Here is a 57084-nt window from a genome sequence, read left to right on the forward strand (position 1 = left end):
GCCAAGAGTGCCTTGAAGGCCGTGGCTACCGCTGCGGCCGGGCCGGAGAACGGCGGGTCCTCCCGCACCAGCACAGCGTGCGTGCCGGCTTCCCGCAGTACTTCGGAGAGACTATCGGGGCCGGCTACGGCCACTGTGGAAGCCCCTGCGGAGGCTTCCAACGCGACACCCAGCAGGGTACGGCCCGACACGCGCAGCAGGGCCTTGGGTTCCCCTTCCAGCCGTGACGACCGGCCACCGGCAAGGATAACGGCGTTGAAACCGGGAAATTTCCCCTCGTTCGAAGAAACCGTCATGCGGCAGTGCCGGCGTCAAGGAATTCATTCCACTGGGGTGCCGGCCGCTCGAGTTCACGGATCTGCCAGCGCGCTCCCCGCGGGGGCTGGGGCAGAAAGCGCAGCTGCCACCCCAGCTGGCTCAGCGTCCTGTCGCCCTTGGCGTTGTTGCAGCGAAGGCAGCAGGCCACCATGTTCTCCCAACTGTCGTTGCCTCCCCTGGATTTCGGGAGGACGTGGTCCACCGTCGAAGCGGCCTTACCGCAGTAGGCACACTGATGCCCGTCTCGGCGCAGGACTCCGCGCCGGGTGGCGGCAGTGCCTTCCCGGTACGGGATCTTCACGTACCGGTGCAGCAGGATCACGGACGGCCGGGCAAGGATCTCGGTGGGACCCACCACCGGATCACCGCTCTCCGCAATCACGCTGGCCTTGCCGGACAACACCAGCACCAGCGCCCGGCGGAAGCTCACTACGGCCAGCGGCTCGTAGCCTGCGTTCAGAACAAGAGTGCGCATGCACATTCCTCTTCGCATGCCGGTCCGCCGGCGGAACCATCTCGCTGGCGGAAGACGATACTTCGAATGATAAGGAAAAGAGTATGCCCGGATCCGGGTCTTGGCCATTTACAGCGGCACCACCATCGTTAAACGCGTCAAGGGCTCCTCCAGAAGGAGGAACCCTTGACGGCCGGCGGTATACCGGTGGTGCGACGCGTGACGGCGCTTTAGCCAACCCGGATGTAAACGCCTCCGGAGCCAAGCTCGGCCGGTGCCACAACGGTCGAATTGCCGTTGAAACCACCGTGGATGGCCTGGCCGTTGCCGATGTAGACAGCGATATGGGCCATTCCCATGCCACCGTCTGCGTAGTAGATCAGGTCGCCGGGAACTGCCTGCGAAGCACTGACGGTGCTGCCCAGGGACAGGTAACCGGCAGGCCAGTCATGGAAGCTGATTCCGGCTGCAGCCAGCGAGTTGGTGACAAGCATGGTGCAGTCCTGCGACACGCCAAGCTGCGCATAGGCGGCCGCGGCGATGATTGCCGCAGTGCCCGACGACGCGGCAGGGGCTTCCTGCTGAGCAGCTCCGGCAGTGCCGGAGGATGCCAATGCGGCGTTCTCGGACTGCAGCGGCTGCGCAGCGTCCGGCGCTGCATTCTCAGCAGGCGCTGCGTTCTCGGCCTGCACTGTGTTGTCGGCCTGCACGGCGATCTGCGGCTGCACCGCAGCATCAGGCGCCACAATGACGCCGGCCACTGCGGGGCGGTCGAAGTTCACGGTGGCCGTATCGGGCACTGTCAGCGGGGCAGCGGCCGACAGGTCCAGGGCGCTGGTCTGGACGTCGCGGACCAGGTGGTCCGATCCGGAGGCGTTGGCAGCGACGCCGGAGCTCAGGACAAGTCCTGATGCTGCGACGACTACCGCCGCCTGGCGTCCAACCGTACCCGCGTTGGCGGTTACGGCGTGGGCCAGCGCGGTCAGGGGCGCGGTGCGTTCCACCGGCGCCCGGTGGCGGGCGCGCTCAGTTGTAGATGACATGCGGGGGCGATCTCCGGTATCTGGCAACTGGGCTTAGCTGACGCGGACGAAGCTTGCGCCGCCGAGGTAGGACAGCGGGTGCAGAACGGTGTTCATGCCGTCGAAGCCGCCGCTGATGACCTGGCCGTTGCCAACGTAGATCGCTACGTGGCCGGAGGTGATGACGAGGTCGCCGGGCTCGGGCGAGCCGACAACGGAGCCGTATGCGTAGAACTGTGCCGGTGCGAGGTCTCCGACGGACTTGCCGATGGAGCGCAGTGCGTTCTCGACCATGGCGGTGCAGTCCTGGGCAACGCCAATCTGGCCGTATGCGGAGGCCACAAGAGCTGCGCCGACACCGCTGGAGGCAACGGGTGCCGGAGCGGGTGCGGGTGCGGCGGGTGCTGCAGTTGCCGGCGCCGGCGTGTTGGCTGCCGGTGCTGCGGCGGGCGCTGCATAAGCGGTGGTGGCTGCGGCCTGCTGGGTCTGCACAGTTGCGGCCTGCTGGGCCTGCTGTGCCTGGGCAGCTGCCTGCTCCTGCGCAACTACTGCGGCGGCTGCAGCGGCTTCTTCAGCGGCAACCTGTGCACGGTAGTCAGCACCGGAAACCGAGGAAACGGATTCAAGTGTTGCCAGTTCGAACGGGGCCTGGGCGGAAACCGAAACGGCTCCGGTTGCGGTGACCGCGCTCAGCGGGGTGGCTTCAAGCGCCTGGCGGTCGGTGCTGACGGCTGCCTGGGCGGGCAGACCCGCGGCCAGAACGAGGCCGGAAGCGGCGACGACGACGGCGGCCTGGCGGCCAAGGTTTCCAGCATTGGAGGTTACGGCCCGGGATAGAGCTGAAATCGGGCTCGTCTGGGTGGTGGCCGCGCGACGACGGCCATGAGCTACTGATGACACAAGTTTGCCTCTCCCAATGCCTACGAGGTGAGCTGTCGGATTCGGATGGGAGTCACCCGGCTGCTGGACCGTAAGGCCCGTGCAACTTAACCCCTAGGGCTTCTTGCGAAACCCGAATGTGGTTCCCCCGCCTCTGCCATGCGATGTTGCGAACGGATCTCAAACAGTGGCAGAGCTCGGCGATCTGTTCGAGAGTGCCCGATCTTTGGCCGATCAGGCACGAGGACGAGCGTACAACAACATTCCGTGAATGTCACGTTCCGGTCACGGAATGATTATCCTGCGGTCACAACCAGCCGAGCGGATCGACTACGTCGCCGTTAACCATGACCTCAAAGTGCAGATGGCAGCCCGTGGAGGCGCCCGTGGTGCCGCTGGCACCCACCAGGTCTCCGCGCTCCACCGTGGCGCCTACGCCCACGGCAAGGTTGGACATGTGGTTATAAGTGGTCTCCACGCCGTTGCCGTGGTCCACGACCACGCGGTTCCCGCCGCCGCCTGCGTGCCAGCCGGCGAAGGTGACCGTGCCGGAAGCGGCGGCCGTGACGTCGGTGCCGCACGCGGCGGCAAAGTCCTGGCCACGGTGCAGTTCGCCGGCGCTTCCCGTGATGGGACTGACCCGGTAACCGAATCCTGAGGTCTGCACCAGGTCAGCTGCCAGCGGGGTTGCCAGGGTGCCCTTGGTGGCGCCTGCCGCGATCTCGGAGCCGGAGGCCACCACGACCTGGCGCAGCTTCGCATCCGGATCGAACTTGCTGCTCAAGGCAGCGCGCTCGAAGTCCACGCTCGCGTTGGGATCAGCGGAAACCACTGCTTCTTCAACGGCGGCGGGCTGCATTTCCTGCACCGGTTCGCTGACGGCTGCAGTGGTGGGGAGGGCGACGGTCAGGATCAGACCCGATGTCGCTGCGGTGATGGCGACCTTCTGTGCTGCATCACCGAGGGAAACGGATTTTGTTTCGGCCCGGCGGCGGCCGGAAGCCTGGCCGTTCCTCGGGCGTGGAGCCGTAGCCGGTGCGGACGCTCGGCGCCTGCCCGGGGCAGCATGCTTCGACAAGGTATACCTCTCTCATATGCCTGCGAAGTTAGCTGTCGGATTCGAGTAGAGAAACTCGGCCCCGCACGCACCACGAACGCAGCGAATGCGGCGTCGTGCTGATGCTGGAGGCTTCACCCCAAGGCAGCCTTGGCTGCCAGTTGATGGGTCCTCCGCCCCTGCCTGAACGGTCTGTAGTTCCGGGCCAGTGGCAGGGTTCGGCGGAAGGCCCGGATAACGGTGTTATTTCAACGTCAGTAAGTCACTATAGGGGACACAGGCCAAAAGAGACCATTCCGTTATCCGGCGGTGGATACAAACACGTGCGAGGCCACCTCCGGAGGCAGCTCCAGGGCTCCTTCAATGCCGGGCACCCGGACCGAAATGTATCCGGCCACAACTTCCGCCGTCAGCGCAGCTCCGGGGCGCAGTCCCGCCTCGTCCAGCTGGGTTAGCAGTTCCGGTTCCACCTGCACCGGCTCGGCGAGCCGGACCAGCTTCAGCTTGGTGCCGGGCTCCGCGGCCGCGACGGCGGCAACGAGGTTGGTGACCCCGTCATGGAAGAGCTCTGCGGCTACTCCTCCGATTTGTTCCAGTCCCGGAATGGGATTGCCGTACGGCGATTCGGTGGGGTGGCCCAGCAGGTCATACAGCCGGCGTTCCACCCGTTCGCTCATGACGTGTTCCCAGCGGCAGGCTTCGTCATGGACGTAGGCCCAGTCAAGGCCAATGACGTCCGCCAGCAGCCGTTCAGCCAGCCGGTGCTTGCGCATCACTTCCGTGGCACGCCGGCGGCCCAGCTCGGTGAGCTCCAGGTGCCGGTTTCCGGAAACCACCACCAGACCGTCACGCTCCATCCGCCCGATCGTCTGGGACACCGTTGGCCCGGAGTGGCGCAGCCTTTCCGCGATCCTGGCCCGGAGAGCGACAATGTTCTCCTCCTCGAGCTCCAGAATGGTTCGCAGGTACATCTCAGTGGTGTCGATGAGGTCCGTCATGGCAGGGCCGCTCCTATTACTCGTGCGGAAGAATACTCGTGCGAAAGATTCAGGAGAACAACGGCGGACGCCGCCGCCAGAGGTCATTATTGCCCCTCACGTTAGCTTATTTGTACGGAGTGCAGATAATCCCGCCCACCCCGTGGAAGGTGTGCAACGGTGTGTTCACGAATGGCTGGGAAGCAGGCCGGTGGGGCAGAATGGAAAGGCACATCAGAGCACCCTGCCTACCGCTTGGAGCGAAACCCATGGGCGAAACCGCCGCACTTAAGATCCCCGCTGAACTGCTTCCACTGGACGGACGGTTCGGAGCCGGGCCGTCGAAGGTGCGTCCGGAACAAATGGAGGCACTGGCCCTCGCCGGCACCAACCTGCTGGGCACGTCGCACCGGCAGGCTCCCGTCCGGAACCTCGTCGGCAGCATCCGCGAAGGGCTTTCGGACCTCTTCAATGCCCCTGACGGCTATGAGGTCGTGCTGGGCGTCGGTGGATCCACCGCTTTCTGGGACGTGGCGTCCTTCGGCCTCGTGGAGAACAAGGCCCAGCACCTCTCCTTCGGTGAATTCGGCTCCAAGTTCGCCGCCGCCACCAACAAGGCTCCCTTCCTTGCCGCTTCCTCCATCATTAAGGCCGAGCCGGGGACACGTCCGGAGCCGGTGGCTGAAGCAGGAGTGGACGTCTATGCCTGGCCCCAGAACGAAACATCCACCGGCGTCGCCGCACCAGTGCGCCGGGTGGCCGGGGCCGACGACGGCGCCCTGGTCCTGATCGACGCAACCTCCGCCGCCGGTGGCCTGCAGGTGGACCTCGCGGAATCCGATGTGTACTACTTCGCGCCCCAGAAGAACTTTGCCTCCGACGGCGGCCTGTGGCTGGGCATGTTCTCCCCCGCCGCACTGGAACGTGCAGCACGGATCAATTCCTCGGACCGGTGGATTCCGGACTTCCTGAACCTGCAAACGGCCATCGACAACTCGAAGCTGAACCAGACCTACAACACGCCGTCGCTCTCCACGCTGGTGACGCTCAATGCGCAGGTTCAGTGGCTCAACGCCAGCGGCGGGCTCAAATTCGCGGCGGAACGCACGGCGGATTCGGCCGGCCGGGTTTACTCCTGGGCCGAGGCATCCCCCGTGGCGGCGCCGTTTGTGTCCCGTCCACAGGACCGGTCAAACGTCATCACCACCATTGATTTTGACGACAGCATCGATGCCGCCGCTGTGGCAAAGACCCTGCGCGCCAACGGCGTCGTGGATGTGGAGCCGTACCGCAAGCTCGGCCGCAACCAGCTGCGTATCGCCACTTTCGTGGCCATCGAGCCCGACGACGTCAGCGCACTGCTGCGGTGCATCGACTTCGTGATCGAGCACAGCCGGTAGTACCGGGACACACCTGCGGAGCAGGATCGGGGCCTTACACCGGGTCCGGGTCCTGCTCCGTTTCTGTTGTGGTCATATGCAGGCGCCGGGGAAGGGTCCGGTCATAGTGGATCCGCAGGTGGTGTGCGCGCCAGGCCCAGACAAAACCGACGACTGCGGTGATGAGTCCCGAGGCCGCGGCGACCCCCAGGCTCCAGCGCGGGCCGAAGCTGTTGGACACCCACCCCACCAGCGGAGCACCGAGAGGCGTGCCGCCCATGAAGATGGCGAAGTAAAGGGCCATCACCCGTCCGCGCATTACGGGTGCGGTGGTGGTTTGGACGTAGGCGTTGGCACTGGTCATCAGCGTGAGCGCAAACAGCCCCACCGGGATGAGGGACACGGCGAACCACACCAAAGTGGGCGCTGAGGCTGCAACCAGGCAGGCTGCGCCAAAAGCGCCGGCTGCGCCGAAGACAAAGCGCAGCCGGGGCTTGTCCCGCCGTGCCGAGAGCAGTGCCCCGCAGACCGATCCGATGGCCATCACCGAATTCAGGATTCCGAAGACTCCGGCATCCTGGCCGAACTCCGTGCGGGCCATGGCTGCAATGAACACCGCGAAGTTCAGCCCGAAGGTACCCACAATAAAGACGGCCAGGAGCACCATCATCAGGTCGGGTCGAAGCCTCACGTACCGCAGGCCTGCCCTGATGCGGCCCTTGCCCGGACCCGCTTTGGGCAGCACGCGCAGTTCGCTGCTGCGCATCTTGAGCAGGGCCAGAACCATTGCGGCGAAGGTGAGCGTGTTGATGAGGAAGACCCAGCCCGGGCCCACAGCCACCGTCAGCAGCCCGGCCCCGGCCGGACCAACCATGCGTGCAGCGTTAAAGGATGCACTGTTCAGTGCGACGGCGTTGGGCAGGTCGGCTTCGCCCACAACCTCCGAAACAAAACTCTGACGGGCGGGCGCGTCGACGGCGGACACCACACCCAGTGCCAGCGCAAAGGCGTACACGTGCCACAGCGCCGCTTCGCCCGACAGCACCAGCACACCCAGGCCAAGGCCCAGCAGAGCCATTGCCACTTGGGTGAAAAGCAGTACCTTTCGCCGGTTATAGGTGTCGGCAATCAGCCCGGCCCACGGCGCCAGCAGCAGTTGCGGGCCCAGCTGCAGCGCCATGACGATGCCCATGGCCGCCGCGTCCTGGTGAGTGAGGATGTCGTACACCAGCCAGTCCTGGGCGGTGCGCTGCATCCACGTTCCAATGTTGGACACCAGGGCACCCAGGAACCAGATGCGGTAGTTGAACAGCCGAAGCGAACGGAACACCGGTCACCACCGACCAGTGAAAAGTGACTGACCAGTGATAACTGCTGCTGCGCCTGCCCCGGACCTCAATGCCTAGCTGTCCTCCCGCGTGTCCGCTCCGTTGTACCCGGTGTCCGCGGCGTCGTCGTCCGCTGCGTTGTCCGAGTCCTCGCGCGCCTGGGCGTTGGCCCGTTCCTGCGCCTCGGCAGCCTCTTCCGCGGCGACGTCCTCCGGACGCACCCGCTCCGACCACGGCACCCACTCGGGAGCAAGGACCGCGTTTTCCGAGGGCAGCAGCCCCACTTCACAAACGGTGGCCACCTTGCCGCGCGGCACCCGCGCAACGGTGGCGTACCACTGCCACCCGTTGTAGCCGGGCCGAAGCGCCTCGAAGCGGTGCGTGACCAGGCGCTCGGCATCGGGGACCGCGCCCACGTAAGCGCCGATTTGCTCAGCCGGGACCACTTCGAGAAGCCCGGCACGCGCTGTTTCCACGGCGGCGGCCAGCACTGCGTCCGGCTTGGAGGGGCGGCGTGGCGCACGGCGGGGCGCCTTGGCCTCCGGGGAGGACACAGCGGCAGACTCAGCCTGCGCTGATGCCGGCATCTGCTGTTCGGATACTGGTTCGGAAGATGATGTTGCGCTCATGGTCATGCAGCGGCTCCGCCTTATGCGTCCAGGTCATCGGCGACGGCACGCAGGACGGCCGCCACCTTGGTGGCATGCTTCTTGTCGGGGTAGCGGCCCTTGCGCAGGCCGTTCGAGACTGCATCCAACAGTTTAATAAGGTCTTCCGTAATAACGGCCATGTCGTCGGCGCTCTTCCGGGTGGCCCTCGCCACGGAGGGCGGCGCCTCCAGAATCCGTGCTGAGAGAGCCTGCGGTCCCCGGCGTCCGTCAGCCACACCGAACTCCATCCGTGTCCCGGGCTTCACCTCGGTTACACCGGAGGGAAGGGCCGAGGCATGCAGGAATACTTCCTGGCCCTCGTCCGTGGCCAGAAACCCAAAACCTTTACCAGTGTCGAACCACTTGACCTTGCCGATGGGCACTTCGGTTACCTCGTTCTTAGCTGTTGGGTGCGGCAGTGGGAACTGCCGCAGTGATGCGCAACCCGCAGTGCCCGCCGTGTGCCGGAATGCACGGCCCGGCACTCCCGTCAGAAACCAGGTTGTTCCGGGACGCCAGGTTCTTCCAGATACTACGGCAGAGATACTACGGGGAAGTCTGTTCCCTTTAGAATATCCCGCCCGGGTAATCCTTCCCCCGTACGCTGCCGTTGGACCGGACCATTTCCGCTGTTAGCGTTAAGCGCCATGGACACCAGCACCCCATCCCCTGGCCGGACCCCGGACCGAACGCCGCACCGAAGTGCGCCGGAGGGCCCCCGGTGGCGCCGCATCCTCACTGGTGTTGCCGCCCTGCTGGCAGTAGTCGGGCTGCTGTGCCTCGGGGTCGTCGTCCTGTCCGGCCTGCGCTCGGAAAGTATCTGGCCCGGATTCGCCGCCGGCGCCTTTTACGCCCTTCCGGTGGCATTCCTCCTGATGGCAGGCCTGGTAATTGACGGCATCCGCCGCAGGCGACGCGGCTGATCCCGTCCGTTTTGGCGCTGGGTCGGGTAACGTGGAGACGATGTCCGCGATCCGAGCTTTAGCCGAAGATCTAGCTGCACGCAGTGATGACCAACTGCGTGAATTGCTTGCGGCCAGACCTGATCTCATCCTGCCTCCCGTTCCCGATTTCCAGGCCCTTGCGGCCCGTGCCTCCACTCGGATCAGCGTCCAGCGCGTGCTGGAAAAACTCACGTCACCGGAACTGCAGGTCCTCGAGGCCGTGGACCTGACCACCAACGAGGACTCCCACCTCAGCACCACGGCGTCCTGGCTGAAAAGCGCCATTGCCGGATCCACCATCAAGGCACTGGATGCAATCCTGAATCACCTGCATGCCCTGGCCCTGCTGCGGCGGGCAACACCGCATCCCGGTGCCCCGAAGGCCGATGCCAGCAGGCGTTTCTATCTCCCGGTCGCGGTTCTGGGCGAGGCGCTCGGGGCATATCCGGCGGGCCTGGGGCGCCCTTATTCCACCCTCGCCGTCCAGCATCCCGAGTTCGGCCAGCGCCTGGTTGGAATAGTGGAAGGACTGCGCAGGAGCGGCATCCCCATGGAACGGGCGGACACTCCCGCCACCGCCGCCCATTCCCTGCACCACCTGGTTTCGGATCCGTCGGGCTGGGCCCGGCTCATGGCCGATGCCCCGCCGCAAACGCTGGAACTGCTGCGCCGCTTCAAGTACTCCCCAGTTGGCACCATTCCGAAAAAGGCCGCCATGGGACGCGCCGTGCTGGACAACCCCTCCCCCACCCCCGTGGAGTGGCTAATGGCGCGCGGACTGCTGGTCCCCCTGGACGCCCTGCATGTTGAGCTTCCGCGGCCGGTGGGGCAGGCATCCCGCGGCCATGTCATAGTTTCCGATTTCAAGCTCCAGCCGCCGGCACCGGTGACGCGCAGGGTTCTGGACAGTGTCCGGGACAATGCCGCCTACGGTGCAGTGGCGGAAACCCTTCGCCTGCTCACCGAGCTTTTGGCCGTTGCCAGGGCAACTCCCATCAGCACGCTCCGCTCCGGCGGGGTGGGTGTGCGCGAGGTTCGCCGGGTCTCCGAATGCCTGCGCATCGATGCGCCTGCCACCGCATGGCTGCTTGAACTCGGCGCCCTGTCGGGCCTGCTGTCGCTGGATGTCACCACGTCCCGCTGGTGCGCCACCGAGGGAACCTGGCTGACCCTGGACCGGCACGACCAGTGGAAGCAGCTCGTCGCAGCATGGCTGGATGCGGACCGCGCACCCTCCCTGGTGGGCAGCCCCCTCCCCGGCGGCGGCGCCATCAATGCCCTGGCCGCTGAGGCATCACGCCCGGATGCGCCGCTGGTGCGGCAGCGGGCCTTGGAAATGCTCGCCAAGCTGGCGGCCGAGGACGTGCGTGTCCAGGGCACCACCGGCGCCCTGGACACGGAGTCGCTGGTCAGCGCCCTGACCTGGCATCAGCCCCGCCTGCAGCGGCGGTTCGCCCGCCTGGTGCCGGGCATCCTGAAGGAGGCGGCGCAGCTTGGCCTGCTCGGTTCGGGCGCCCTGACCGACCTCGGCGCCGCCGTCGCAGCCAGTGACTGGGACGGCGCCCTGCAGCGCCTGCACGATGCCCTCCCGGAACCGCTGAATTCTTTCCTGCTGCAGGCCGACCTGACCGCTGTAGCCCCCGGGTACCTGGAACCCGGGGTGGCACGCCGGCTGGCATCAATCTCCGACGCCGAGGGCCAGGGACCGGCAGCCATCTACCGGTTTTCCGCTGACTCCATCCGCCGGGCCCTGGACAGCGGTCAGGACGCTGCGGACATCCTGGATTTCCTGCGCCGGCATTCCGCCACCGAGGTCCCCCAGCCGCTGAGGTACCTCGTGGAGGACACCGCCGCGCGCTACGGCAGGCTTCGGGTGGGCGCCGCCGCATCCTACCTGCGCAGTGATGACGAAGACGGACTGTCCGGCCTGCTCGCGGACCCGCGCACTGCGTCCCTGGGCCTGGTGCGCCTCTCACCCACCGTCGTCGGCTCGGTGGCCAGCGCCCAGGAACTCTCGTACACCCTGCGTGAACTTGGCTATTCCCCGGCGTTGGAGGGCCGCGCCCGTCCCGTGGCAGGATCGCACGCTCATCCGCCGATCACGGTGGCTCCGGCGTCGAAAACACGGCTGAACCCCTGGGAACTGACCGACGACGACATTGCGAACCAGCTGGCGGCCCTGCGCGGTGAAGGGCCCCCGGTGGCCGGCCGCAGCGAAAGCCAGCCGCTGGTCGGCCTGGAAATCCTGCGGGAGGCGATCCGCACCCGAAGCTCCGTCCGCATGGGCGTGGTGGACGGGCAGGGGAATCAGCGGCAGGAAATTTTCGTTCCCTTATCAGTCACCGACGGCCGGGTGCGGGTCTTTGACCCGCGGCGGGACGTAGAGAGAGTGGTGTCGGTGCACCGAATCATGGATGTTGAAATAGTGGAGGATACCCCGGCGCATGGCTGACGGACCGTTGATTGTCCAGAGTGATAAGACCATCCTGCTGGAAGTGGATCATGAACAGGCCACCGAGGCCCGGCATGCCATAGCGGCCTTCGCCGAGCTGGAGCGCGCCCCCGAACACATTCACAGTTACCGGCTGACACCGTTGGGACTGTGGAACGCCCGGGCCGCGGGGCTCGACGCCGAGCAGGTGCTGAACACGCTGCTGAACTACTCGCGTTTCCCGGTGCCGCACTCGCTGCTGGTGGACATCGAGGAAACCATGTCCCGGTACGGGCGGCTGCGCCTGGAAAAGGACCCGCAGCACGGCCTGGTGCTGCGCACCAATGACTACCCGGTGCTCGAAGAAGTCCTGCACGCCAAGAAGATCCAGCCGCTGCTGGGGCCGAGGATCGACGGTGAAACCGTTGTGGTGCAGTCCTCCATGCGTGGCCAGCTCAAGCAGTTGCTGCTGAAACTCGGCTGGCCGGCTGAGGACCTTGCCGGCTACATTGACGGCACCCCGCATCCGATCGTGCTGGATGAGGACGGCTGGGCGCTGCGCCCCTACCAGAAACTGGCCACGGAGAACTTCTGGGCCGGCGGTTCCGGCGTCGTCGTCCTTCCCTGCGGGGCGGGCAAGACCCTGGTGGGTGCCGCTGCCATGGCTACCAGCTCCACCACCACGCTGATCCTGGTCACGAACACCGTCTCGGCCCGCCAGTGGAAGGACGAGCTGCTCAAGCGCACGTCCCTGACCGAGGATGAAATCGGCGAGTATTCCGGTGCGGTCAAGGAAGTCCGGCCCGTCACCATTGCCACGTACCAGGTGCTGACGCTCAAGCGCGGCGGCCTGTATCCGCACATGGAACTGCTGGATAAAAACAACTGGGGCCTGATCATCTATGACGAGGTGCATCTGCTGCCCGCACCGATTTTCCGGATGACCGCCGATCTGCAGGCACGGCGCCGCCTGGGCCTGACCGCCACCCTGGTCCGCGAAGACGGCCGCGAGGGCGAGGTCTTCTCCCTCATCGGTCCCAAGCGCTATGACGCACCGTGGAAGGATATTGAGGCGCAGGGCTACATTGCCCCGGCGGAGTGCATCGAGGTCCGGGTGGATCTGCCCCGCGATGAGCGGGTGGCTTACGCGATGGCCGAGGACGGGGACAAGTACCGGTTGTGCTCGACGTCGGACACCAAGACCGGCGTCGTTGAGCAGCTGGTGCGCCGCCATGCCGGGGAACAGACCCTGGTGATCGGCCAGTATCTGGACCAGCTGGATGAACTTGCTGAACGGCTGGACGCGCCCGTGATTAAGGGCGACACCCCCGTCAAGGAACGCCAGCGCCTGTTCAACGAATTCCGGGAGGGCCGGCTGACCACGCTGGTGGTTTCCAAGGTCGCCAACTTCTCCATCGACCTGCCCGAGGCTTCCGTGGCAGTCCAGGTATCCGGTTCCTTTGGATCCCGCCAGGAAGAAGCACAGCGCCTGGGCCGGCTCCTGCGTCCCAAGGCCGACGGCAAGGCCGCCCACTTCTACACCGTCGTCGCACGGGACACCCTCGACCAGGAGTTTGCCGCCAAGCGGCAGCGCTTCCTGGCTGAGCAGGGCTACGCCTACTCCATCCTGGACGCCTCGGACATCGAAAAGCCCGTCTAGCATTCCGGCTCCCCGGTGGAGCCGGGGTGCTCCTTTGAGTCGCCGTCGTCGTCCATTACTCACCGGACACTCCCAGAGTTCACAATGTCCACCTACAGACAACGCACAGCTAAATGTAAGAAACTGGGTAAGTGAATAAATCATCCGGACCTGAAGCTCGTCTCCTCGTAGTGGATGATGAGCCCAATATTCGTGAATTACTCTCCACGTCCCTGCGCTTTGCCGGTTTCGACGTCGTCGCCGCAGCCAACGGACGCGAGGCCCTTGCCGCGGTCGCAACCCACAACCCGGACCTCGCGGTGCTCGACGTCATGCTCCCGGACATGGACGGCTTTACGCTGACCCGCCGGCTGCGCGCCGCCGGACAGCATTTCCCGGTGGTCTTCCTGACGGCGCGTGATGATACCGAGGACAAGGTCACCGGCCTGACCGTTGGCGGCGACGACTACGTCACCAAGCCGTTCAGCCTGGATGAGGTGGTGGCCCGCATCCGGGCCGTGCTGCGCCGCACCCAGCCGCTGGCTGATGATGACGCCGTCCTGCGCGTTGATGATTTGGAGCTCGACGACGACGCGCATGAGGTGCGGCGCGGCGGCGTCACCGTGGACCTGTCCCCCACCGAGTTCAAGCTCCTGCGCTACCTGATGCTCAATCCCAACCGCGTACTGTCGAAGGCCCAGATCCTGGACCATGTCTGGGAGTATGACTTCAACGGTGACGCCTCGATTGTCGAGTCCTACATTTCGTATCTGCGCCGCAAGATCGACCGCAGCCCCGATGCTCCCGCCCTGATCCAGACCAAGCGCGGGGTTGGTTACCTGCTGCGTACGTCGGAGAAGCGCTAAGCCTTGCTAAGGCGCTGGAAATCGGCCTCACTGCGTTCCCAGCTCGTGGCCATCATGGCCGTGCTCATGGTCATCACCGTTACCATCACGGGGCTGGCCACGATTTACGTGCTGTGGCAGATCCTGGTGACCCGTCTGGACGCCGAAATCTCCGAGAGCGCGCCTGCAGTCTCCCGCTACCTGGTGTCCGACGCTCCTCCCACCGACACGTCGCTGTTCGAGTTCTACGGCCTGTACCTGACCGATGACGGCAGCTACGGGCCCGCCACCCACACCAATCCCCGGGAGGACGCCCCAGTGGTGCCGCACTACACCGTGGAAGAGGTCCTGGAACTCGGCCAACGGGGCGAAACGGTTCCGGGTACCCAGGCCGGCAGCAAGGGATGGCGGGTGAAGGTGTTTGCCCTGGAGAGCTCAGGCTCCGTGGCCGTGGCCCTGCCGCTCGATGACGTGGCCACCACCGTGGATGAGGCGGCATCACTGGTTTTCTCCGTGGGGCTGCTCGGTACCCTCGGCGCCACCGGCATTGCCTACTGGGCGGTCACCCGCCAGTTCCGGCCGCTGAGCCAGGTGGAAAAAACAGCGGCCGCCATCGCCGCGGGCGATCTGTCCCGCCGTGTCGACGTCGGGAATCCCGCCACGGAAATCGGCCGGCTGTCCCGGTCGCTTAACGCAATGCTGGCCCACATTGAAACCGCTTTTGCTGCCCGGTCCAGGTCCGAGCGAAAGATGCGCCGCTTCGTCCAGGATGCCTCCCACGAGCTGCGCACGCCGCTGGTGACGATCCGGGGTTTCTCCGAGCTGTACCGCCACGGAGCACTGCAGAAACCCGAGGAAATCTCTGCTGCCATGGGGCGGATCGAGAGCGAGGCCAAACGGATGGGCCAGTTGGTGGAGGACCTGCTCACTCTGGCCCGCGTTGATGAACAGCGCCCGCTTGAATATGAGCCGGTGGACCTGATGCTCCTGGGCAACGATGCCGCAATGGATGCGCGTGCCAGTTCACCCGGACGCGAGATCAGGGTTGTCGGACTGGATGGCCAGCAGCCGCGGCCGGCGCCCACTGTCGGTGACGAGGCACGGCTGCGGCAGGTTGTCGCGAACCTCATGACCAATGCCCTGCGCTACACGCCCGACGGGTCCCCGATCGAAATTGCCGTGGGCGTTGCCCCCGTCATCCACAACCGCTCCGATGCGGTGCTGGAGGTGCGCGACCACGGACCGGGGATCTCCGAAGAAGATGCCGCACGGGTCTTCGAGCGGTTCTACCGGGCGGATTCCTCGCGCTACCGCGAAACCGGCGGCACCGGACTGGGCCTGGCGATCGTCGCGGCGCTGGTGGCCCAGCATGACGGCACGGTTCGCCTCTCGGAAACGGAAGGCGGCGGGGCAACCATGTCCATCCGGCTGCCGTACCGTGCTCCGGAGGATTTCGAGACCGACGCCGGGTAGCTGCTTCCTGTCCTCCACACTCCCCTGAACCGGCGGATTTGTCCGTGGTTATCCACGGGGCAACGGCCCGCACCCGGCCCGGCTGTGCCGCCGCCTAGCGTCAAAGGCTCACGGTCACTGGCGAAGGGAGAAAGAACCATGGCAATAGTTTCAGTGGACAGCGAGGCTCTGGACGCGAAAAGCGCAGAGGTGCGCGGCACGATAGACCGGCTGCAGTCCGACATTAACCGGATGCAGTCCGGGCTGCAGTCCCTCAGCGAGTCCTGGCAGGGACAGGCGTCCGCGAATTTCCAGCAGCTGATCGCGGAATGGCGCAGCACTCAGGCCAAGGTGGAGGAATCCCTCACCAGCATCAACCAGGCGCTCGGGTACGCCTCCGGCCAGTACGCCGAAACCGAAGCGGCCAACGTCGCACTGTTCCGGCACTGAGCCGGGGCTGGGCAGCCGCTGAACCGCCGCTGGGAGGCCACTGAACCGCCCTGCTGGAACGGCGCCGGGAGAGCGCTGGGACAGCGCCGGGCCCCCGCGGGAACGGCGCTGGACCCGCAGAACGGCGCCGGCTCCCGGGCGGAACTCCAAGGCACTGAACACAGAAAAGCGCGGCACCCGTCGGGTGCCGCGCTTTTCTGTGTTCAGTGCTGACTCAGGGCGTCAGCGGGAGGGTCCGCGCCGGCACGGGGCCGGAACGGACCGGGGGCTGCTAGAAGCCGCCCATACCGCCCATGCCGCCCATTTCGTCGCCGCCGCCCATTGCCGGTGCAGCCTTCTCAGGCTTGTCGGCAACTACTGCTTCGGTGGTCAGGAACAGACCGGCGATGGAGGCTGCGTTCTGCAGAGCGGAACGGGTCACCTTTACCGGGTCATTGACGCCGGCTGCCAGCAGGTCTTCGTACTCGCCGGTTGCGGCGTTGAGGCCCCAGCCTTCGGGCAGTCCGCGGACCTTGTCGACAACTACGCCCGGCTCCATGCCGGCGTTGAAGGCGATCTGCTTCAGCGGAGCGTCGATGGCCACGCGCACAATGTTGGCACCCGTTGCTTCGTCACCCTCGAGGGAGAGGTTGGCGAAGGCCTTCAGGCCGGCCTGGATGAGGGCAACGCCACCACCGGCGACAATGCCTTCTTCAACGGCAGCCTTCGCGTTGCGGACAGCGTCCTCAATGCGGTGCTTGCGTTCCTTCAGCTCAACCTCGGTGGCTGCACCGGCCTTGATGACTGCAACGCCGCCGGCCAGCTTGGCCAGGCGTTCCTGCAGCTTCTCGCGGTCGTAGTCCGAGTCGGAGTTCTCGATCTCGGCGCGGATCTGGTTGACGCGGCCCGCGATCTCCTCGGCGTCGCCGGCGCCTTCCACGATCGTGGTCTCGTCCTTGGTGACAACAACCTTGCGGGCCTTGCCCAGCAGGTCCAGCGTGGCGTTTTCCAGCTTCAGGCCGACTTCCTCGGCGATGACCTGGCCACCGGTGAGGATGGCGATGTCTGCCAGCTGGGCCTTGCGGCGGTCGCCGAAGCCCGGAGCCTTGACGGCGACGGACTTGAAGGTGCCGCGGATCTTGTTGACAACCAGGGTCGCCAGGGCTTCGCCTTCAACGTCTTCGGCGATGATCAGCAGCGGCTTGCCGGACTGCATGACCTTCTCCAGGACTGCAACGAGGTCCTTCACGTTGGAGATCTTGGAGTTCACGATCAGGATGTACGGATCTTCCAGAACCGTTTCCTGACGCTCGGCGTCGGTGACGAAGTAACCGGAGATGTAACCCTTGTCGAAGCGCATACCCTCAGTGAGCTCAAGCTCGAGCCCGAAGGTGTTGGACTCTTCGACGGTGATGACGCCTTCCTTGCCAACCTTGTCCAGCGCTTCGGCGATCAGGTCGCCGATCTGCTGGTCACCGGCGGAAATGGAAGCCGTGGCAGCAATCTGCTCCTTGGTTTCAATCTCCTTGGCGGAGGCGAGCAGCTCGGCAGTGACGGCCTCGACGGCCTTCTCGATGCCGCGCTTCAGGCTCAGCGGGTCGGCGCCGGCAGCAACGTTGCGCAGGCCTTCCTTGACCAGGGCCTGAGCCAGGACAGTTGCCGTGGTGGTGCCGTCACCGGCAACATCGTCAGTCTTCTTGGCAACTTCCTTGACCAGCTCGGCGCCGATCTTTTCGTAGGGATCGTCGAGCTCGATCTCCTTGGCGATGGAAACGCCGTCGTTGGTGATGGTGGGGGCACCCCACTTCTTCTCAAGGACCACGTTGCGGCCGCGCGGGCCCAGGGTGACCTTTACGGCGTCGGCGAGGATGTTCAATCCGCGCTCAAGGCCACGGCGTGCCTCTTCGTCAAATGCAATGATCTTGGCCATAACGGCTTACGTCCTTCCGGAACAGTCATGCTGGGTGCTTAGCTGTTGCATTCCAGACTGTGGTGCCCGCGACGGACGGGCGCTGCGGGGGCGATCTCTTTACGCACCCTCAGGCCCTCACCTCAGTGGCTTGCTCTTTCACTCAACGCCGACCGCATTTAGCAGTCATACGGCAAGAGTGCTAACTCAATAATTAGCACTCCCACACACTGAGTGCAAGCGATCACGGCTCCGCGCTGCACGGCTCACAGTCATCATCATTCCGGCAGCACGCCTCCGGACCAGTGTCCCGGCACAGGAAAGGGCGGCAACCCGGGAGGGGGTTGCCGCCGCTCCACTCCGAACAGGCGCTAAACCGCCGCTAAACGCTGCGCACGTCCTCGGCCTGCGGACCCTTCTGGCCCTCCCCAATTTCAAACTCCACCCGCTGGCCTTCTTCCAGGGTGCGGTACCCGGATGCCTGGATGGCGGACCAGTGCACGAAGACATCCGTTTGGGCCTCATCCAGCGTGATGAATCCGTAGCCCTTTTCCCCGTTGAACCATTTGACGATCCCCTGCGCCATCTGCGTTTCTCCCACCTTGTTTCGCTCGTGCGTTCCACCAAGCGGTCGCGGCGGAACCGGCCGGCGCACAGGCGGCCCGGCGGCGGATTCGCCGCATGCGGGCCGGCGTCGCACGGCTGGCACTCACTTTAGCCAGCGTGATCCAGGACACAATTACGAGGACCGGATCGTTATGGAGTTTTTACGTATGCGCGGGGACTTTGCCCGTTACTGGAACCCCGGGCCCGGTACCACCGTCACCAGATTGAACTCCGGAGACTCGCTGAGGGTGGGGATGCCCAGGATCCGCGACAGTTCCTGTGCGTTGGCAAGCTGCTCGGGTCCGTTGTAGAAGATCACTGACGTCTGCAGCGGCGTTCCGCCCCAGTTGGCAACCTGCGCCGTGGACCATCCGTCACCGGCAATGCGCGCTGATACATTCGCTCCGAGTCCGCCAATGCCGCTTGCATTGAGCACCACCACGGGTTGGGTCCGGTCCGCGACCGCTTCCGGGGTGGGCTCGGGTGCCGGGGTTTCGCTCGGCTCCGGGGTCTCGGACGGTGCAGCTTCCGCCGGTTCCGTCTCGGGCTCGGGTTCCGTAGCTTGGGGAGCCGGGGTTTGTGCGGGCAGGGACGAGTCCGAAGCGGGTGCCGGAGCAGCCCCGTTCTGCCCGATACCCAGCCGGGGCAGGACAAAAAAAGCAGCAAGGCCAAGGATCAGGGCCAGCACACCGACAGTGATGATCAGGCCGAGGCTGCCGGACCGTGACGGTATTAACCGTTCCCGGTGGACGCCCTGGCGCGACGACGTCTCGGGAACCTTGTCAAACTCATCCCGGGGATATTTGCTCATGGTGGGGTATCAGTCCTTGGATCTCAGGTGGCGCCGGTTAGACGTCAGAGCCTGAACGACGGGCGGTGCGAGCGCGCTGACGGGTTGTTCGTAGTCTACGCAGTCTCTTGACCAGCATGGGGTCGTGCGCCAGGGCGTCCTCGGTGTCGATCAGGGCGTTCAGCACCTGGTAGTAGCGCGTGGCAGACATGCCGAAAAGTTCGCGGATGGCCTGTTCCTTCGCCCCGGCATATTTCCACCAGGCCCGCTCCAGTGCGAGCATCTGCTGTTCCTGCTCCCCCAGGGGACTGTCGGGGTCAACCGTGCCGTCCAGTGAGAACGCTTCGGTTGTTTCGGCCACAGGATACTCCCAGATCGGTGTTGGTTTCCCTTCCTATGCTAGTTGGGAAATAACAGGCTTGTCATTCGCGGCGCCTTCCGGCTGAAAAAGCAGCCGCACCGGCACCGGCTGCGCCCTCCGGCACCGCCGACCCCAGGCATCCAACACGGCTGGTGACCTCACGGGTCGGGGAACCCACCGGGACAACCGTGGTGCGTTATGGTCTATAGCTATGTTCGTGAAGATCCGGCCCCGGACAGCGGCTGCGCTGTTACTTGTTGTTCTTTCCCTGACCGCGGTGTCGTGCTCATCCGTGCCGGCAGATCCGGAACAAACGCTGGACCGCGTCACCGGAGGCACCCTCCGGGTGGGCGTTTCGCATTCCCCGCCTGCCACCGACGTCGGCGGGGCTGAACCGGCGGGACCGGAAGCGGACCTGGCCCGGGATTTCGCGCAGTCCCTCGACGCCAAGGTCGAATGGGTTGAAGGCGGCGAGGAATATCTCATGGAAGCCCTGAAGCAGGGCGATCTTGACCTCGTTGTCGGCGGGCTGACCGAGTCCAGCCCGTGGACTGACAAGGCTGCGCTGACGCGCCCCTATGCCGAGAGCACCAACCGCTGGGGGGATCAGCAGAAGCATGTGCTGGCGGCTCCGCTGGGTGAAAACGCGTTCCTTTCGCGCCTGGAACATTTCCTGTCTGAGAGGGAGGGAACCCCGTGAGTGCACAGCAGGGGCGGACTGAGCTTCCCCGGCAGCAATCCGATGCACTGCACCGGGCCGTGCGTTTGGAATGGATCACCATCGGGTTCCTCGCAGTCACCGTAACGGCGGTGTTCCTGGTGATGGGAAACTCACAGGCGATGCGCGCCGCTTGGATCGAGGACATGCTCTCCTTCATTCCCCCGCTGGCGTTCCTGCTTGCGGTCCGTCTCGTGGCCCGCCCACCCAATGCCCGCTATCCCTACGGCTATCACCGGTCCATCGGCGTAGCCCATCTGGTGGCAGCCGTGGCACTGACAACCATGGGGTCCTTCCTCATTTACGAGTCGCTGACCGGGCTGGTGAAGGGTGAACACCCGCCCATCGGCACGGTGGAGATCTTCGGAAACCAGATCTGGCTCGGCTGGCTCATGATGGCGGTGATGGCAGTGACCACCATTCCGCCCGTGATCGTGGGCCGGATCAAGATCCGCCTGGCAAGACAGCTGCACAATAAGGTGCTGTATGCCGACGCCGACATGAACAAAGCGGACTGGATGACCGCGCTGGGGTCGATTGTTGGCGTGGCGGGAATCGGCCTGGGCTTCTGGTGGGCTGATGCGGCCGCTGCCCTCTTCATCGCCTTGAGTATCCTCCGCGATGGCCTGCGCAACATGCGCGGCGCAATCACTGATCTGGTCGACACCACGGCGACAACCTTTGATGAAGCGGACCCGCATCCGCTGGCCGGACAAGTGACGGAGTACCTGAACGGGCTGCCGTGGGTTCAGGCCGCAGGCGTGCGGATGCGCGACGAGGGACAGGTCTTCCATGTCGAAGCGTTTGTGGTGCCGGTCAGCGGCGCCGAGCTGTCGCTGGGCAACCTGACTGCGGCCCGTGAGGGCTGCACCGGGATCGACTGGAAGCTCGCCGACACCGTGGTGATTCCCGTGCGGACCCTGCCGGAGGAAGTCGGCGGCCGCAGCGGCGTGCACCAATCAGGCAAGGAAGAATGACGCGGAAACGCCGCCGGCCCTAGGCTGGAAAGGTGAGCTCCAACGATCCGACACTTTTTTCGCTGCCCACTGCCGGCGACCGGACCCCGCCAGCCGGCGCGGAGGCCGAAGAACCGTTCCCCTTTGCGGCCCCGGCACCGCTGCACACCGTGATGGCGCCGGACTGGGCCAGGGCCCTGGCACCGGCCACCCAGGAGCTGCACCGGCTGGCCGGCCTCTTGGAGGAGGAACGCCGCTCCGGGTTCACCGTGCTGCCCGCTCCTGGCAACATCCTCCGGGCCTTTTCCCGGCCCCTCGCCGAGGTCAAGGTCCTGCTGATTGGCCAAGATCCCTATCCGACCCCCGGCCACGCCGTCGGGCTCTCATTCTCAGTGGACCGCGGGGTGCGTCCGCTGCCGCGGAGCCTGAATAACATATATAAGGAACTCGCGGCGGATCTGGACATTCCACCGAGCCCGCACGGCGATCTGAGCGCCTGGGCCGATCAGGGGGTGCTGCTGCTGAACCGCGTCATGACGGTCCGCGCGGGAAACGCCGGATCACACCGCAGGCGGGGCTGGGAGCAGATCACCGAATTGGCCGTCCGTGCCGTTGCCGCCCGCCGCGGACCCGACGGCGGCCATGCTCCCCTGGTAGCCGTGCTGTGGGGTAACGATGCCCGGTCCATTGTTCCGCTGCTGGACGGAATTCCGCGGATCGAATCAGCCCATCCCAGCCCGCTTTCAGCGTCGCGCGGGTTCTTCGGATCCCGCCCCTTCAGCCGTGTCAACGATCTGCTGGCGGAGCAGGGAGCGCAGCCGGTGGACTGGCGGCTGGACGCGATACGGTAGGAGAAACCCCTTATCGAGGAGAGCCACCAGTATGCCTGATCCCTCCGTGCCCGGCGCGAAGCCATCCCAGGATGTGCCCCGGCGGGCCCGTCCGCTGCTGACCCTCGAGGTTCTCCGGCGCGAACAGCTGACTCCGCACATGGTCCGCATCATTGCCGGCGGCCCCAACTTCGAGCGTTTTGCCGGCAACGGCTTCGTTGATGCCTACTGCAAAATCTGGTTCGGTCCGGACGGCAGGCCGCTGGACGGACAATCCGAGCTCGAGGCACTGCGGGAGTCATTCCCCCGGGAGCAGTGGCCGGTGTCGCGCACCTACACTGTCCGGAGCGTCAACCCCGAAGCACGTGAGCTGGCCATCGACTTCGTGGTCCACGGCGACGAAGGCCTGGCCGGCCCCTGGGCTGCGCAGGCCACGCCCGGGGAACCGCTGACCTTCACGGGCCCCGGAGGAGCCTTCAACCCCGACCCCGACGCCGGCTGGTACCTTTTCGCCGCCGATGAATCCGCGCTGCCCGCCACGGCCGCCGTGCTGGAGGCGCTGCCGGCCTCCGCCGTCGGCCAGGTGTTCCTGGAGGTAGGCGGCCCCGAAGACCGCCAGCCGCTCACGGCCCCGGACGGCATCGAAATCTCCTGGCTGTACCGCGGGGCCACACCGGCCGGAAACACCGGCATGCTGGCGGCGGCCGTCGCGGCTGCTCCATGGCCCAGTAACGACGTCCAGGTCTTCGCGCACGGGGAGCGCGAGGCCATGAAGGCACTGCGGGATGTCTTTTTTGCGGGCCGTGGCCTCGACCGGCGGCAGGTGTCCCTGTCCGGATACTGGGCCGCCGGACGCACCGAGGACGCTTTCCAGGCAGAAAAAAGGACCCCCGTCGGCAAGATCCTCTAGATCCTCCCGACCGGGGTCCTTCACCGCCGGCGTCCTTCCATCCGGCGTCCTTCACATCCGGCGTCCGGGTGCCGGCCGGCACCCGGACCCGCCTGCCGGCTAGCGGCGGCGGTTCCGCCTGTCGTTGCCGGACAAATTCCGGGTCAGCGGGCGGGCCAGGTTATCTCCAAAGACCACGCCGCCGGCAATGGCCAGGATCACCGTCAGCGCATTGAAGATGCCTACGGCACCGGCGGTGAAGTCATCGGTGCCGATGCTCAGGCCGTACATGGCACGGAAGATGCTCAGTCCCGGGAACAGGAAGAGAATCGCCGGAACAGCAACAATCAGCTGCGGGGCTCCCATCCGCAGGGCAATCATGCGCGCCACCATGCCGATGAAGATGGCCGCCACGGCGGGCGTGAGCCGGGGCCCCAGGCCTGCCCAGACGGAGAGCTGAAAGACCATGAACCCTGCCGCTCCGGTCAGGACGGTGGGAAGGACCAGGTTCATCGGCGACTGTTCCACCACGCAGATCGTGCCAAGGGCCACGGCCAGCAGCAGCATCGTTACCGCGAACGGATACTGGGACCCGTCCACTTCGGTCACGTCCAGCCGTGGCACGCCCAGCAGCACCCCCACGACCAGGGCGACGGCGATGCCTGCCACCAGCGCGCCAAAGGTCAGGAATGCCGACAGGAAGCGGCCCGAGGCAGTGACCGGGAACCCGTTGATCGCATCCTGCACCGCGGAGACTAAACGGCCCGTTGGCAGGAGCAGCAGGATTCCGCCGGCCACCACGATGCCCGGGGAAATCGGCACGTCAAAGGACCAGAACAGCATGGCGATGGCTGTGACCACAAAACCGCTCGCCGCGGTGCTGAAAAAGTCAGGTACCCGCCAGCGGCCGAGCAGGCGCTGGAGCAGGCTCACCAGGAACGTACTGATAAAGGCCACCGCTGATGCCAGTGGTTCACCGCCGATAAAGCCCACAATGGCTGCCGCAAAGACGCCGGTGGAAAACGTCACCGCCCACCGCGGAAACGGTTTGGGCTGATGGGTGATTTCGTTCAGCCGGTTGGCCGCTTCCGCGCGGGAAATGCCGCCGTCGATAATGTCGGTGACAAGCTGATGGACAAGCCCAAGGCCCGCATAGTTGTTGGTCCATGAACGGACCACCCGCATCACCGTGATGGGCGTTTGATCCTTGGGTGAGTAGTTCAGCAGCACCGACTGGTTGGTGATGTCCACCTCGATACTCTCCAGGCCAAAGGCTGCGGTGACCGCAATGATTGCCGTCTCCACCTCCAGGGCACCCGCTCCGTAGCGGAACATGGTTTCAGCCAGGCTGAGGGCCAGGTCCAGGGTCTTGCGCGCGGAGGCGTCGGGGCCGGCGGTGCGGACCAGGGGGTTTGCGTAGGGGGAACCCGCCAGCCGCTCCACGATGGACATGGCCTGCGTGGGAGGAGTTTCACCCTGGACCAGCCGCCGCAGCATCCTCCGTGCGGCCGCTGAGGAACGGTCCTGCTGCCGGAGTGAACTGCTGCCGGTTCCATGCTGTCCCGGCATGGTCTTGCGGGCCCGGGGCTTCCGCGGCGGCTGGCCGGTTCCATCGGGCTTTGCCGTTTTGCTGCCGGATCCCGGGAGGCGCCCCAGTCCCAATCCGCCGGAAGTGCCCTTGACCGGTGTCTGCATCACGGAGGTGGTGGGGGGAGGCGGTTTGGGCTTGGTGCTCCTCAGGCCAAAGCCGCCGGGGCCGGTGGGCAGGGCAGCGGAGGTTTTGGGTGCAGCGCTTTTCGGCGCCTTGCCTGGCGCAGCCGGACGCCGCACCTTGCCGCCCGCAGCTGCTTTTTGGCTCTCCCCCGGAACCTTGGGCTCCGTTCCAGAAGCCCGGTCGGTGCCGGACTTCCGGATGACAGGAATCAGCCCGACCATCGGATCGGGGTTTTGTGCAGGCTCCTGGCGGTCTGCATCGGACGTGTTTTCCAAAGGACTCACCCTTTCGCCTCTGTGGCCTGAATCCCGTTCAGGCATGTGCTTAATAGAACGGCTGCTGGTGACGGCGCCAGTAGATTTGCCGCGCCACGCGCTCACCAATCGTGTTCCAGATCTTGTACCGCACCGGGTCAAGCACCAGGTCGTAGCAGCCCACGAAGTCCGTCACGGTCTTCGAGAAGCTGGTCTTGAAAAGGCCCAGTCCATGGTGGGGGTGTTCCTTGTTCTTCAGCTGGTCGCTGGGCGGCGTTCCGCAGAAGTCGTACTGCTCAATGCCGAAGTCTTCCTTCAGCTCGCTAATGGCCGTCCACTGGACCAGATGGGAGTCTCCGTACTGGCTGCGGCGGGGTTTGGACCCGCCGTCCTTATAGGTGCCCTTCCGGCCGTAGGCAATGACAAACGCACCCACTGTGGGCTCGCCGTCTTCGAACGCAAAGTAGAACCGGCCCTGCCCAGCCTGCACAAAGTTGGACCAGAAGCGGTGATAGTACTCGTAGGAGCGCATCCGCGCCGCTGAGCGGTCCTCGATGTGGCTCATCAGCCGGTACATGATGCGCATGTTCTCTTCGGTGGGCTCCACCCGGCGCACGTCGGCGCCTTCCCGGATGGCCCGGCGGACGGCGTTGCGCCCGCGCGAGGAGATGTTCTTCAGGACCTGTTCGATGTCAGGGGTGGTGTCCAGCAGGGCCGTGGAGTCATTGGGCTGCAGGTTGAACGTCTTGACCAGGCCCGCACCCTCGAACAGGGCCCGGACTTCCGGACCGTCAACGATGTCCGGTTCCACCTTGACGGCGAACACGTTGCGCTTGGACTCCTTGATGAACCGGCGCAGCGCGTCCAGCACCTCGGGCACGTGGGACGGCTCAGCGACGTCCGGACCCTTAATCAGGTACCAGAGGCTGCCGAGGCCGGGGACCTTCTTTTCGATCACCAGGTTGTAGGTGGTGTAGCCGCGGCCGGTAAACACCAGATGGAGGGGATTCCAGCCGTGGTGGGACTTGACCTCCGCATAGGACGCGGACTGCAGCACGTTCCCGCCGCCCGGGTTGGACTGCACATGGCTGTCCCATTTTTCTCTCTCGTCGGCGGTCGCCAGGCGTGCACTAAAGTCTCGCAAAATACCTCAACTAGTCGCTTGATCGCTGATCGCTTGCACCATCTGCGGCTGATCCATTGGGGACCCCGGGAAATGGGCCGGGGACCGCCCTCAAGTCTATCCGCTGGGGCGTTCCCGAAATGAAACCCCGCCGCACCCGGACACTGTGAGTTCGATCCAAGGACGGCGGTTAGACTAGATGCAAATACATGAACTTTCGATGGTGAGCACTAAGGATGGGGAGCACTATGGCACAGCGGCTGGAACTCGGGTTGGACACCTTCGGTGACGTCACTTCGGCGCCCGACGGCGAACGGCTGCCGCAGCATCAGGTGCTGCGCAACGTCGTGGCCGAAGCAGTGCTCGCGGATTCGGTGGGCATCGACTTCATCGGTATCGGTGAGCACCACCGGGAGGATTTTGCCGTCTCCGCACCGGACGTGGTGCTGGCAGCCATAGCCGGACAAACCAAGCGCATCCGGCTGGGATCTGCCGTTACCGTCCTCAGCTCGGATGACCCGATCCGGGTCTTCCAGCGCTTCTCCACGCTGGATGCGCTCTCCAACGGCCGCGCGGAAGTCATCCTCGGCCGCGGCTCCTTCACCGAATCCTTCCCGCTGTTTGGGCTGGACCTGGCCCAGTATGAAGAGCTCTTCGAGGAGAAGCTGGAGCTTTTCGCCCAGCTGCGCCAGGAAACTCCAGTGACGTGGAGCGGCAAAACCAGGGGGCCGCTGCAAAACCAGCGGGTGTATCCCCCCACCGCCACCGGTGAGCTTCCGGCATGGATCGCCGTCGGCGGGACGCCCCAGTCCGTGGTCCGGGCTGCGCACTACGGCCTGCCGCTGATGCTGGCCATCATTGGCGGTGAGCCGGCACGCTTTGCCCCGTTTGTGGACCTGTACAAGCGTGCGCTGGCACAGTTTGGCCGCCCGATGCTGCCGGTGGGTGCACACTCCCCCGGCTATGTTGCCGCCACCGATGACCAGGCCCTGGAAGAAGCATGGCCGCACTTCGAGCGGATGCAGAACCGGATTGGCCGCGAGCGCGGCTGGAGCCCCACCACCCACAGTGACTACCTTGCCTCAGCCGGCCCCGACGGCGCGCTGTTTATCGGTTCCCCGGAGACCGTTGCCACCAAGATCGTCCGGGTGGCGCGGGAGCTGGACCTGAGCCGCTTTGACCTGAAATACAGCCTGGGCACTCTTCCGCACGAGAAGCTGATGAACTGCATCCGCCTCTACGGCACCGAGGTGGCTCCGCTGGTGCGCGAGCAGCTGGCCTAGGCCGACGCCGGGAGGAACCAGCGGACGCGCGGTTCCTCCTCGGCGAGCGCCGCCGCCCTCTCGATCAGGTTTCGGTCCTCCCCCGTGGTGCGTTCCCGTTCCTGGCGCAGGTATTCCCGCCAGGTGGCGACGTCGTAAATCTCGCGGAACTGCCGGGAGTCAGTGACCGAGTGGACCAGCTCCCAGTCCCGGGCGCCGGTGCGCATCCGGGACAGGCGCACCTCGTGCATCAGGTGCACAAACTCCGCGGCCTTTTCCGGATCGAGTTCGTAGGCAATGAGCACCGTCACCGGCCCGGCATCCGGTGCGGGCTCCTGTCCCGCTTCGATCCCCAGATCCGCTTCCGCGATGCTGCGGTCCAGCCGGCCGGTGCGCGGCAGCAGCGGCAGCACGGTGACGCTCAGGCCCACCGCCGCAAGGATGATCCCCGCCGCCCCCAGCACCGGGGCGTAGGTGTAGGCCGTGGCCAGGGAACCCCAGACGACGGCGCCGATGGCCTGGGCTCCGGTGGTCACCATGAGATAGATGGACAGCCCGCGGGCCCGGACCCATTCGGGCAGTGTCAGCTGCATGGCACTGTTGAGAATGGAGAAGGTGGCTATCCAGGCGATGCCGGCGAAGAACAGCAGGATGGCCAGCACAACGGCGGGGAAAAAGCCCGCGGCAAAAGCTGCGGCGCCGAACACGGCGGCCGACAGCCCCAGCATCAGGTTGTCGTTGATCGAGTTTTTGACTTTGGGCAGCACCACAACACCGGCAACCGCGCCGGTGCCGAGCGCGCCCAGGAGCAGGCCGTAGCCGGCGGAGCCGAGGCGCAGGTGCCCATTGACTGCCACCGGGAGCAGCGCGTACAGCGCGCTGGCGGGGACCATGAAGAGGGCCGTTCGGAGCAGCACGCGCCGGATCCGTGGTGCTGCGCGGATGTAGCGCATCCCGGCGGCAAGTGCCTCTCCCATCCGCTCGGGGTCCTCCGGTTCAGGGGGCGCCCGCCACACGTAGACGGCAACCGCGGTGCCCAGGAAGGACACGGCGTTGAGCCCGAATACGAAGGCGGGTCCGAAAAAGGAGACGAGGACGCCGGCCAGTGCCGGGCCCACCGCGCGTGCCCCGTTGACCGCCATGCTGCTCAGGGCTGATGCGGCCCGGATTTCTTCCCGTGGCACCAGCTCCGGGGTGATGGCCTGCCAGGCTGGCTGGCTGAGTGCCACCCCGCACCCGATGAGAAAGGTGTACAGCAGCAGCGAATCCGGGTCCAGCAGGCCCAGGGCCGCAACAACCGTCAGGACGCCGGCGGCACCGGCGGCAAAGAGGTTGGACCCCAGGATCAGGCGCCGCCGGTTGAAAGCGTCGGCCAGCACGCCGGCGATCAGCCCCAACAGCAGTGACGGCGCCAGGTTTGCCGTCTGGACCAGGGATACCAGGGCGGGGTTGGAACTGTTTTCCACCAGGTACCACTGGGCGCCCACGGTCTGCATCCAGGTGCCTATGCTCGAGCCAATGTTCGCCAGCCACAGAATCAGGAACATGCGGCGCCGCAGCGGCGCCCAGGGTGATGCCGGGTCCATCTGGAATACCTCCGTCCGGACGTGCGGGTTCAGATGCGGCGGTTCAGTATGCGGCGGTCCAAAAGGGGAGGTTCAAACCACCCGGGGGAAGTTCGACCAGGCCCTGCGGAACTGCTTATGTGCGGTTTCCCCGCGCTCCTCCTCCAGGGCATGCAGCCGCCCGTAGGTGAATCCATTGGCTCCGGACCTGGCGCTTCCCGCACCCAGCCGCCGCAGGAATTCCCGGCTAACCACGCTGTCCTGGTGCTCGCCGAGGATTTTCTGCACATGCTCGGCGCCGGAGATGAGCTCAGCGGCGCCGGGGGTGCGCACCGGACGGGCCACCTCGGCCGCGTAGCGCAGCCGCTTGGCGTCCTTGCGTGCTTCATGCAGCGATTCCGCCCGGTGGTCGTGGTTGCGGGCCGAGCGCGCATCCCGCACCTGCTGGTGCAGCCGCCTGCGGTCCCGGCGCAGCATCCGTCCCGCGGTTTCGGCAGCCGGAGCGTCCGCCGCCGCCGTGAAGTCCGGCTGGCTGATCACCAGTTCAAGATCCTCCAACAGGCGCCGGTACCTCCCGCTGTCGAGCACACGGGCAACCTCCGCGAGCGCGGAGCTGTAGTCAGCCAGCAGTTCCTCATCAATCCGCTGCCGCACCGGGCCCATCACCAGTTCGGTGGGCTGCGTATCGAGCAGGCTGTGCAGCCGCGCCCGCAAAACCTGGGCGTCGCGGGCGGCGCCGAGGACTCCGGCCAGCCATTTAAGCTCGTTCCTGACTGCACGGGACGGATCCGGAGCCAGAACCTTTTGATAGCTCGCCATTGCCGAGCGCATCCGCCGGGTGCTGACCCGCATCTTGTGCACCGCGTCCGCCCGGTTCGTCCGCACCCGCGGGTCCTCCGCCAGCATGGCCTGGAACTGTTCACTCAGGTATGCCAACAGAAGGAGCCCTGCGGGGCCATCCGCCGCAGGCGTCCCCGGGCTCAGCGCGGAAACACGCACTGCCGCCTGCCGTGCCTCAAGCGCAGCCGGGGAACCCTCCACGGTGGGTCCAAGGGGATCTGCCGTGCGGCTTCGCCGTGGCGGCTGCCGGAAGTGTCCTGGATCCTGAGGGATAGGCATGGCTCAGTATAGGTCCGTGGAAACGCCCGGCGGCAGGGTCTGCACCAGCGCGGGGGCGGCCCGGCGCCAGTTCACCGAGCCGGTTCACCTAACCAGTCCACTGAACAATTGCCGGAGAGGGCAGAACGCCGCGGCTTGCCTGTACCGGCTGCACCGCGCGGCGGTAGCATCCACGTACGGTGCCGGGGTTCGGCTGTGCCGGGAACCCCGATACCTTGCCGCCACGAATTCCACCCACCAAGGCAAAGGCCGGCCATGACGGACATGCGATACGTAAAACTGGGAAGCTCGGGCGCCACGGTCTCGGCCGTGGGCCTGGGATGCATGGCGTTCGGCCACCCCAGCCACGGAAACCACAGCTGGACGTTGCGCGAACCGGAGTCTGAGCCGATCCTGCGCCGGGCCTTGGAGCTGGGAATCAATTTTTTCGACACGGCCAACGTCTATTCATCCGGGGACAGCGAGCAGATTGCCGGGGCCGCGCTGGCCAAATATGCCCGCCGGGAGGAGGTGGTGATAGCCACCAAGGTTCACGGTGAAATGGTGCCCGGGCCCAACGGCTGGGGGCTGTCCCGTAAGCACATCCTCTGGCAGGTGGACGAGAGCCTGAGGCGCCTGCGCACCGAATACATTGATCTGTACCAAATCCACCGGTGGGACGCGTCCACCCCGCTCGAGGAAACGCTGGAGACACTCGACGGGTTGGTCCGGTCGGGGAAGGTCCGTTATTTGGGCGCCTCCACCATGTACGCCTGGCAGTTCTCCCGGGCGCTGACCCTGCAGCAGGCCGGCGGCTGGGCGCGGTTCGTGACCATGCAGGCGCACTACAACCTCATCTACCGGGAGGAGGAACGGGAGATGATCCCCCTCTGTGAAGCGACGGGCAGCGGGGTGCTGGCATATTCTCCGCTGGCCCGCGGGCGGCTCGCCCGGGACTGGGGCATGGAAAGCCGCCGCCAACGGCAGGACACCCTGGGGCATTCCCTCTATGCCGGGCAGGATGTTCCCAACCAGGCCGTGGCCGACGCCGTGCTCAGGGTGGCGCAGCGCCACGGCGTATCCCGGGCGCAGGTTGCCCTGGCCTGGGTCCTGGCCCATCCGGCGGTGACGGCCCCTGTGCTGGGCGTCACCGCCGTTGGCCAGCTGGATGATTCAGTGGCCGCCCTTGACCTGCAGCTCACGCCGGAGGACCTGGACGATCTGGAGCAGCACTACACTCCCCGCCCGGTGGCCGGCTTCTAGCCCTTGACGGCCCCGGTAACCAGGCCGGTGGTGATGAATCGCTGCAGGAACAGGAACAGTGCCATGACCGGCAGGGCGGCCAGGACCGCGCCCGCGGAGAAGACCCCCCAGGTGCGCGACTGGCTGTCCCCGACAAAGGAGTACAGGCCCACGGCCAGCGTCTGGGCATCCGGATCATTCAGGACAATGGAAGCGATCAGGAACTCGCCGGTTGCCGTAATGAAGGAGAGCAGCCCCACAATCGCCAGGATGGGGGTGACCAGCCGCAGGATGATGGTGAAGAAGATCTGGATGTGGCTCGCTCCGTCAATGCGGGCCGCCTCGTCCAGGGACTTCGGAACCGTGTTGAAGAACCCGTACATCAGGTAAGTGTTCACGCCGAGGGCGCCGCCGAGGTAGACCATGATCAGCCCGGTCTGGCTTCCGAGTCCCAGCCACGGAACGACGTCGGAAATGCCGCTCAGCAGCAGGAAAATGGCCACGACGCCGAGCATCTGCGGGAACATCTGCAGGAGCATCAGGCTCAGCAGCCCAAAACGCCGCCCGGTGAACCGCATCCGGGAGAAGGAGTAAGCGGCCAGCGCACCGAGGAACACGGTCCCGGCGCTGGTAATCAGCCCCACGACAAGAGTGTTCACAAACCATTTGGCGAAGGGTTTCTGCGGATCGGAGAACAGGTTGACGAAGTTGTCGAACTCGATGGTGGTAAACAGTCCGCTCGCTGACACCAGGGTGCCGGTGGGGCTGAGCGCGGCGGAGAGCACATAGGCCAGCGGGAAGAGGGCAAAGACGCCCATGACCAGGCCCACCAGGTGGCGCCAGCCCTTGTCCCGGAACCAGGGTCCAAAACGCCGGCGGGGTTCCGCGGACAGGGACGGGCTGGCGGTGTGCCGTGCCGGGGTCAGAGTTGAATTGCTCATGAGTTCACTTCCTCCAGCGCCTTGGTCTGCCGGAAGCTGACCGCTGAGATGACTGCCACGATGACGAAGATAATGACGGCCAGCGCACTGGCAAGGCCGTAGTCACGCCCGGACCCCTGGCCGAAGGCCACCTTGTACACCAGGGTGATCAGCAGATCGGTGGCCCCGATATCCATGTTGGTGTCGCTGAACCGTGGCCCGCCGCCGGTGAGCATGAAGATCACGTTGAAGTTGTTGAAGTTGAAGGCAAAGGTGGAGATCAGCAGCGGAGCGGTGGACACCAGCAGCAGCGGCAGCTTGATGGAGCGGAAGATCCGCCAGGCGGATGCCCCGTCCATGCGTGCGGCCTCGTTCACATCCTCCGGCAGGGACTGCAGGGCCCCGGTGCAGACCAGGAACATGTAGGGGAACCCGAGCCAGGTGTTCACCAGCAGCACGCTGAATTTCGCCAGCCACGGGTCGGTCAGCCACGGAATGTCGGCGCCGCCGAACAGGGTTGCGTTGATGAATCCGAATTCCTGGTTCAGCATTCCGGACCAGACCAGGCCGGCCAGGAACGCCGGGAAGGCGTACGGCAGGATCATGATCGTGCGGTAGATCTTCTTGCCGCGCAGGTTTGGATGGTTGAAGGTCAATGCCAGGAACAGCCCCAGGCCGAAGCACAGCAGCACCGATCCGAGCGCAAACGTGAAGGTCCAGACAATGACGCTGAGCAGCGGCCCGCGGAGGTCCGGATCGGTGAAGGCACGTTCGAAGTTCTCGAACCCCACTCCCACCTTCCAGCCCGTGGCCAGCCGTTCGCCGTCGGCCGAGGTAAACGCACCCTCGCCGCCGTCCGTGTAGACGGTGCCCGTTTCGGTGTCGGTGAAGGTGTCAGCGGCCTCGTCGTAAATCAGCACCGGTTTGAACACGTAGGCGTTGGATCCATCGGCTGTCTGCAGGATGCCGTCGTCGAGGTCCTCGGACAGCGGGACCTTGATGGCTGTGATGTCCTGCTGTACGGCCAGCAGTTCATTAAAACTGAGGGTTCGGTATCCGTCTGCCCCCGTGGCCTTGCCCGTGCCGCCGATTTCGGCGCCCTCTGCTTCCTCGAGCGGTTCACCCGTGGTGCCGATCCGGACGCCGCCGTCGGGGTCGGTGACCAGAAGGGACAGGACGTCGTCCTTTTCCACGACTGACACTTGGTAGGCGGGAGAATCCGGAACGCGCTTTTGTGCGCTCATGGAGATGGCCGACACGGCGTCGTCCTTGCTGCTGTTGTGTCCGTCGCCGTAGTTGGTGAAGGCGATATATCCGCTGTACACCACCACAAATACCTGGAAGACCACCAGGAACAGTACTCCCGGCGCCAGGTATTTTGCCGGCAGGCCGCCGCGTCGCAGATAGATCCAGTTGATCAGCACGGTCACCGCTGTGGCGACGGCAAGGACCGCCCATTTTTCGCTCATAAACAGGGCCATGAGGACGTAGACGGCAAACGCGTCAGTCAGGCCCAGGAGCAGAATCTTGGCCAGGAGGCCTGCCATTGAGTCGGGACCGCGGCGGCGCTTGGGCGTTCGTGCGGGAATGTCGGGGCGGACAGGGGTGTCCAGCTGATCAACCATGGGGGTTCTCCTTGAACCGGTTCGGGCCGGGACACTGCGCTCCACAAAGGGGCAGTGTCCCGGCCCGCATACCTTGTGCTCCGGCGGAAACGCCGGAGCGGTGTCTATCTCAGGTGCGGCTGATGCCGGACTACTTGGCGATCTTCGCTTCGACGTTGCTGACCATCGTTGCCCAGGACTCTGCGGGATCGCCCTGGCCCTTGATCAGGGCAAGTTCGGTGCCGCCCCAGTCGGCCCAGACGGCGCCCATTTCCGGGATGGCCGGCATGGGTACGCCGTTGGCGCCAATCTCACCGAAGGCGGCGACAATCGGGTCTTCAGCTGCCTTGTCGAAGGACGCGTTCAGGGCCGGCGGGCGTCCGCCGCCTTCGAACATGGCGTCCTGCACGGCCTCGGTGGTGAGGTAGTTCAGGGCAAACTCGGTGGCAGCCAGGGAATTCGCGCTCTTGGAGCTGATGAAGAAGCCGTTCACGCCCACAAAGGGCTGCGCCGGCTGATCGCCCGTGGTCGGCAGCGGGTCAACGACGACGTTGATCCCGGCTTCCTCCGCCAGCGGCACGTTCCACGGACCGGTCAGGAAGTACGGGGAGGCTCCGGCGTTGAACTTTTCCTTGGCGATGTCCGCGGTGATGTTGGAGTTCAGGATGCCTGCTCCAGCCTCACCCCATTCCTTCACCTTGGCGGCGAAGGCAGCACCGTTCTTGTTGCCCAGCTCCAGCTTCGAAGCGTCATAGCCGCCGGTCTCGTCAGTTCCAAAGACGGGTACGCCCATGGAGGTCTGGAACGGGTACAGGTGGTACGGATCGCCCTGCTTGGGGTCCATGCCCACCAGGAACGGGAACTCGGCACCCTTTTCGACGGCAGCCTTGCCGTTGGCGATGACTTCGTCCATGGTGGCTGCCGGTTCGGGAACGAGGTCCGCGTTGCGCAGCAGTCCAATGTTCTCGATGGAGTACGGAACGCCGTAGGTGCTGCCTTCATAGGTCATGGCCGCAACGGCCGATTCCTGGAAGTCAGCAGCCTTTTCGCCCAGTTCAATCGGGGAAACAACGCCGTTGAGGACAAACTTGCCCAGCCAGTCATGCGGACCCACGATCAGGTCCGGACCCTTTCCGGTGGGGACCTGCGTGATGAAGTCGTCGGAAACCTGCTCAAAATCCTTGGTGACCAGCTTGATTTCGATGCCGGTGTCTTCTTTGAACTGGGCAGTGACATCGGTCAGGGCGGGCGAGCGTTCCGCGTCGACCCACATGGTGAGCGTGGTGGCCCCGGCGGTGGACAGATCGGTGGCGTCCGCGCTTTCGGCGGAATCACCGCCGCCGCAGGCTGTCAGGACAAGGGCAGCGGTGACCGAAACGGCCCCGAGAGCGAGGGAGCGGCGGCGAGACGCCGTCATACCCGTGGTGTGCACCTTCATTGGTGAACCTCTCCTATGTTTTTCAAATGGATTCCGGCAATTCTCAGCGCTGGTGCCCCCGGCCTCGTGCGCTGGCGCAACGGAAAGGCAGGAGCAACGGAACACTCCATCGGGACCTCAGTACGGAGAAAGTGTAAGCGCGTACACGTTGTGCGTCCAATCACAGACGCACGTCACTGTTTTTCTCAGCGCTGGAGCGGCCCATTCCTGGCGCCAGGCCGGTCAGGAAGCGCCCTGGAGGGAAATAGTCAGTAATCTTAGAATCACCACTGTCAATGAAAGCGTTTTCATTTTGCGCCCTTCCTGCCCCTAGGATGGCACCCATGCTCAGCCACGTAATTCCCGGCACCGGTGCAGAAACCGGCCCGTCACTTGTCCCCCTGCACGCCGCCTCCAGCGAACATGACCGTCAGTGGTGGCGATCCTCGGTCATTTACCAGGTGTATCCCCGCTCCTTCCGGGACCTCAGCGGAGACGGCATCGGAGACCTCCCCGGCATCACCGCCGAAGTGGACGCCCTGGCCGAACTCGATATCGATGCACTGTGGCTGTCCCCGTTCTACAAGTCCCCCCAGAACGACGCCGGATATGACGTAGCCGACTACTGCTCGGTTGACCCCCTGTTCGGCACGCTGGAGGACTTCGATGCCCTGGTGGCAAAGGCCTCGGGCCACGGCATCCGGGTCATCGTGGACCTCGTGCCCAACCACTGCTCCAGCGAGCACGCACTGTTCCAAGCGGCGCTGGCTGCTCCCGCGGATTCCCCCGAGCGGGACATGTTCATTTTCCGCGACGGCGCCGGCGAGAACGGCGATCTTCCGCCCAACAACTGGCAGTCGCACTTCGGCGGTTCGGCATGGACCCGGATCACGGGAACGGACGGGACCCCGGGACAGTGGTACCTGCATCTCTTCGATTCCAGCCAGCCGGACTTCAACTGGGACAACCCCGCGGTCCGTGACGAGTTTGAACGGATCCTCCGTTTCTGGCTGGACCGCGGCGTGGGCGGCTTCCGTGTGGACGTAGCCCATGCCCTCGTCAAGAAGTCCGGCCTTCCCGACTGGGGCGGCCGCGCTGACGGCTGCTCCTCCGACGGATTCCCCGGACAGGATGCGCCCATGTTCGGCCAGGCCGAAGTCCATGACATCTACCGCTCCTGGCGCAAGCTGCTGGACAGCTACGACGGCGAGCGCGTGCTCTGCGCCGAAGCCACCATCGATCCGCTGGACCGGCTGTCGGACTGGGTGCGCCCGGATGAAATGCACCAGACCTTCAACTTCGCCTACCTGCACCATGACTGGCATGCCGGTGCCGTGCGCCACGTCGTTTCGTCGTCGCTGGAAGCCTTCGACAAGGTGGGGGCGCCCACCACTTGGGTGCTCTCCAACCACGACGTTGTGCGTCACGCCACCCGCTTTGGGCTTGAGGGGCACCAGGAACGCCCGGGTGACGGCCTCGGGCCGGATGACCGGCAGCCCAACTACGTGCTGGGCCTCTCGCGGGCCCGGGCCGCAACTCTGCTGATGCTGGCCCTGCCGGGTGGCGTATACCTGTACCAGGGCGAGGAACTGGGGCTGCCCGACCACACCACCATGCCCCATGACTTCCGTGAGGACCCGACGTATCACCGCACCGGCGGTGCACGCCTGGGCCGCGACGGGTGCCGTGTCCCCCTGCCCTGGTACTCCGGTGCCGACAGCTATGGATTCAGCACCACGGGCGCGGCATGGCTGCCCCAGCCCGCGGAGTGGGCCTCACTGGCACGCGACGTCCAGCGCGAGGATCCGGCGTCAACCCTGAACCTGTACCGCAGCGCGCTGGCCGTGCGCCGGGAGTACGCCCTCGGCGCCGGGTCGCTGGCCTGGTGGCCCGACGTCGACCCGGACTCCGTTGTCGCGTTCGTCAACGGCGGCGTGCTGGTGGTCCTGAACATGGGCGACGAGCCGCTGCACCTGCCGGCCGGAGATGTGCTGGTTGCCAGCGAAGCCGGTGCGGCGGCCGACGGCGTGCTGCTCCCCAACCATGCCGTTTGGCTCCGGATTAACTGACTGCCGCTATGGTGGAATGGCTGAGGCACCGGACCCACGGGTCCGGTGCCTCAGCCCGGTCCGGCTGCCCGGACTGAACGACAAACCGACACACAACTACAAGCCGACCCGAACCGAGGAGCAGCCGTGGCAGGGATCAAAGACGTGGCGGCCCGCGCCGGTGTCTCGTCGGCCACTGTTTCCCGTGCCCTCAGCGGCAACGGCAAGGTTTCCGAAACCACGCGGCGCAAGGTTCAGGTGGCGGCGGACGAACTGGGTTTTGTCATTTCCTACAACGCGTCGTCGCTCGCCTCCGGACGCAGCCGCAACATCGGGATTGTCATGCCCACCGTTGGCCGCTGGTATTTTTCCCAGGTTCTCGAGGGAGCGGCCGCAGCGCTGATCGACGCCGGCTATGACCTGACCCTGTACAACACCAGCGACAGCCCCGGCCACCGCGAAAGCGTGCTGACGGAAATGCTGCGGCGCCAGCGCCTTGACGCCGTGATCGCAGTGGCGCTGAAGCTCACGGACGAGGAACTGGCCCAGCTTCACGCCGTCGAGAAGCCCATCGTGGCCATCGGTGGTCCCCTGCCGGAAACCCACACCATCCGGGTGGACGAGGTCAACATCTCGGTGCTTGCCACGGAGCACCTCATCGCACTGGGGCACACCAGGATTGCCCATATTGGCGGCGGAGAGGAACACGAGCGTGATTTCCGCCTGGGCAGCACCCGGCGGGACGGATACGAACAGGCCATGGGCCGCGCGGGCTTGGAAAGCCTGCATATCAACAGCCCGGACTTTTCCGTAGCCAGCGGAGTCCTCGCGGCCAAGACTCTCCTGGCGGCTCCGCGGGGCCGGCCAACGGGCATCTTTTGCGCCTCGGATGAGATCGCCGTCGGAACCATACTTGCGGCCCGGGGCCTGGGCCTGCGCGTCCCCGAGGACCTGTCCGTCATCGGAATTGACGGACACGAGCTCGGTGAGGTTTTTGGGCTCACCACCATTAGCCAGGATCCCCGGGGGCAGGGAGCCGCCGCCGTCGCCGCCGTGCTGTCGCTGCTGGCGCAGAAGCCGCTGGAGGCCGACTGGATCCAGCGGTTTTATCCGACCGAGTTTGTGGTTCGGTCCAGCACCTCGGTTCCGGCGGATCTTCGCGGCTGACCTGCGTGGATGGGAGCCGGCGCCGGCACTCCCTCTCGTCTTCGCCGACCAACCGTGCTTAACTAAATCCTTAGTCCGCCCGGCCGAAGGAACTCCGCCCTGCCATGTCGCTTTTTCTTTGGATCCTTCAGATAGTCCTGGCCGTGCTGTTCCTGGGAATCGGTGGCCAGCGCCTGACACAGCCCGCGCGGCAGCTGAGGAAACTGCCGTGGACCGATGGCTATCCCCTGGGCCTTATCCGCGCCCTGGGGGCAGTGGAGGTTGTTGCCGGCCTCGGGCTGCTGCTTCCCGGGGTGCTGGGCACGGTCCCCCTGCTGACTCCCGCTGCTGCCGCCGGACTGGTGGTCCTCATGGCGCTGGCGGTGGCCCTGCACCTGCGCCGGGGCCAGCGGCAGGCGGCGGTTCTCCCGGCTATCCTTCTGATAATGGCGGCATTTGTGGTTTGGGGGCGGCTGACGCAGCTGCTGTGAGCGGCGCTCTCCTCCCCACAGATACCTAAAGGCCCGGAAGCGTGGGAGGGAGCGGAATGTCAGGCAAAGCGGAAGCCGTGACGGAGCTGTACGCCCTCATGCCCGATGCCTTCACCGCCGCCCGAAACCAGCGCGCCTCGGAAGCAGTCAAGGCAGGGGACAAGAACTTGGGAAAGGCCATCCGTGCCTTGCCCAAGCCGTCCTCCGCCGCCTGGCTGGTGAACATGCTGACGCTGCACCGTCCGGAGCTGGTCTCCGAAGTCCTCGAACTGGGCGCGGTCCTGCGCGAAGCACAGAGCGACTTGGACCAAAAACAGCTGCGCCAGCTCAGCGGTGAACGCCAGCGGCTGCTCCGCTCGGCTGCGCGGGAGGCCGGCAGCCTGGCCGAAGAACTCGGGCACCGGGTCAGTACCGCCGTCGGCGCTGAAGTTGAACAAACCCTGTGGGCCGCCATGACGGATGCCGATGCCGCCGCGGCTGCAGCCAGCGGGCAGCTGGTGCGCGCCCTCGAAGCCAACGGATGGGATCCGGTGGACGTCGAGGGAGCCGTGGCAGACCCCGAATTGGTGCGTCCGCCTGCACCGGGAGGGCGGCAGCGGAGCCGGCCCTCCGCGGATTCAACCGATGCAGGCGGGTCTGGAGCACAGCCGGACGCGGCCGGGGAACATGCCGGATCCGCCGCTGCGGCGCGGAAGGAAAAGGCCGCCGCGGCCAGGGCGCTGCGCACCGCACGGACAACACTGCAGGATGAGCAGCGGGACGCCCAAACGGCGGAGGACACGCTCAAGGCCGCCCAGCACGAGGTGGATACCCTTGCGGACCGGCGCGATGAACTCACTGACGAAATCGATGAGCTGCGCGAGCGGATCCGGGACTTGGAACGTCTCGTGGCCACCGTCGACCGCCGTGCCGGCACCCTGGAACGGGAACGGGATGCTGCCCGCCGGTCCGCCCGTGCAGCCCGCCGCGCGGTGGAAAAGGCACAGGCCAAGCTCGAAAGCCTCGGCTAGAAGTCCTGTGCCGAAAACCGCCCTCCATAATTCCGCGACCTCGATTATAACGATTCAAAAAACTATTGACTGGCCGTCACCCGGGCCATAGGTTGGAGTCAATCAGGCGGGAAACCGCTTCCCACTCGACTCACAAAGAGGTGCGTTTGATGTCCTGCCGTGCATGCACTCAGAGAAACCAACAGTAGTGAAAAAGGGCAGTGTGGCAGCGCGCGCCTACGAATTTTTTGATGCCTTGACCTGGATCGCGCTGCTGAACATCGCATTTATTGGATTCACTCTTCTTGGCGGAATCATCTTTGGTTTTGGTCCTTCGCTCGTTGCCGGCTCGACAACTGTGCGTCGCCGGGTGAAGGGGGAAGCGTTCAAGCTCTTTCCCGCCTTTTGGCAAGCGTGGAAAGCCGAGTTCTTCAGGGCCAACGCCGTCCTGCTGCCGGCAGCGGCGGTGCTGGCAGCGCTGGTGTCCAGCTGGCAGTTTTTCCGCATCGGCCAGGACGGTCTTTCCGCCGTGCTGGCCCCGGCCACCATGGTTGTCGCGGGCATCTGCACCATCGTCCTGTCCGTCCTCGTTCCGCTGCTCACTCATTACGAGATCAGGCTGGCCGCTGCAGTTCCGGCGGCCGTTAGCCTGACCCTCGCTAATCCGTTGCTGCTCATCCTTAACGGGATCATCCTGGCCGGCAGCGTCCTTGCCACCGTGCAGCTTCCTGGCCTGCTCCCCTTCTTTTCCTTCGGTTTGGCCCTCTATCTCACAACACGCGTGGCCCTGGATTTTTTTGTGCGCAACGAAATCCGGCTGGCGGTATCCCCGCTTCAACCAGCCGCCTAGCAATTCCCGCTGCCGCCGGCGAAGTTGCCTGCGCCCGCACCTGCACCACAACGGCATTCGCCTCACTGTTCGCTGCATTCATCAAAGGAGATCACTATGCACCGCAAACCCCTTAAAGGACTGGCTCTTGTCCTCACCGCCGGCTTGGCGCTATCCGCCTGCTCCTCCAGCTCCGAGGAAGAAGCCACGGCGGCACTGGACACCGTCTCAATCATGGCCCCCTTCCTTGAGCCCCAGCCGCCGGAGCAGGGCGACACGATGCAGACCAAGCTCGAGGAGATCACCGGCAAGAAGCTCGACATCAATTGGGTGCCGAATGCCGACTACGAGGAAAAGACCAACATCACCCTTGCCGGTGATGACCTCCCCCACGTCATGGTCATCCAGGGCAAAACACCGGGCTTCGTCAAAAACGCCACCGCGGGCGCCTTCTGGGAGCTGTCGGACTATTTGGACGAATATCCCAATCTCATCACCGAAAACCCAGACATCGAACGCAATGCAAGCATTAACGGCGATGTCTACGGCGTTTACCGGGCACGCGACGCCATGCGGACGTCCGTCATCCTGCGCAAGGACTGGCTGGAGAACCTGGGCCTGGAGACACCCGCCACGGTGGATGACCTGTATGAGGTGGCAAAGGCCTTCACGGAGAAGGATCCCGACGGCAACGGAGTGAAGGACACCTACGGCCTCATCGTGCCTAAGTGGCCCGGAACAATAAACTCCAACAGCCCCTATGACGTCGTGGCAACTTGGTTCGGCGCCGGCAACACCTGGACTGAGGAGGACGGTGAACTCGTTCCCAACTTCGCCACTGAAGAGTTCATCGAAGCGAACAAGTACCTCAAGAAGTTCGTGGATGAAGGGCTGATCAACAGTGATTACGCCACCATGGATTCGGCCACTTGGAACGAGCCATTCTTCAACGGCCAGGGCGGCATCATCGTAGACGTTCATTCGAGGGCTTCAGTACTCATCAACTTGTTCAAGGCACAGGATCCGGCCACGTTCGAGAACTTCGTCGATATTTCCGGAAACCTCGAAGGCCCCGACGGGGAGCTCCACGCCCACCCAACTCCCGGGTTTTCCGGCTTCCTTGCGGTTCCCAAGGCCAAGGTCAAGACCGAAGCGGAACTGAAGGAAGTCCTGAGCTTCCTCAACGAACTGAATTCGGAAGAAGCGGCCATCCTGATCAACAACGGCATTGAAGACGTCAACTTCACCCTCGACGGAGACCTGACGGTTCCCATCGCTGAGCTGACCGATGAAGGAAAGGAAGTTGCCCAGGCCGTCAAGACCTACTCCCAGCTGGGCACCAACGTGGACGGCATCAAGTACTACCTGCCCAAGCAGGCTACGGAATACGAGCAGGAAATGTTCGACAAGCGCCTTGAGATGCAGGAATCCGACCTCGAGTTCGCTGACCAGAACCCCGCCTCGGCGTTCATTTCGGAGACCCAGGTGGCCAAGGGAGCCCAGCTGGACAACATCGTCACGGATGCCCGCATCCAGTTCCTGGCCGGACAGATCGATGAGAAGGCGCTCCGCGCGGCGGTCGAACTCTGGAAGTCCAGCGGCGGCAATGACGTCATCGCTGAAATCAACGAACTGAACAAATCGTCCAAGTAAGCGCACCGTCCGGGGGTGGGGCACTGACGCCTCACCCCCGGGCCAGAGTAAGGACACATCGTGACCAGCATCCTTTCCAACGCGGACCCGCTCTCCGCTGCCTCCGGGCCGCCTTCCCCGGCACGGCGGAAAGTCCCGTTCAAGGCCCGGATGGTCCAGTACCGCTGGCTGTACCTGCTGTTGCTGCCGGGCATTCTATATTTTGCAGTTTTTCGCTACTGGCCCATGTGGGGCGCCCGCATCGCCTTCAAGGACTTCGTTCCCTTCCTGGGCATCGACGGAAGCCCGTGGGTGGGTTTCCGTCATTTTGAGGATTTCTTCACCAACCCGGATTTTCCGCGGCTGCTGACCAACACCCTGGTCCTTGCGGCGCTGTCCCTCTTGGTGGCGTTTCCGCTGACCATCATCATGGCGCTGCTCCTGAATGAACTGCGGCTGCAGATCTATAAACGCACCATTCAAACATTGATCTATATCCCACATTTCCTGTCCTGGACCATCGTGGCGTCGCTGAGCTATCTCCTTTTAGCCATGGATGTGGGCCCGCTGTTTACTGGGCTGAACAATCTGTTTGGCACCAACATCGATTTTCTGGCGGACCCGGACTGGTTCCGGCCGATTATCGTGGCGCAGGAGATCTGGAAGAACACGGGCTGGGGAACCATTATTTTCCTCGCGGCCCTCGCCACCGTTGACCAGGAACAATATGAGGCTGCGGTGATCGACGGGGCCGGCCGGTTCCAGCGGGTCTGGCACATTACTCTTCCCAACATCCGCGGCGTGATCGTTGTCCTGCTCATCCTGCAAATCGGACAGATCCTCAATACCGGGTTTGAGCAGATCTATTTGATGTCCAACAGCTTGAACCGGACCGTGGCTGATGTCTTCGACACCTACGTCTACTTCGTGGGTATCACGCAGGGCGCCTACAGCTACAGCACCGCCGTCGGCCTGTTCAAGGCAGTCGTGGGAGTCATCCTCATCTTTGGCGCCAATTCGTTGGCCAAGCGGTTCAACCAGTCGGGACTTTTCTAGATGGAAAATCGATACAACACAAAGCCGGGGCGTGTCTTCGACGCGTTCAACATTGTGCTCCTCGGCGCGGTGGGCATCCTTGCCCTGCTGCCGTTCCTTTTTGTCATTGCCGGGTCCTTCGCCACTGAGGCTGAGCTCACCCGACGCTCCTTCTTTCTGTGGCCGGAGGAGTTCACTCTCGGATCCTACGAGGCGATCCTCCAAACCCCCGCTTTCCTCCGGGCAATGGCCACCACCATCGGGGTGACGGCCACGGGAACCGTCATCCAGCTCGCCCTCACCGTCTGCATGGCGTATCCGCTGTCCAAGCGGGCGCTTCCGGGACGCAACATCATCCTGAGCCTGGTTGTGTTCACCATGGTCTTCTCCGCCGGGATGATTCCCACGTTCCTCGTGGTCAAGGACCTGGGCCTGCTTGATACCTGGTGGGCGCTGATCCTGCCCATGGCCGTCAACCCGTTCAGCCTGATCATCATCAAGAACTTCTTCCAGGAACTGCCCGCCGAGCTGGAAGAATCAGCGAAAATTGACGGCGCCTCGGAGCTGCGCATTCTGTGGAGCATCCTGCTGCCACTGTCCAAACCCGTACTCGCAACCTTTGCCCTGTTTTATGCGGTGGGCATCTGGAATGACTTCATGTCTCCTTTGCTGTATCTCAACGACAGCAGGATGTGGACCCTGCAGATGTTCCTGCGGCAGGTGACGGTGGCCTCCGATGCAATGCTTGATAACCCTGATCCCAGTTATATTCCTCCGTCCCAGGGCATCAAATTCGCCGTCGTTGTTGTTGCAACCATTCCGATCCTGCTGTTCTATCCCTTCCTGCAGAAGCACTTTGCCAAGGGCATCCTGATCGGATCGGTGAAGGGATGAGGATCCTCTTGGCGGGAGATTCGACCGTTGCCGCATGCCCTCCCGAGGAATACCCCATGAGCGGATGGGGTCCGGAACTGGCCGGGTTCCTGGAAGCCGGAGACATAGTCCTGAATTTCGCGAAGGGCGGGGCAACCACCGCGTCATTCGCCGCTGAGGAACTGTGGCAGGACCTCCTCAAGGAACTTGAGCCGCAGAACTTCGTACTGATCCAGTTTGGCCACAATGATCAAAAGCACCCCCAGTTGCTGGCACCCGAGGGCGGCTATACGGAACGGCTGGCGGAATTCGTGGCGGATGTCCGGGACCGGGGCGGAGTGCCGGTGCTCTGCACGTCAGTGGAGCGCTGCTGGTTCTCGAACGCCCGCTTGTCCCCTTCCCACGGCGGTTATCCAGCGGCGGTGCGGGCGCTGGCTGCCCGGGAGCAGGTGCCGGTCATCGACCTCACCGTTTTCTCCAGCTGGTTGTACGAGTCATTGGGCGAAACGGCGGCACTGGCGCTGTTTACGGAACAGGACAAAACCCATTTCTGTGTCCGCGGCGCCCGGGAAATTGCATCCTACGTTGCCCGCGCCCTGGCAGCGGTCAGTGGACGGGATGCGCGGCAGCCACCCCTCGGGCCGAACCTGTGACGGGCTACGCCAACGCACTGCGGTCCCCGGATGACCTGCTGGGCTGGATAGCTGAGGGGCCCGTGAACGTGAGCCAGGGACCATCGGGAGTAGTGTTGGCCGGATCTGCTCCGGACCCCGACGATGACGCCGCGCACTGGACCCTTTGGTGCCCGGTTCCCTTCAGCGACGGTATCCGGATCTCGTGGGATTTCCGGCCCATCGAGGAACCCGGACTGGCCATGCTGTTTTTCGCGGCCCAGGGTCACTCGGGTGATCTGTTCGGCCCCCAGCAGCTGCCCCGCGACGGGCGGTACCCGCAGTACCATTCGGGTGACCTGGACGCACTGCACATCTCCTATTTCCGTCACCGGTGGCCGCATGAACGGGCGTTCCGCACCTGCAATCTGCGGCGGAGCGCCGGTTTCCATCTGGTGGCCCAGGGCGCGGACCCCCTGCCACCGGCCGCTGATGCTGACGGGTTCTACCGGCTGGTCGTTGAGAAGGACGGCCGCGATGTCCGGTTCAGCATGAACGGACTGCCGTTGTTCGCATGGCACGACGACGGCGCCGCCGGTCCCGCCCCGCTCACCGGGGGATACATCGGATTGCGCCAAATGGCGCCCCTCGTTGCCGAATACAAAGACTTTTCTGTCAGCAGCCTCATCCCCGGAGCTGACTCGACCACGTTGGAGGATTCCCATGCATGATGCAGTTGCGCTCGACTGGTTGGAGCCGGTGCCCCACCGGCAGGCAAGGGAACACGGCACGGCTGCGGCCCTGCCCGGCGGCACAACCTTCGGTGTCCCCTTCCCCCGCGGCGCCGTTACCGATGCAGGATGTCTTACCCTGGCCGACGCGGACGGACATCCGGTGCGCCACCAGGCGTGGCCCACTGCAATGTGGCCGGACGGTTCACTGAAATGGGCCGGCATTGCCACCGGCACCATGCCCATGGCTGCAGCTGGCGCATCCCTGCAGTTGTCCATCGCCGCGGACGGCACCGCAGACAACGCCGCGGCCCCGGTAGCCGCCGTCACCGTGGGCAACGCTGTCACGGCAGACACCGCGGAAACCGAAATCACGGTCGATACCGGGCAGCTGAAATGCGTCATCGGACGAACCGGGCGGGACTTCCTGAGATCCCTCTCCAGAGGCGGCACCGTGGTTGCCGAAAACGGCCGACTCGTCAGCTCCACGGTGGACACCGTGGAGGAAAACGCCGGAACCGTGACCCGCACCGGTTACGAGTCCACCGTGCGGGACGCCGTCGTCGAATCCGAAGGACCTGCCCGTGTTGTGGTGCGCATTAACGGGACGCACAGCGGCAACGGACGGGACTGGCTCCCCTTTGTGATCCGCTTGTACTTCCACGCGGACGCCAGAAGCATCAGGATGATGCATTCCTTTACGTGGGACGGAGATGAACACCGGGATTTCCTGGCCGGCCTGGGCATACGCTTCAGCGTGCCGCTGCAGGGACATCTGCATGACCGCCATGTGCGCATCGCCGGTGCTGACGGCGGGTTCCTCGTCGAAGCCGTTCGCGGGATCACCGGCCTGCGCCGTGATCCCGGATCGGATGTGCGGGCCGCCCAGATCAATGGAGCGGCCACCTCCGACCCTGCGAGCTGGAATCCGGAAGTCGGCCAGCGGCTGAGCCTCATTCCGGCGTGGCCGGATTACTCGCTGTCCCAACTCACCAGCGACGGATTCAGCCTGCAAAAACGCACCGGCCCGAACCATCCCTGGATAGGCATCACCACCGGAACGCGGGCGGGAGGATTCGCCTATCTGGGTACGCCCAGCGGCGGTTTTGGCGTGGGACTCCGGGATTTCTGGAAGTCGTACCCCGCCGGAATCGACATCCGAGGTGCGGATGGACCGGCCGCCGAAATCACGCAGTGGCTGTATTCCCCGCAGGCACAGCCCATGGACCTGAGGTTCTACCACGACGGGCTGGGCCAGGACACGTACGAAAAGCAGCTCGAGGGCCTCGAAATCACGTACGAGGACTACGAGGAGGGCTTCGGAACACCCTATGGGATAGCCCGCACCCACGAGCTGACCCTCTTTGCTTACGACGGAACACCGTCGACTCCGGACCTGGCAGCCGACGCGCGCTGGGCGGCTGCTCCCCCGCTGCTCCAGGCAACGCCCCAATACCTTTCCTCGGCCGGCGTTTTCGGGGACTGGGCGCCGGTGGACCGCAGCACCAGAGCCAGGGCCGCGCTCGAGGACAAGTTGGATTTCCTGTTTGACTTCTACAAGTCCCAGATCGAGGAGCGCCGCTGGTACGGGTTTTGGAACTACGGCGACGTCATGCACACGTACGACACCGACCGCCACACCTGGCGCTACGACGTCGGTGGATATGCGTGGGACAACTCCGAGCTGTCCCCGGATCTGTGGCTTTGGTACGCCTATCTGCGGTCTGGACGGGCTGATATCTTCCGGGTTGCGGAAGCCATGACCCGGCACACCGGAGAGGTCGATGTTTATCATCTGGGTCAGTGGGCAGGTCTTGGAACACGGCACAACGTCCAGCACTGGGGCTGCAGCGCCAAGCAACACCGCATTTCCAGTGCTGCGTACCGGCGCTTCTACTACTTCCTGACGGCCGACGAGCGCACGGGAGACCTGCTCGATGAGCTGGTGGAAGGGGAACGGAACTTCCTGAAGCTGGATCCCACCCGCAAAGTCCGCCCCGATGTCTACTCTCCGGATCCGGCCGCCCTGGCCGTCGGTCTCGGCACCGATTACGGAGCTCTTGCCGCAGCATGGCTGACGGCCTGGGAACGGCACGGCGACACGGCAGCCGCCGCCAAGTTGCTGGGCACCATGAAAGACATCGGTGCGCTCAAATACGGCTTCCTGACCGGTGAGGCACACTACGACATGACCACCGGGCGCTTTGACACCACCCGGGAGCAGATCAGCGTCTCGCACCTGAGTGCAGTCTTCGGATTGGTGGAGGTTGCCAGTGAGTTGATCGATCTGGTGGACGTACCGGAATTTGAACAGGCTTGGCTGCAATACTGCCGCCTCTTCCTCGCGGCACCCGCGGAACAGGAGGCGGAGGTGGGCCAGCCCTTGCCAGGCATTTATTTGACCCAGGCACACAGCCGGCTCACCGCCTACGCCGCCAAGCGACTCAACGATCCCCAACTTGCTGCCCGGGCATGGGTGGAATTTGCGGCTGGCGGAGAGCTGCTCGGCAACGACATTGCCTTCCGCGAACACCGCATTTTGCCCCCGCATGTTCTGGCGCCCGTCACGGAGGCCCGGACCGTTTCCACGAATGACGCATCCCAGTTTGGCCTTGCTGCCATCCAGCTGCTGGCGCTCGTTGGCGGGCAGGCACCGGACCCGGGAGCTCCGGAAGGGTAGGCGCGCGGCAGGGAAATACGTGCAGAATTTTCGCCCTAATTATCCGGGCGCAACGGTGGTACGTTCGAAATCCGACAGACATAACTCCACCTGGAGGAATCATGACTGACCATGTTGCGCCCGTCAGCGACTGCGCTGTCCACAGCTGCGACTACAACCATGACGGCTGTACCGCCTACGCCATCACGGTTGGCGGAACCCCCGACCACGCGAGCTGCGCCACCTTTATCGACACGTCGGAAACCGGCGGGCTGCCCAAAGTGCTGGCATCGGTTGGAGCGTGCCTGCGCAGCGAATGCCGGCACAACGACCACCTCATGTGCACCGCCCACGACGTCAAGGTTGGCCCCGGCGCTGAGCTCGCTGACTGCCTGACCTATCAGCCGCGGTAGCTGGCCCGGCTGCCCCGCAAACGTCCTCCGAAGACCCGGAATGTGATCCACGCCTCAGCAGCCTGTAGCGTTGGAGGCCACAAACCCGCTTCAAAGGAGAACCGATGCCCGGCCTGGACACTGCATTAACACCGCTTCGCTTTCTGGAACGCGCCGCGCAGGTTCATCCGGACAAGACCGCGGTCATCGACGGTGACCGCCGCATGACCTACCGCGATTTTGCCGCCGCCGTGACCCGCGCCGCGCATGCACTGCAGGCCTCCGGCCTGACCGCCGGCGGCAGGGCCGCTTTCCTCGGCACCAACTCCACGGAGTTCCTGATCGCCCACTACGCGGTTCCCCTGGCCGGCGGCGTCCTGGTTCCGCTAAACACCCGGCTGTCCCCGCCCGAAGTCGCCTACATCTGCAACCACTCCGGCGCCACCCTCCTGTTCGGGGACCCGGACCTGCTCCTCGGCCTCGGACCGGTCGAGCTGCACGACGTCACAGAGATCATTTCGGTCCCGCTCCAGGACGGCAGCGCCGTCACGGTGGAGGGCACGACGTCGTACGCTGATTTCCTCGCGCGCGGCACCGACACCCCGCTCCCCTGGGAAATTGACGACGAAAACACCGTCATCGCCCTGAACTACACCTCCGGCACCACCGGCCGGCCCAAGGGCGTGATGTACACCCACCGCGGCGCATACCTGAACTCACTCGGGGAAGTGCACCACCAGGGCTTCTCCCAGGACTCGGTGTACCTGTGGACCCTGCCCATGTTCCACTGCAACGGCTGGTGCACCACGTGGGCGCTGACCGCGGCGTCCGGGACCCATGTCTGCCTGCGGGCGGTCCGGGGCCCGGAGATCTGGCGGCTGATCGATACCCACGGCATCGACCACCTGGCCGGCGCTCCCACCGTGCTCAGCGCCATCGCCACGGCTGCCGAGGCCCACGAACTGAACCACCCGCTGACCATCGTCACCGCCGGCGCCCCGCCCAGCCCCACGGTAATCAACAAGATCCACCAGCTGCGGGCCACCGTGGTCCACGTCTACGGACTCACCGAATCCTACGGACCGCACGCGGTGTGCGAGCCCCAGGCAGCGTGGGCTACGCTCGACGGCGATGCGCTGGCACGGAAAATGGCCCGGCAGGGCGTGGGCATGCTGACGTCGGACCGGCTGCGCGTGGTGTGCGACGAGGTGGGATCCGCGGGTGAGCTGACCGACGTCGCGGCCGACGGCGTGGAGATGGGTGAAATTGTCATGCGCGGAAATTCGGTCATGAAGGGCTATTACCGTGACGAAGCCGGCACCGCCGACGCGTTCCGAGGCGGCTGGTTCCATACCGGGGATCTCGGCGTCATGCACCCTGACGGCTACGTCCAGCTGCTGGACCGGTCCAAGGACGTGGTGGTCTCCGGCGGTGAAAATATTTCCACCATCGAAGTGGAACAGGCCCTGGCCAGCCATCCCGCGGTGGCGGATGTGGCAGTGATCGGTGTTCCCGATGAGCGCTGGGGCGAACGGCCCAAGGCCTTCGTGGTGCTGGCCCCCGGCCGCAGCGCCAGCGAGGAGGACCTCCTGGCCCACGTCAAGAGCCAGATCGCTTCCTACAAGGCGCCGCGGTCAATCGAGTTCATCATTGACCTGCCGAAGACATCCACCGGGAAAATCCGCAAGAATGAACTGCGGTCATTGGAGTGGGAAGGCCGGGAAGCCCGTATCAACTAGGGACAACCCCGGGTCTGCGGTCCTGCGCCGCGGGCCCTGCGGAACGTCAACAAGCAAAGGGAGAATACATGGCTGCCGTCGTGCTGGGCTGGAACCCCGCCACCGCGTTTGGGGCGGGTCCAGGCCGCGCGGATTACCGTCTGGCTGCCTCCACGGTGCACGGGACCGGGCTTTTTGGCATCAGGTGGCGGGTGGGCCGCGTTCAGCGTCTGGATCCCGGAACCGATGTGTGGCTTTTCGCCCAGGGCCGGCACGGCCGCGGACTGCTGGGACATGGCGTGGTTGCGTCCGCTCCGCAGCCCGGCGCGGCCCTGCCGGCCCGGCTCGGCCTGCTGGCCGGCATCGTCTTTGATCTGCTCCTGCCACCGGGGGATGCGCTGCCCGCCGAGGGACTGGCGGAAAGCGTCCCGGACATGAACTGGAGCGCCATCCGCACCACCGGCACCGTGGTTCCGGCTCAATCCGAGTCACAGCTGCGGGCGGCCTGGACCAGGTTCCTGCGCTCCCGTCCCGTTCCGGAGGACTGGCTTGCGGCCGCGGACCCCACTCTTCCACTTCCGGGGAGCATGCCGCAGGACAGCCTCCGCACGGTGGGAATCAACCGCTATGAGTATGACCCCGACGCCGTCCGGCAGTGCGTCGCGTTCCACGGCGCTTCCTGCGCGGCATGTGGTTTATCGATGGAGCAGATTTATGGTCCGGCCGGAGCTGCCTTTGTCCAGGTGCATCACATTGTTCCGCCGGCATCCCTCTCCCCCGGCTACGTCCTGGATCCCGTGGCGGATCTGGTGCCGCTGTGTCCAAACTGCCATGCCATGGCCCACCGCGGGGTTCCGGATCCCTATACTCCCGGCGAGCTGAGGCGAATGCTCGCCGCGGCGGCCGGCCCGGCGCCCGGACCGAATCCGATCTCCGGCTCGGTTCCCACTGCCCGGGAACTGGACGCCCAGGCTGACGCGGAACGCCTTCGGGACAACCGGTAACGGCAGTGTCAGGCATGCCGCACGCAGCATTACCGGAGCCGCCATGACAGAATCGGTAGCGCCATGACCATTCCTGCCAGCACCTCAAAATCCGTCCGGGTGGACGCTTGGCTGTGGGCCATCCGCGCCTACAAGACCAGGTCCGCCGCCACTGCGGCCTGCCGCGCCGGCCATGTCAGGCTCAACGGCAATCCGGCCAAGGCCGCCCAGCCGGTCCAGCCCGGAGACACCATCCGGGTCCGCCAGCCGGGGTACGAGCGGATCCTCGAAGTCCGCCAGCTGATTGCCAAGCGGGTGGGCGCCGAGGCTGCGTCCCACTGCTTCACGGACCACACGCCGCCGCGGCCGGTGGGTCCGGCACTGGGGGTTCCGCTGCGGGACCGGGGCGCCGGGCGCCCCACCAAAAAGGACCGCCGCGAGATCGACCGGCTGCGCGGCGACCGCTAGGCCTTGGGCAGCCGCGCCTGCTGCAGCTGGTCGTCGACAAACCGCGGAGCGGCGGCAGCAATGCCGGCAAAGGCCATCACCACGGAGGAACCTGCCAGGATCACGAGCGGAAGAGTCCAGCTGTCTGTGGCCTCGTGCAGCGCACCAATGGCAAACGGCCCGGCCGCAGCCAGCAGGTACCCCACAGGCTGGCAAAACCCGGACAGTTCTGCCGTGACCCGCGGGTCCCGGGACCGTCCCGTAATCAGGGCCAGCGCCGTCGGAAAAGCGAATCCGCCAACTCCGAGCAGCAGCGCCCACAGCCAGGGCGTGGTCCCGGGCACCAGCAGCAGGCCAAGATAGCCCGCTCCGGTGGCGGCTGCCAGCGCTGCAACGTACAGCCGCAGGCCGGGGGCACGTGCCACGAGGGCGGGCATGATCAGGCCGCCGGGAATTCCCAGTGATGCGATGATGGCCATCATGGCCCCTGCCTGGGACTGGCTCAGTCCCGTGTCACGGTAAATCTGTGCCACCCAGCCGAACTGCACATAGGCGTTCATGGACTGGACGCCGAAGTACAGGCACAGCGCCACGGCGGTTACTGACGACGTCATGCGCAGCCGTCCCCGCTCCGCTGCCGGTTCGGTTCCGGCCGCACTGCCGCCGTTGGATGCGCCAGCCCCGGCGGTGGCCGGCCGGTGCCGGCCGCGGAACGCGATGACCGCCCAGGGCACCGCGGCGATCAGCGCGGCCGCGCCCCAGACGCGGAGGCTGATCTGCCAGCCGTCCTGCCCGCCCGCCGCCAGCGGAGCGGCAATCAGCAGCGGCACGGTGGCACCCACGGCCAGCGTGGTCCCGTACACGGAATTCAGCAGCGCAGTCCGCGCTCCCCCGTACCGTTTAATGAACGCCGGAACGAGGATGTTGCCCACCGCCATGCCGGCAAAGGCGAGAAACGTCAGTGCCAGGAAAACAACCGGCGAGTCCACCACGGAGCGCAGCAGAAGTCCCGCGGCGACGGCTGCCACCCCCGCGGCGATGGTTCCGTTGATACCGGTCCGCCGCGACAGCGCCACCGCCAGGGCTCCGACGACGGCGAAGGTGAGCCCCGGCAGCGCCGTCAGGACCCCGGCCAGCGTCGACCCCATCCCCAGCGCCGACCGAAGCTCGGCCAGCACCGGTCCCACCGACGTCGCGCCGGGCCGGAGGTTGACGGCAACCAGCACGACGGCGGCAGCGGCCGCCCACAGCGGCATCGTCACGGGCCGACGGCGCCTGACGGTCGATTGTTCTTTGGCTTCGCTCACGGGGACTTTCTAGCACGGGCGGCACTGAACCACCGGGTCTGCGTCACAATCGGTGGTTTTACAACCGCCGGACAGCGGCCTCTAGACGGACACAGCCCCAACGGCCGCCCTGCTGTCGCCGGTTTCCACGAACCGCTGGTGCCAGGACAGGGCTTCATCCAGCAGGTGCGGGGTGTGCTTGCCGAAACTTTCCCGGCAGGCCCGGTCGAAGTAGTCCTGAAGCAGCGGTTGGAAGTCGGGGTGCGCGCACTTATCGATGATGGTCCGTGCCCGCTGCTTGGGCGAGAGCCCGCGCAGGTCCGCGAGGCCGCGTTCGGTGACCACCAGCATGGTGTCATGCTCGGTGTGGTCAACGTGGCTGACCATGGGCACGATGCCTGAGATCTTGCCGCCCTTGGCAGTGCTTGGGGACAGGAAGGCGGAGAGGAAGCCGTTGCGGGCGAAGTCCCCCGAGCCGCCGATTCCGTTCATCATGGCGGTGCCGGCCACGTGCGTGGAGTTCACGTTGCCGTAGAGGTCAGCCTCAATCATGCCGTTCATGGCGATGCAGCCGAGCCGGCGGATCAGTTCGGGATGGTTGGAGATCTCCTGGGTGCGCAGGATGATGCGCTTGCGGTAGAACTCGATGTTGGAGTTGAACTCCTCGATGCCCGCCGGGCTCAGCGAGAAGGACGTTGCGGAGGCTACCCGAATGACGCCGTCGCGGATCAGGTGGAGCATCCCGTCCTGGATGACCTCGGTGTACGCGGTCAGCCCGGTGTAGCCGGAAGTGGCCAGCCCGCCCAGGACTGCGTTGGCAATGTTGCCCACGCCGGACTGCAGCGGCAGCAGTTTGTCGGTCAGCCGGCCGGCCTTGATCTCGTCACCGAAGAAGTCGATCAGGTGGGCGGCGATCTGCTGGGATGTTTCATCCGGTGCGGCGAAGGGGGTCATGCGGTCCGGGGCGTCGGTCTCGACGACGGCGATGACCTTTTCCGGGTCCAGCCGCAGGTAGGGCTCGCCGATCCGGTCATCGGGGTTCACCAGCATGATGGGTTTGCGGTGCGGCGGCAGCGCAGTGCCGTAGTAAACGTCATGCATGCCGTCCATGGCCGCCGCCTGCTGGACGTTGACCTCGAGAATGATTTTGTCGGCCTGCTCAATCCAGGTCTTGTTGTTACCCACGGAGGAGGACGGGATGAGGGAGCCGTCTTCGTTGATGCCCACCACCTCGATCACCGCCAAGTCCACGTGTCCGTAGAAACCGAACCAGGTGTACTGGGCCACGTGCCCCAGATGGATGTCGATGTACTCAAGTTCGCCGTCGTTGATCCGCTTCCGCAGGGTGGGATCGGACTGGTACGGCAGGCGCAGCTCCATGCCGCCGGCCTTCGCGAGCACGCCGTCGAGCTCGGGAGCCGTGGAGGCACCGGTAAGGACCTTGATTTGGAAGTCTTCGCCGCGGGCGTGCGCTTCCTCCATCTGGAGGGCCAGGGCCTGCGGCACCGCCTTGGGATAACCGGCACCGGTGAAACCGCTCATCGCCACCGTCATGCCCGGTTTGATAAGCGCAGCTGCCTGTTCGGCAGACATCCTGCGCTGCAGCAGTCCTTCGTGGTGAATGCGGTCGTGCATGGTGGCCTTTCCTTAGATGGGACCAACCAACACTATCTGCTGTGTGCCGTACCTCATATTCGGCGGTACCCGCGGGGCGCGAAGGAGCAGCGGCTGCGATTCAGTGGGAGCCAGGCACCTTTTCCCGAGGTACGGTCAGAAATCAATCCTCATAACCACCCGCCGGGGCGTCGGGTGGCTCACCTGTTCAAAGCCGGCTGCAGCGAAAATGCTGCGGCTGCCCACGTACAGCTCCCCCCAGGACGCGTTCATGCCGGGTTCAATCAGCATGGGATACCCCTCGAGTGCGGCTGCCCCGCGCTCCCGGGCGAATCCGACAGCGGCATGCGCCAGGGCATAGCTCACGCCACGGCGCCGGTATCCCGTTCGGGTCACGAAGCAGCTCACCGCCCACACGCCGTCGTCGTCACGGTCCTCCGCCCGTCCGGCCCACGGAACCCGGTGTCCCAGCAGCCTCGGGTAGGCCAGGCGGGGCTCAACCGCGCACCAGCCCACTGGTTCGTCTGAAATATAGGCGACCAGCCCGCTGGTTGGAGCATCGGGGTTGCCGCACCCGGCCTGTTCCTCCAGACGGCGCGCCCGTTCCTCGACCGGGATGCCGTACCAGCGCGAGCCTGGCACTTTGAACCACTGGCACTGGCACCGGTGCGGCTCTCCGCGCCCACCGAATACAGCCTGCAGCTCTTCCCCTGACGTCTCGTTCGCCGGGACAACCCTGATGTCATCAGCGGCGGCTGCGCTTTCACCCATGGCGGCGGGCTAGGGGTTCTGCTGCTCGGACTGCTGAATTCGCTCCAGCACGGTTTCCAGCTCCGAGCTCAGGGCTGCGAGGCGGGCCGTACTGGTCTCGACGGCGAGAGCACTAACAAGTTCGGTCTGGCGGTTCCGCAGCTGGGCGAGCGACGATGTTGATCCGTTGTTTTCCATGCTTCATCCTACAAACCGGGCCGATACACTGCCCAAGGTGACACCGCCCAAGGCGGCCCGCTCATAACAGGAGGAACCATGCCCAACACCACTGACGGCACTTTGGAAGGGTGGCTGCGCTTCCGCAGCGCCCGGAATCGGAGTCTCGGGGAGGAATATGGCTGGCTGACCCTCACGTCGCTGCACTGGTTAACTCCTGAGCCCGCAGGGCTGGAAGGCATTCCGGGTCTCTGGTCCGCAAACGAACGGGAAGCCGTTTTGTCGGCATCCGCCGCTGACCGGCTCACGCTGGTGGACGGCGGAACCGTGGTGGACGGCACCGTGACCGTTTCCCTGGCGGACGAGGAGTCGTTGCTCTGGGTGCAGTTCGGCGGCGGCAGCGGCAGCCAGGTCCAGGTGGAGCTGGCCCGTCGCGGCGGGCGATATGCCGTCCGCACCAGGGATTCGGCCGCACCGGTCTTCACCGGATTCAGGGAGGTTCCCACCTTCGATTTCCGGCCGGACTTGGTGATTGATGCACGGTTCGATGCGTATCCGGCACCCGTGGACGTACCCATCCGGACCGCCCACCCCGCCGTCGACGCCGTCCACCGGACCGTGGGTGAGCTTGTCCTGCGATTCCCCGGCACGGACAGCGACTACCGCCTGCAGGTCGCTGAGGAAGCGCCGGACCGTTTGGCGCTGACCTTTCATGATGGGACCAACAACCAAACGACCGCCGGTTGGCGCAAGGTGGTTTTTGCCGCCCCGGAGCCCGGAACGTCAGCCGTGACGGTGGATTTCAACCGGGCCGTTAACTACCCCAGTGCTTTCACGCCGTACGGGACCTGTCCCATGCCGGTGGGAAGCAACATCATCAAGGAACCCGTCGAAGCCGGCGAACAGCAACCGGCAGGATAGGAACAGTCATGACCGCTGACTCCGGCCCGTCGGCGTTCCGCCGGGTCCCGCTGACATCCACACTGCAGCGGACCCGGATTATTGCCGTTCTCCGGGGCGGCCATCCTGACCGGGCGGAGGCGGTGGCGGACATCCTCGTGGCGAACGGCATCCGGTGCCTGGAGCTGGCGATGACCACCCCGGGAGCACTGGGCACCCTCGAACGGCTGGCCGCCAGGCTCCCGGAAGACGTCGACCTTGGCATCGGAGCGGTGATGACGCCGCAGGACGTGGTGCGGGCGGCGGGAGCCGGCGCCCGGTTTATTGCGTCCCCGAATGCCGCTCCCGACGTCATCCACGCCGCCCGGAACCTGGAGGTGGCAAGCCATCCCGGGGCCATGACTCCCGGCGAAATCCACTTGGCGTGGCGGGCCGGTGCCAGCGCCGTGCGGCTGTTTCCCGCCGGTTCCCTCGGAACCGGGCATCTTGAGGACGTCCGGGCCGCGCTGCCGGACATTCCCCTGATTCCTTCCGGCTCGATCACCCTCAGCGGGACGGCCGGCTGGTTCGCTGCGGGTGCCGCCGCCGTCGTCTTCGGCCCGGAACTGCTCGGCGACGCTCTGGTTCCGGGCGGCGACCTGGACCGCCTGGCCGGGCGTGCACTTCAGGTGCGCACCAACGCGGAACGCGGCCATAATCAGGCGCCCTGAT

54 protein-coding genes and 2 riboswitches (1 of these 56 only partly in view) are annotated in these 57084 nt (G+C 65.2%); of the genes, 30 read left to right on the forward strand and 24 right to left on the reverse strand.

Features of this window, described 5'->3' with window-relative positions; genetic code table 11:
- From mobA to AAE021_RS13165, 6 genes are all read right to left on the reverse strand, one after another.
- Nucleotides 1-296, reverse strand: the 5' portion of a protein-coding gene (gene mobA / locus AAE021_RS13140) for a molybdenum cofactor guanylyltransferase (protein ID WP_342022786.1). The gene continues 400 nt to the left of window position 1, outside the view; 296 of the gene's 696 nt are visible here — the first part of the coding sequence; it begins with the start codon at nucleotides 294-296; its stop codon lies beyond the left edge, outside the window.
- Nucleotides 293-793 (reverse strand): HNH endonuclease, encoded by a 501-nt coding sequence (locus AAE021_RS13145; RefSeq protein WP_342022787.1) that lies wholly within the window; start codon nucleotides 791-793, stop codon nucleotides 293-295. The genes mobA and AAE021_RS13145 overlap by 4 nt, the downstream gene beginning before the upstream one ends.
- 209 nt (nucleotides 794-1002) lie before the next feature.
- On the reverse strand, nucleotides 1003-1815 hold the full coding sequence (locus tag AAE021_RS13150) for an NlpC/P60 family protein (RefSeq protein WP_342022788.1): 813 nt from the start codon (nucleotides 1813-1815) through the stop codon (nucleotides 1003-1005).
- Nucleotides 1816-1848: 33 nt separating this feature from the next.
- Nucleotides 1849-2694 carry an NlpC/P60 family protein gene (locus AAE021_RS13155; protein ID WP_342022789.1) on the reverse strand — a complete coding sequence of 282 codons (846 nt, stop codon included), beginning with the start codon at nucleotides 2692-2694 and terminating at the stop codon, nucleotides 1849-1851.
- Between the two features lie 3 nt (nucleotides 2695-2697).
- Nucleotides 2698-2860, reverse strand: a riboswitch (cyclic di-AMP (ydaO/yuaA leader).
- A gap of 120 nt (nucleotides 2861-2980) precedes the next feature.
- A complete protein-coding gene (locus AAE021_RS13160; protein ID WP_342022790.1) occupies nucleotides 2981-3751 on the reverse strand; it encodes a M23 family metallopeptidase in 771 nt (256 codons plus the stop codon).
- Nucleotides 3752-3753: 2 nt separating this feature from the next.
- A riboswitch (cyclic di-AMP (ydaO/yuaA leader) is annotated at nucleotides 3754-3964 on the reverse strand.
- Nucleotides 3965-4029: 65 nt separating this feature from the next.
- Nucleotides 4030-4728, reverse strand: a complete 699-nt coding sequence (locus AAE021_RS13165; protein WP_342022791.1) for a metal-dependent transcriptional regulator — start codon at nucleotides 4726-4728, stop codon at nucleotides 4030-4032.
- A gap of 248 nt (nucleotides 4729-4976) precedes the next feature.
- On the opposite strand from AAE021_RS13165, the gene serC reads away from it, so the two are divergent.
- Nucleotides 4977-6107 (forward strand): phosphoserine transaminase, encoded by a 1131-nt coding sequence (gene serC / locus AAE021_RS13170; RefSeq protein WP_342022792.1) that lies wholly within the window; start codon nucleotides 4977-4979, stop codon nucleotides 6105-6107.
- Nucleotides 6108-6141: 34 nt separating this feature from the next.
- Here serC and AAE021_RS13175 read toward each other — a convergent pair whose 3' ends face one another.
- The 3 genes from AAE021_RS13175 to AAE021_RS13185 form a co-directional block, all read right to left on the reverse strand.
- Entirely contained in the window at nucleotides 6142-7416 is a 1275-nt protein-coding gene (locus AAE021_RS13175; RefSeq protein ID WP_342022794.1) for an MFS transporter, read from the reverse strand.
- 72 nt (nucleotides 7417-7488) lie between these two features.
- Nucleotides 7489-8049, reverse strand: coding sequence for a DUF3027 domain-containing protein (locus tag AAE021_RS13180; RefSeq protein ID WP_342022795.1), 561 nt, complete (start codon nucleotides 8047-8049; stop codon nucleotides 7489-7491).
- A 14-nt stretch (nucleotides 8050-8063) separates the two neighbouring features.
- Entirely contained in the window at nucleotides 8064-8447 is a 384-nt protein-coding gene (locus AAE021_RS13185) for a cold shock domain-containing protein (RefSeq protein ID WP_342022796.1), read from the reverse strand.
- Between the two features lie 264 nt (nucleotides 8448-8711).
- On the opposite strand from AAE021_RS13185, the gene AAE021_RS13190 reads away from it, so the two are divergent.
- From AAE021_RS13190 to AAE021_RS13215, 6 genes are all read left to right on the forward strand, one after another.
- Nucleotides 8712-8987, forward strand: a complete 276-nt coding sequence (locus AAE021_RS13190; RefSeq protein WP_342022797.1) for a hypothetical protein — start codon at nucleotides 8712-8714, stop codon at nucleotides 8985-8987.
- A gap of 40 nt (nucleotides 8988-9027) precedes the next feature.
- Nucleotides 9028-11460 (forward strand): helicase-associated domain-containing protein, encoded by a 2433-nt coding sequence (locus tag AAE021_RS13195; protein WP_342022798.1) that lies wholly within the window; start codon nucleotides 9028-9030, stop codon nucleotides 11458-11460.
- Nucleotides 11453-13099: a DNA repair helicase XPB gene (locus AAE021_RS13200; protein ID WP_342022799.1), complete on the forward strand. Its 1647-nt coding sequence runs from the start codon at nucleotides 11453-11455 to the stop codon at nucleotides 13097-13099. The genes AAE021_RS13195 and AAE021_RS13200 overlap by 8 nt, the downstream gene beginning before the upstream one ends.
- A 131-nt stretch (nucleotides 13100-13230) precedes the next feature.
- Nucleotides 13231-13944 carry a response regulator transcription factor gene (locus AAE021_RS13205; RefSeq protein ID WP_342022800.1) on the forward strand — a complete coding sequence of 238 codons (714 nt, stop codon included), beginning with the start codon at nucleotides 13231-13233 and terminating at the stop codon, nucleotides 13942-13944.
- A 3-nt stretch (nucleotides 13945-13947) separates the two neighbouring features.
- Nucleotides 13948-15396 carry a HAMP domain-containing sensor histidine kinase gene (locus AAE021_RS13210; RefSeq protein ID WP_342022801.1) on the forward strand — a complete coding sequence of 483 codons (1449 nt, stop codon included), beginning with the start codon at nucleotides 13948-13950 and terminating at the stop codon, nucleotides 15394-15396.
- 138 nt (nucleotides 15397-15534) lie between these two features.
- On the forward strand, nucleotides 15535-15825 hold the full coding sequence (locus tag AAE021_RS13215; RefSeq protein ID WP_342022802.1) for a WXG100 family type VII secretion target: 291 nt from the start codon (nucleotides 15535-15537) through the stop codon (nucleotides 15823-15825).
- Nucleotides 15826-16096: 271 nt separating this feature from the next.
- On the opposite strand, the gene groL is transcribed toward AAE021_RS13215, so the two are convergent.
- The 4 genes from groL to AAE021_RS13235 all read right to left on the reverse strand — a co-directional run bounded on the left by groL (nucleotide 16097) and on the right by AAE021_RS13235 (nucleotide 19470).
- Nucleotides 16097-17734, reverse strand: a complete 1638-nt coding sequence (groL, locus tag AAE021_RS13220) for a chaperonin GroEL (RefSeq protein ID WP_342022803.1) — start codon at nucleotides 17732-17734, stop codon at nucleotides 16097-16099.
- A 361-nt stretch (nucleotides 17735-18095) separates the two neighbouring features.
- Nucleotides 18096-18299 carry a cold-shock protein gene (locus AAE021_RS13225; RefSeq protein ID WP_342025411.1) on the reverse strand — a complete coding sequence of 68 codons (204 nt, stop codon included), beginning with the start codon at nucleotides 18297-18299 and terminating at the stop codon, nucleotides 18096-18098.
- A gap of 207 nt (nucleotides 18300-18506) precedes the next feature.
- On the reverse strand, nucleotides 18507-19130 hold the full coding sequence (locus tag AAE021_RS13230) for a LytR C-terminal domain-containing protein (RefSeq protein WP_342022804.1): 624 nt from the start codon (nucleotides 19128-19130) through the stop codon (nucleotides 18507-18509).
- 37 nt (nucleotides 19131-19167) lie between these two features.
- Entirely contained in the window at nucleotides 19168-19470 is a 303-nt protein-coding gene (locus tag AAE021_RS13235; protein ID WP_290167235.1) for a DUF3263 domain-containing protein, read from the reverse strand.
- A gap of 211 nt (nucleotides 19471-19681) precedes the next feature.
- Here AAE021_RS13235 and AAE021_RS13240 point away from each other — a divergent pair, with 211 nt between their 5' ends.
- The 4 genes from AAE021_RS13240 to AAE021_RS13255 are packed head-to-tail and all read left to right on the forward strand — an operon-like array spanning nucleotide 19682 to nucleotide 22884.
- Nucleotides 19682-20170, forward strand: a complete 489-nt coding sequence (locus tag AAE021_RS13240; protein ID WP_342022806.1) for a transporter substrate-binding domain-containing protein — start codon at nucleotides 19682-19684, stop codon at nucleotides 20168-20170.
- Nucleotides 20167-21165, forward strand: a complete 999-nt coding sequence (locus tag AAE021_RS13245; protein ID WP_342022807.1) for a cation diffusion facilitator family transporter — start codon at nucleotides 20167-20169, stop codon at nucleotides 21163-21165. The genes AAE021_RS13240 and AAE021_RS13245 overlap by 4 nt, the downstream gene beginning before the upstream one ends.
- A gap of 32 nt (nucleotides 21166-21197) precedes the next feature.
- Entirely contained in the window at nucleotides 21198-21995 is a 798-nt protein-coding gene (locus AAE021_RS13250) for a uracil-DNA glycosylase (protein WP_425362400.1), read from the forward strand.
- 31 nt (nucleotides 21996-22026) lie between these two features.
- Complete coding sequence (locus AAE021_RS13255) at nucleotides 22027-22884, forward strand: siderophore-interacting protein (protein ID WP_342022808.1); 858 nt, start codon at nucleotides 22027-22029, stop codon at nucleotides 22882-22884.
- Nucleotides 22885-22983: 99 nt separating this feature from the next.
- Here AAE021_RS13255 and AAE021_RS13260 read toward each other — a convergent pair whose 3' ends face one another.
- Both AAE021_RS13260 and AAE021_RS13265 read right to left on the reverse strand, forming a co-directional pair.
- Nucleotides 22984-24432: a threonine/serine ThrE exporter family protein gene (locus tag AAE021_RS13260; protein WP_342025413.1), complete on the reverse strand. Its 1449-nt coding sequence runs from the start codon at nucleotides 24430-24432 to the stop codon at nucleotides 22984-22986.
- A 469-nt stretch (nucleotides 24433-24901) separates the two neighbouring features.
- Entirely contained in the window at nucleotides 24902-25975 is a 1074-nt protein-coding gene (locus AAE021_RS13265) for a lipid II:glycine glycyltransferase FemX (protein ID WP_342022809.1), read from the reverse strand.
- A gap of 227 nt (nucleotides 25976-26202) precedes the next feature.
- On the opposite strand from AAE021_RS13265, the gene AAE021_RS13270 reads away from it, so the two are divergent.
- Nucleotides 26203-27237 (forward strand): LLM class flavin-dependent oxidoreductase, encoded by a 1035-nt coding sequence (locus tag AAE021_RS13270; RefSeq protein WP_342022810.1) that lies wholly within the window; start codon nucleotides 26203-26205, stop codon nucleotides 27235-27237.
- On the opposite strand, the gene AAE021_RS13275 is transcribed toward AAE021_RS13270, so the two are convergent.
- On the reverse strand, nucleotides 27234-28802 hold the full coding sequence (locus tag AAE021_RS13275; RefSeq protein ID WP_342022811.1) for an MFS transporter: 1569 nt from the start codon (nucleotides 28800-28802) through the stop codon (nucleotides 27234-27236). The genes AAE021_RS13270 and AAE021_RS13275 overlap by 4 nt on opposite strands.
- 72 nt (nucleotides 28803-28874) lie before the next feature.
- Nucleotides 28875-29717 carry a CHAD domain-containing protein gene (locus tag AAE021_RS13280; protein ID WP_342022812.1) on the reverse strand — a complete coding sequence of 281 codons (843 nt, stop codon included), beginning with the start codon at nucleotides 29715-29717 and terminating at the stop codon, nucleotides 28875-28877.
- A 447-nt stretch (nucleotides 29718-30164) separates the two neighbouring features.
- On the opposite strand from AAE021_RS13280, the gene AAE021_RS13285 reads away from it, so the two are divergent.
- Complete coding sequence (locus AAE021_RS13285; protein WP_425362482.1) at nucleotides 30165-31142, forward strand: aldo/keto reductase; 978 nt, start codon at nucleotides 30165-30167, stop codon at nucleotides 31140-31142.
- Here AAE021_RS13285 and AAE021_RS13290 read toward each other — a convergent pair.
- From AAE021_RS13290 to AAE021_RS13300, 3 genes are all read right to left on the reverse strand, one after another.
- Nucleotides 31139-32062 carry a sugar ABC transporter permease gene (locus AAE021_RS13290; RefSeq protein WP_342022814.1) on the reverse strand — a complete coding sequence of 308 codons (924 nt, stop codon included), beginning with the start codon at nucleotides 32060-32062 and terminating at the stop codon, nucleotides 31139-31141. The genes AAE021_RS13285 and AAE021_RS13290 overlap by 4 nt on opposite strands.
- Nucleotides 32059-33666 carry an ABC transporter permease subunit gene (locus AAE021_RS13295; RefSeq protein ID WP_342022815.1) on the reverse strand — a complete coding sequence of 536 codons (1608 nt, stop codon included), beginning with the start codon at nucleotides 33664-33666 and terminating at the stop codon, nucleotides 32059-32061. The genes AAE021_RS13290 and AAE021_RS13295 overlap by 4 nt, the downstream gene beginning before the upstream one ends.
- Nucleotides 33667-33796: 130 nt before the next feature.
- Complete coding sequence (locus AAE021_RS13300) at nucleotides 33797-35083, reverse strand: maltose ABC transporter substrate-binding protein (protein WP_342022816.1); 1287 nt, start codon at nucleotides 35081-35083, stop codon at nucleotides 33797-33799.
- 323 nt (nucleotides 35084-35406) lie between these two features.
- On the opposite strand from AAE021_RS13300, the gene AAE021_RS13305 reads away from it, so the two are divergent.
- The 15 genes from AAE021_RS13305 to AAE021_RS13375 all read left to right on the forward strand — a co-directional run bounded on the left by AAE021_RS13305 (nucleotide 35407) and on the right by AAE021_RS13375 (nucleotide 51667).
- A complete protein-coding gene (locus tag AAE021_RS13305; RefSeq protein WP_342022817.1) occupies nucleotides 35407-37131 on the forward strand; it encodes a glycoside hydrolase family 13 protein in 1725 nt (574 codons plus the stop codon).
- A gap of 126 nt (nucleotides 37132-37257) precedes the next feature.
- Nucleotides 37258-38277, forward strand: coding sequence for a LacI family DNA-binding transcriptional regulator (locus AAE021_RS13310; protein ID WP_342022818.1), 1020 nt, complete (start codon nucleotides 37258-37260; stop codon nucleotides 38275-38277).
- 104 nt (nucleotides 38278-38381) lie between these two features.
- Nucleotides 38382-38747 (forward strand): DoxX family protein, encoded by a 366-nt coding sequence (locus AAE021_RS13315; RefSeq protein ID WP_342022819.1) that lies wholly within the window; start codon nucleotides 38382-38384, stop codon nucleotides 38745-38747.
- 56 nt (nucleotides 38748-38803) lie between these two features.
- Nucleotides 38804-39757, forward strand: a complete 954-nt coding sequence (locus AAE021_RS13320; protein ID WP_342022820.1) for a hypothetical protein — start codon at nucleotides 38804-38806, stop codon at nucleotides 39755-39757.
- A 187-nt stretch (nucleotides 39758-39944) separates the two neighbouring features.
- Nucleotides 39945-40586, forward strand: a complete 642-nt coding sequence (locus tag AAE021_RS13325) for a YesL family protein (protein WP_342022821.1) — start codon at nucleotides 39945-39947, stop codon at nucleotides 40584-40586.
- A 96-nt stretch (nucleotides 40587-40682) separates the two neighbouring features.
- On the forward strand, nucleotides 40683-42218 hold the full coding sequence (locus AAE021_RS13330; protein WP_342022822.1) for an extracellular solute-binding protein: 1536 nt from the start codon (nucleotides 40683-40685) through the stop codon (nucleotides 42216-42218).
- Between the two features lie 60 nt (nucleotides 42219-42278).
- On the forward strand, nucleotides 42279-43253 hold the full coding sequence (locus AAE021_RS13335; protein WP_342022823.1) for an ABC transporter permease: 975 nt from the start codon (nucleotides 42279-42281) through the stop codon (nucleotides 43251-43253).
- Complete coding sequence (locus AAE021_RS13340) at nucleotides 43254-44126, forward strand: carbohydrate ABC transporter permease (protein WP_342022824.1); 873 nt, start codon at nucleotides 43254-43256, stop codon at nucleotides 44124-44126.
- Nucleotides 44127-44182: 56 nt separating this feature from the next.
- Entirely contained in the window at nucleotides 44183-44758 is a 576-nt protein-coding gene (locus AAE021_RS13345; RefSeq protein WP_342022825.1) for a rhamnogalacturonan acetylesterase, read from the forward strand.
- Nucleotides 44755-45447 (forward strand): DUF1961 family protein, encoded by a 693-nt coding sequence (locus AAE021_RS13350; protein WP_342022826.1) that lies wholly within the window; start codon nucleotides 44755-44757, stop codon nucleotides 45445-45447. Before AAE021_RS13345 ends, AAE021_RS13350 begins: the two co-directional genes overlap by 4 nt.
- Nucleotides 45440-48127 (forward strand): Tat pathway signal sequence domain protein, encoded by a 2688-nt coding sequence (locus AAE021_RS13355; RefSeq protein WP_342022827.1) that lies wholly within the window; start codon nucleotides 45440-45442, stop codon nucleotides 48125-48127. The genes AAE021_RS13350 and AAE021_RS13355 overlap by 8 nt, the downstream gene beginning before the upstream one ends.
- A gap of 101 nt (nucleotides 48128-48228) precedes the next feature.
- Nucleotides 48229-48519, forward strand: a complete 291-nt coding sequence (locus tag AAE021_RS13360; protein ID WP_342022828.1) for a DUF1540 domain-containing protein — start codon at nucleotides 48229-48231, stop codon at nucleotides 48517-48519.
- 104 nt (nucleotides 48520-48623) lie between these two features.
- Nucleotides 48624-50237, forward strand: coding sequence for an AMP-binding protein (locus tag AAE021_RS13365; RefSeq protein WP_342022830.1), 1614 nt, complete (start codon nucleotides 48624-48626; stop codon nucleotides 50235-50237).
- 68 nt (nucleotides 50238-50305) lie between these two features.
- On the forward strand, nucleotides 50306-51220 hold the full coding sequence (locus AAE021_RS13370) for a restriction endonuclease (protein WP_342022831.1): 915 nt from the start codon (nucleotides 50306-50308) through the stop codon (nucleotides 51218-51220).
- Nucleotides 51221-51283: 63 nt separating this feature from the next.
- Nucleotides 51284-51667, forward strand: a complete 384-nt coding sequence (locus tag AAE021_RS13375; RefSeq protein WP_341395706.1) for an RNA-binding S4 domain-containing protein — start codon at nucleotides 51284-51286, stop codon at nucleotides 51665-51667.
- Here the strand turns inward: AAE021_RS13375 and AAE021_RS13380 are convergent.
- The 4 genes from AAE021_RS13380 to AAE021_RS13395 form a co-directional block, all read right to left on the reverse strand.
- Nucleotides 51664-52953: an MFS transporter gene (locus AAE021_RS13380; RefSeq protein WP_342022832.1), complete on the reverse strand. Its 1290-nt coding sequence runs from the start codon at nucleotides 52951-52953 to the stop codon at nucleotides 51664-51666. The two genes, AAE021_RS13375 and AAE021_RS13380, sit on opposite strands and share 4 nt — an antisense overlap.
- 81 nt (nucleotides 52954-53034) lie before the next feature.
- Nucleotides 53035-54567 carry an acetyl-CoA hydrolase/transferase family protein gene (locus AAE021_RS13385; protein WP_342022833.1) on the reverse strand — a complete coding sequence of 511 codons (1533 nt, stop codon included), beginning with the start codon at nucleotides 54565-54567 and terminating at the stop codon, nucleotides 53035-53037.
- Between the two features lie 135 nt (nucleotides 54568-54702).
- The gene (locus AAE021_RS13390) at nucleotides 54703-55317 is read right to left on the reverse strand and encodes a GNAT family N-acetyltransferase (RefSeq protein ID WP_342022834.1); all 615 of its coding nucleotides are present in this window, start codon (nucleotides 55315-55317) and stop codon (nucleotides 54703-54705) included.
- A gap of 9 nt (nucleotides 55318-55326) precedes the next feature.
- Nucleotides 55327-55494, reverse strand: a complete 168-nt coding sequence (locus AAE021_RS13395) for a hypothetical protein (protein WP_342022835.1) — start codon at nucleotides 55492-55494, stop codon at nucleotides 55327-55329.
- A gap of 78 nt (nucleotides 55495-55572) precedes the next feature.
- On the opposite strand from AAE021_RS13395, the gene AAE021_RS13400 reads away from it, so the two are divergent.
- Both AAE021_RS13400 and AAE021_RS13405 read left to right on the forward strand, forming a co-directional pair.
- Nucleotides 55573-56394, forward strand: coding sequence for a DUF1684 domain-containing protein (locus tag AAE021_RS13400; protein WP_342022836.1), 822 nt, complete (start codon nucleotides 55573-55575; stop codon nucleotides 56392-56394).
- A gap of 8 nt (nucleotides 56395-56402) precedes the next feature.
- Nucleotides 56403-57083 carry a bifunctional 4-hydroxy-2-oxoglutarate aldolase/2-dehydro-3-deoxy-phosphogluconate aldolase gene (locus AAE021_RS13405; RefSeq protein WP_342022837.1) on the forward strand — a complete coding sequence of 227 codons (681 nt, stop codon included), beginning with the start codon at nucleotides 56403-56405 and terminating at the stop codon, nucleotides 57081-57083.
- Nucleotide 57084: the final 1 nt, after the last annotated feature.

The sequence above is a fragment of the Arthrobacter citreus genome (assembly GCF_038405225.1).
Lineage (GTDB): Bacteria > Actinomycetota > Actinomycetes > Actinomycetales > Micrococcaceae > Arthrobacter_B > Arthrobacter_B citreus_A.

Bases quoted from the DNA above. Each gene is read 5' to 3' on its own strand.
- AAE021_RS13145 (WP_342022787.1), bottom strand. From the start codon at position 793: ATGCGCACTCTTGTTCTGAACGCAGGCTACGAGCCGCTGGCCGTAGTG.
- AAE021_RS13150 (WP_342022788.1), bottom strand. From the start codon at position 1,815: ATGTCATCTACAACTGAGCGCGCCCGCCACCGGGCGCCGGTGGAACGC.
- AAE021_RS13165 (WP_342022791.1), bottom strand. From the start codon at position 4,728: ATGACGGACCTCATCGACACCACTGAGATGTACCTGCGAACCATTCTG.
- serC (WP_342022792.1), top strand. From the start codon at position 4,977: ATGGGCGAAACCGCCGCACTTAAGATCCCCGCTGAACTGCTTCCACTG.
- AAE021_RS13180 (WP_342022795.1), bottom strand. From the start codon at position 8,049: ATGACCATGAGCGCAACATCATCTTCCGAACCAGTATCCGAACAGCAG.
- AAE021_RS13190 (WP_342022797.1), top strand. From the start codon at position 8,712: ATGGACACCAGCACCCCATCCCCTGGCCGGACCCCGGACCGAACGCCG.
- AAE021_RS13195 (WP_342022798.1), top strand. From the start codon at position 9,028: ATGTCCGCGATCCGAGCTTTAGCCGAAGATCTAGCTGCACGCAGTGAT.
- AAE021_RS13200 (WP_342022799.1), top strand. From the start codon at position 11,453: ATGGCTGACGGACCGTTGATTGTCCAGAGTGATAAGACCATCCTGCTG.
- AAE021_RS13215 (WP_342022802.1), top strand. From the start codon at position 15,535: ATGGCAATAGTTTCAGTGGACAGCGAGGCTCTGGACGCGAAAAGCGCA.
- groL (WP_342022803.1), bottom strand. From the start codon at position 17,734: ATGGCCAAGATCATTGCATTTGACGAAGAGGCACGCCGTGGCCTTGAG.
- AAE021_RS13225 (WP_342025411.1), bottom strand. From the start codon at position 18,299: ATGGCGCAGGGGATCGTCAAATGGTTCAACGGGGAAAAGGGCTACGGA.
- AAE021_RS13230 (WP_342022804.1), bottom strand. From the start codon at position 19,130: ATGAGCAAATATCCCCGGGATGAGTTTGACAAGGTTCCCGAGACGTCG.
- AAE021_RS13240 (WP_342022806.1), top strand. From the start codon at position 19,682: ATGTTCGTGAAGATCCGGCCCCGGACAGCGGCTGCGCTGTTACTTGTT.
- AAE021_RS13255 (WP_342022808.1), top strand. From the start codon at position 22,027: ATGCCTGATCCCTCCGTGCCCGGCGCGAAGCCATCCCAGGATGTGCCC.
- AAE021_RS13260 (WP_342025413.1), bottom strand. From the start codon at position 24,432: ATGCCGGGACAGCATGGAACCGGCAGCAGTTCACTCCGGCAGCAGGAC.
- AAE021_RS13270 (WP_342022810.1), top strand. From the start codon at position 26,203: ATGGCACAGCGGCTGGAACTCGGGTTGGACACCTTCGGTGACGTCACT.
- AAE021_RS13275 (WP_342022811.1), bottom strand. From the start codon at position 28,802: ATGGACCCGGCATCACCCTGGGCGCCGCTGCGGCGCCGCATGTTCCTG.
- AAE021_RS13285 (WP_425362482.1), top strand. From the start codon at position 30,165: ATGCGATACGTAAAACTGGGAAGCTCGGGCGCCACGGTCTCGGCCGTG.
- AAE021_RS13290 (WP_342022814.1), bottom strand. From the start codon at position 32,062: ATGAGCAATTCAACTCTGACCCCGGCACGGCACACCGCCAGCCCGTCC.
- AAE021_RS13295 (WP_342022815.1), bottom strand. From the start codon at position 33,666: ATGGTTGATCAGCTGGACACCCCTGTCCGCCCCGACATTCCCGCACGA.
- AAE021_RS13300 (WP_342022816.1), bottom strand. From the start codon at position 35,083: ATGAAGGTGCACACCACGGGTATGACGGCGTCTCGCCGCCGCTCCCTC.
- AAE021_RS13305 (WP_342022817.1), top strand. From the start codon at position 35,407: ATGCTCAGCCACGTAATTCCCGGCACCGGTGCAGAAACCGGCCCGTCA.
- AAE021_RS13315 (WP_342022819.1), top strand. From the start codon at position 38,382: ATGTCGCTTTTTCTTTGGATCCTTCAGATAGTCCTGGCCGTGCTGTTC.
- AAE021_RS13320 (WP_342022820.1), top strand. From the start codon at position 38,804: ATGTCAGGCAAAGCGGAAGCCGTGACGGAGCTGTACGCCCTCATGCCC.
- AAE021_RS13330 (WP_342022822.1), top strand. From the start codon at position 40,683: ATGCACCGCAAACCCCTTAAAGGACTGGCTCTTGTCCTCACCGCCGGC.
- AAE021_RS13340 (WP_342022824.1), top strand. From the start codon at position 43,254: ATGGAAAATCGATACAACACAAAGCCGGGGCGTGTCTTCGACGCGTTC.
- AAE021_RS13345 (WP_342022825.1), top strand. From the start codon at position 44,183: ATGAGCGGATGGGGTCCGGAACTGGCCGGGTTCCTGGAAGCCGGAGAC.
- AAE021_RS13355 (WP_342022827.1), top strand. From the start codon at position 45,440: ATGCATGATGCAGTTGCGCTCGACTGGTTGGAGCCGGTGCCCCACCGG.
- AAE021_RS13360 (WP_342022828.1), top strand. From the start codon at position 48,229: ATGACTGACCATGTTGCGCCCGTCAGCGACTGCGCTGTCCACAGCTGC.
- AAE021_RS13365 (WP_342022830.1), top strand. From the start codon at position 48,624: ATGCCCGGCCTGGACACTGCATTAACACCGCTTCGCTTTCTGGAACGC.
- AAE021_RS13370 (WP_342022831.1), top strand. From the start codon at position 50,306: ATGGCTGCCGTCGTGCTGGGCTGGAACCCCGCCACCGCGTTTGGGGCG.
- AAE021_RS13375 (WP_341395706.1), top strand. From the start codon at position 51,284: ATGACCATTCCTGCCAGCACCTCAAAATCCGTCCGGGTGGACGCTTGG.
- AAE021_RS13385 (WP_342022833.1), bottom strand. From the start codon at position 54,567: ATGCACGACCGCATTCACCACGAAGGACTGCTGCAGCGCAGGATGTCT.
- AAE021_RS13390 (WP_342022834.1), bottom strand. From the start codon at position 55,317: ATGGGTGAAAGCGCAGCCGCCGCTGATGACATCAGGGTTGTCCCGGCG.
- AAE021_RS13395 (WP_342022835.1), bottom strand. From the start codon at position 55,494: ATGGAAAACAACGGATCAACATCGTCGCTCGCCCAGCTGCGGAACCGC.
- AAE021_RS13400 (WP_342022836.1), top strand. From the start codon at position 55,573: ATGCCCAACACCACTGACGGCACTTTGGAAGGGTGGCTGCGCTTCCGC.
- AAE021_RS13405 (WP_342022837.1), top strand. From the start codon at position 56,403: ATGACCGCTGACTCCGGCCCGTCGGCGTTCCGCCGGGTCCCGCTGACA.